The sequence below is a fragment of the Exiguobacterium sibiricum 7-3 genome (genome assembly GCF_000620865.1).
In the GTDB taxonomy this organism is placed as follows: domain Bacteria; phylum Bacillota; class Bacilli; order Exiguobacteriales; family Exiguobacteriaceae; genus Exiguobacterium_A; species Exiguobacterium_A sibiricum_A.
In genome coordinates, this window is sequence record NZ_JHZS01000005.1 from 1 (window position 1) to 54,191 (window position 54,191).

Sequence of the window (54,191 nt, forward strand, 5' to 3'; positions counted from 1 at the left end):
AACAGTGGGTACAAATAATTAGGTCTGGCTTTACTTCCTGGATAAGACATCTCATTTTATATAAAAAAAAACTTAGGTACCATTCGTTTGATTTTTGTTTATCCCGAGTTTTATAAAAAAACTTTCGATAGACGATACTGTATGAAGTCGAGGCATAACGAATCCAGTTTAAGTAAATCATTGATGTCAGATGCTCAATTGTTGGGTTTATATAACTTAAGAACTCTACTTCTTTTATTTCGGTTTCCATTTTTCGGCCGAGATTTTCAGCCAACGTTTCAGCTACTGCATGGTGACCTGAACGCATATTCAAAAAAGGTAATATTAAGATTTTAGCCATGATAGATTTACTCCTTCATTGGGCACAAAGACACTCAAGCATCATTGGATCTAATCGCTCATTCATTTAGCCGTTTAACTTTTTTGAAAAAACGCTTAAATAGGATACGAATGAGGAATAGACTTAACAAAATCACTCCTAAGTAAGGAACCCACTCAGGTTTGATATGAAACGTATTTCCCGCATAATAACCGATTAACACGAATGGGAACACCCACAACCCAGTACCTATGAAAGAAAACAGAAGAAAGGTAGCAAATGGAACGGGTTTGAGCCCGGCGAAGTAAGGATTAATTTGTCGAAGTCCAGGAATGTAGAAACCAAACAAGATTGTTTTTGGAATATTCGTCATATAGTTTTTTTTAAGCTTCACCCACCGTTTATCAGTTAAACCGATGAACCTACCATACTTCATGACGTAAATCATAAAAGACCGTCCAATTAAATAAGCAAACAGCATCCCGGAAAATGAACCAGCGAATGCTGAGACGAGAGTAGGCATTAAGTGCAAATCATGTTGGTTACTCAAGATTCCTACTAAGATGAGTAAAGATTCTTCAGGAGCTGGGATGCCGACGATACCACAAAAAAGAAAGAAAAAAATAATCCAATAGCTATAAATGTCTAAATAATAATTCAGTTGATCCATACTCATGAGATACCATCATCTCCTTAGGTACCAAGAGGTCCTATGATTGGTTGAAATAGTTGGTTGATGTGAACCCATGTTGTTTTTATATATACTTTTATTCCCTAAATGATTAAAAGTGAAAGATGTATCCTGATTTTTTCATAACTTTACATATAGTGAAACGAAAATATTAAGCGAACGAAACGTTATGATGATCAGAAGGTGTTAGGTTTTCTGAACTTGCCATGTGAATCAAGAAAATAATAAGAGGAGGTCTATAGTGCAGTGTGGAAGGGTTTACATAATTAATAAAGTGTCTAAGGTCAATCTAAATGTAAAATGCTTCTAGCTTTTAGTAGGAAAGGAAAACGTCATGAGAGACAAAAAAGAGAAAATTTTAATTCTTTCTGCTTCATTTGGTGAAGGCCATAAGCAAGTTGCAATCGCAATTATCGAAGAAATAGAGAAGTCCTTTACAGAAGTGGTGCCAGTTTCGATGGATATCATGAAGACGACTCACCCGTACTTGTCCCCCTTAAGTCAATATTTGTACAAAGGAATCATCCGAGATTTTCCATGGCTTTATAGCTTTCTTTATCAAAAAACTTATCTCGAAAGTACATTTTCCAAGCAATTGAACACTATTTTTTTATCGAGAATGAATTCAATTTTAAGTGTGATTGATCAAATTCAACCTAAGGTAATCATTAGTACGTATCCTTTTGCTGCTGGTATCGTATCTAAATTGAAACAGGCAGGACTTATCAATCTACCTACGGTGACAGTTCTGACTGACTATGCATTGCATTCCTACTGGATTCATGCCACGACAGATTTTTATCTTGTAGGTTCTCAAAATCTCCAAGATCGGTTACTTGCGTTAAATGTTGCACCTGAAAAGATTCTATTCACAGGAATTCCTGTTCGCCAGCAGTTCAAACAAATTTCTAAAGAGGGACTCATTGAGAAATATCAACTCCATCCAGAAACGTTGACCCTCTTAATTATGGGTGGAGGAGATGGTTTCTTCGGAAAAGGAATGTCAATGTTCCAGGCAATTGAATCTATCTCACATCCACTTCAGATCATGATTGTCTGTGGGAAAAACCATAAATTAAAGACTAGACTTGAACGGGAATTCAAATATTCAAGACATCTGATTAAAATCTATGGTTTTTTTTATGACGTGCACGAACTGATGGCTCTTTCGGATCTCATGATTAGTAAACCTGGAGGAATCACGACATCCGAGGCCCTAACTGTAGGATTACCATTACTCATTCAACACGTCTTACCTGGTCAAGAAGAGGAGAATGTAAATTTTTTGATCGGATCCGGATATGCTTTGTGCGCTGATACCGAACTCGAACTGAAAGAAATCTTACAACGTATTATAGAGAATACTGATATTTTAAAAACGCTCCGTCATAACATCCATAGTATTAGGTCTGGCATTTCACTTAAAGAAGCGTTGGAAACAGTGAGACTCGCAGAAAAACTGTCATAGTAAAAAAATAAGCATCCGACTAAACACTTGAAAAGTATAGGCTATTTTTTCAATTCGGCCAGTCTAAAAAGAATATTTTTTTGAATCTTAGATAGCATCGATTTTGATGAGTGTACTACATTTAAATGGTATCGTCATGATGTCAAAACAACCATACATTACTTAACTATATTTGTTTCCGAGGAGGAATTAAAAAGATGATCCCTGTTCAATACAGGAATCATCTCTAAAATATACTGTTTTTATGATTCTTGACACCGTATGAAGACTAAACGAGACAATATTTTTTTACCTAGCATAGACCATTTGACCACCAAGGTGACCAGCATAGGCGAGGAGACCACTACCAATCAGTGCCACGAGGATACTTGCGAGGAAAATCATCTTATTTTTCGTCCGATAATCAAGAAGGACGAGCAGGAGGGATAGACCGAATGTGATGAGGCTGTACAACGCAAAATTCTCATGCGTATGGATGGAGTCCCGAGCAATGTTCCATTGATCCATGCCGAAGCGTTCTGCCCCGTCACCCGTGAGATAGGCGATGATACCAGAGAGAAGACCGACAACTAACGTGATCACGGCGAACAATCGGAGCCCGGACCATCGTAATGCACCCATCAGTAGAAATGTCGCGAAAATCAACAAGGCGATAGGTGCATGGACGACAAGCGGGTGTAACGGAATACCATTAAACATCAGAAATCCTCCTTTAAATGGGATTATCTGCATTTTATCAACATTATGATCTGAAAATGTGAATGTTTTTTTAAATATGGTAATGGAAATTTTATTAGAGGTGAATAATTCATAAAAATTGATGACTCAATTCTTGAAAAATGAAAGTGAAGTATCCAACAGAACGTTTAGTATCTTCCCAAAGGGTCACTGAATCGGTTTCGTTATCCTATCAAGATTTAGACCAGTCATAGGTGTAAGAATCTTGAGGGGAAGATGCTATAAATCTTAACCTTTAACAAGAGTCTAAATTAACATAATAAATTTCTTTTTTATTTATCAATTAATGTATAAACCTTTTAAAAGACTTTTAAAAGTCTTTTAAAAGGTTTATACTAAAGTAAATAGCAAGGAGGAAATTATTATGGGAATGAGAACGCTCGATATTCCAACCACTTCAATTTCTGATGTAAAACGGTCGCCTATGGAAGCGTTCCAAAGAGCTGATCGTGAAGCAGCTGGTGTTTATGTCTTTAACCGAGAAAAAATTGCTGGCGTCATGCTTACCCAACAGCAATACGAGTCACTAAATAAAGAAATTGAAGAATTGTACAGCCGATTAGATGATTTGACAGTCGAGATGCGACTATCTAATAAAAATGTCCGCACATATTCTGATTCAGAAGTTCGTGGAGCACGAGTAAATCACCCATCGACTATTGATGAAATGGATGGGTGGGAATGATTATTGTATCAGATTGAGTGGACGCAGTATTCAAAGGGAGACTACGATGACCTCGATGGTAGCCAAAAGATATTTGTGGATAAAGCATTAGATCGAATCATTTCCAAAGGAATGGAGGCAGGACAGCCACTTAATGGAAACCTTTCTCATTGCAATAAGTTGAAAAACAGGAAGATGGGGTTACGTGTTGTCTTTAGAGAATTAGAAGGTAAACTCCAAATCATTCAGATTGTTGCGATCGGTAAAAGAGATAAAGATGAAATTTATAAAATCGCTGAAAAGCGTTTGTATTAAGTTTTTGAAGAGGATCACGTATAGTTACTTTTAAAGTATCAATATGTTGATCCTTTTGACCGTGTAATGACTGATTTTAATGATTGGGTTGTCAACGGAATGAAAGAATAACGAAAAAGGGGAGAAAACGCTAAAAGACGTTTCTTCCCTTTTTTAATCCAAACATTCTCAAATAGAATACTTCCATACAATTTCTTCCTTTAAAATTTTATAAACTAATTTACGAAGGCTAAAGGACTAAGTTTCTTTAAATTCGAAAATCGAAAAATAATTATATAAAACGGTCGTTTAATATAAAAAACCAACACGCCGATAAATTTAGTATAATGAGCAGGAAAGGCTTATATTTTCTCGTATATTAATCAACATCTATTTATAAAGAAGATTTAACGTTTTATATAAAAAAACCCCTCGCTACGAGATCATTGTTTGCTCGAGCAAACAAAAAAACAGGAGGTGTCTAGATGGCGAGCATTGGATATGTCAGAGTATCGACCATTGAACAAAATTTAGAGTTGCAGCTTGACGCAGTTAAGGCGGCCGGCTGTGAAAAGATTTTTGAAGAAAAGAAGAGTTCAGTAAAAGAGCGTCCAGAGTTTGAAGCTTGTTTAAATTATTTACGTCCTGGAGATACATTGGTTGTTTGGAAGTTAGATCGTTTAGGCCGTCAAACAAAAAAATTACTCGAGTTATCAGAGTGGTTAGAGGAGAACGGTGTGGGACTGAAAATACTTACTTTAGGCGTTGATACAAATACACCAGCTGGTAAGCTGTATTTCACGATTATGGCAGGTCTTGCAGAAATGGAGAGGGAATTAACAATTGAGCGAACTAAAGCAGGATTAGCTGCAGCAAGAAGTAGAGGGAGAGTCGGTGGTAGAAAGCCGATTGATCAATCAGTCATTGATAAGGCTAACATGATGTTTGAAGCTGGAATGACTGTAAAGGACATTTGTAATGTCTTACCACTGAAACCACCTACGTTTTATAAGTACCGCCAAAAAAAGCTGAGGAAGTATGAGGTGTAATGATGCCTGGAGAAGTAATTGCAGTCATAAGTAATAAGGGTGGGGTATTGAAAACCTCCATGACGACAAACCTTGCTGGTCAACTCTCTTTAATAGATAAAAAAGTCCTAATCGTGGACATGGACATACAATCAGATGTGGCCGTGACTTTTGGTCAAAACCCGGATCTGTTAGAAGAAGATGTGGAGTTTTCTTTATATGATGCACTCATTAAGGGTGCCGATCCTAAAAAGGCGTTAGTCAGTGTTGATAAGAATATCGATCTTCTAGTTACGAATGATGATATGCTCTCATTTGAATTTGATGTATTGTTAGATGCACGACAATTTCCTACACAAAAACGATTTTCATTACTCAAAGAAGTGATTGAAAAAATTAAGATGGATTACGATTATGTATTAATCGATACACCAACAAGTTTCGGTTTAATACAAGGAAATATTTTAGTGGCATGCCAGGACATGATAATTCCATTCCAGCCCGAAAAATATGCTATGCGTTCATTACAGAAAACCTTGAAGATAGTGAATGATTTTAAGAGTCAAATGAATCCTGAGTTACGTGTACGAGCGATTGTTCCTACACTAGTTAATCAAAGAACACTCTTACATAGAGGGATTATGGAACTTTTACAAGATTACGCAATGAACTCGAAAATAAAGGTCACTAAAACTTTTATACCGACAACAATTGAGTTTGCTTCTAGTGTTGGTTTTGATCAGAGACCGTTGTCTTTAGCAGCTCCTACTTCTAAAGGAGCAAAAATATATAGCGAATTATTAAAAGAATTGAAGCTTGGATAAGGAGACTATGAAATGAGTAATAAAGAAAGAAAGCTAAAGGGTTTTAATGAAGTTGCTAATAATCCATTTGATAATACTAGCAATAACGATAGTGAAAATGTGAATAATAGTGCTCTTAAAGAAATTTTGCATGCAAAAAGAAGTAATACGGTGTACACAGGATTTTATATAGAAGAAGACTTATCGAAAGTTTTGAATAGTCTTCAGCAAAGAGGGCAACGAGGAGTAAAGTCTGCTACTGTAAACCTTGCTTTAAGAGAATTATTTAAAAGAGAGGGTTATTTATGAGTTATGAAGGGTTGACAGGTAAAGAATTATATTCAGAAAGAAATTTCCCTACAGCATATGATGTATTAAAGTATCATGAAATATCTAAAAAAGTAAGAGTACAAATCTTTCACCAGATGAATACTCTCGTTCAAACTCTAGAAAGTAAAGCGGGATATCCAGATCGCGATACTGTCTTTTACAATGCAATGCGCACTCTAAAGCAAAGACGTGGAGTTCTAACATATCATCATTTACTTCCTAAAACGACTCTTGAGAAAATAGCTATCGAGAATGAGTTTAGTTACCTATACTCTTATTTATCTGACGACGAATTAGAATTTTATACTCTACTTATCTACGCTGACCCTACCGATTATTTATTAATTTTAGATTTAATAGAATTGTTATCTTATTGGGTTAATGAGGCATATGTAGATCAATCTTCTAAAATAGTAGATCAAATGATCAATGAATTAATCAGGACTAACGGGATAGGTTACGAATTAATAAATAATATTATTATTCATAAAGGAAATGAGGTCGTCCATAAAGATGTTGTTCGACCAGTTCTTTATTTATTATCAGAACCTATTTATGCTGGGGCTAATAATGAAATGTTACAAGCATTTGAAAAATTTAAAGAAAACGATCTCAAAGGATCTATCCATAATGCCAGTAATGCTTTTGAAAGTACAATGAAGATAATTATCGAAAAAAATAACTGGCAGCTAGTAAATCCAAATCCTCGTCAATCAGTACCTACATTACAAAAAGCAACAGCATCTGTGTTAATTCATACTATAAGCAAGAATAGTGATCTCGAAGGTTTTGAATCGTCAGCTTTTAGAAGCTTAAAAGATACCCTTCAGGTGTTATCAAACCTTAGAAATAGCCATACAGGTCATGGTCAAGGATCGGAAATCAAAGAAACTCATATAAGACACTGTGAATTTGCATTGCATACTGCAGCTGCAAATATACTGTTTTTGATCAAAACTTATGGATAAAAATGAGGAAAGGACTAGCTCCTCTCCTTTTTTTATTTAAAACAAAGCTAGCACTAACAATATTGCTAATAGTAAAGGATTTTATTTTTTGTTGTTTATTTTGTAGGTATTTGTGATATAATTAATCATAGTAAGAGAGGTGATTGTATGAAACGCTACAATTTTTATGTGTCAAAATCCGTTAATAGAGCTTTCCAAGCGAAAAAGTTTGGACGACAAGGTAGTAAGCAACTTCGAGAGGTTCTTGATAAAGGATTAGATAAAGCCCAATTAATCCGGTACATTCGTGATAATAAAATGAGTGATAAGAATGATGTTGAAAAAGAAGTTAAGTTATTAACTTTAACCGAATTTCAGAGTAAAGAAATTGATGATCTTTGTGATAGCTTAAAACAAATGGGATTGAACGCTAATAGATCTACAATCATCGAGTATCTTCTTACGATTTTAGAACCAAAAGGGCAAAAGGAATTGAAAAAACGTATGTATTACGTGCCTAAAGATATCCTAGAGTTGTTGGATATAGCTATAAAAAAACAAACTACAACGCTAAACTCTAATGGAACTTTTGTTCGAAGAAAAGACGAAATCATACGTTTTATAGATGAAGGTCTTTATAAGCCGTTAGAAAGCTTAAGAGATTATGAATTATACAACCATTGGTCAGATGAGAAGCATCAACTACAGCTGGTTTTAGACGTAGAGACTGATGAATACATTGGTGAACAATCCATTCGTTTATTTGGAAATGATGAATCAAAGAATCGCATTAAAATTTTATGCGATGTATTCAGGCAGTATGTTAAATACACTGAAGAAGACACTATGAGTAAAATTAGAGAGGTGAAATTACTAATGCATAAAGCAATTGAGCGCTCTGTTGATCTTGTAGGATGGAATGAATCGAAAGAAATCGTTAATGAAGTTATGGAAGTATATGAATTGGAAGGAGATCAAACTATGTATCCGACAGGGAAAGAAGAATTGATTTATCCAGGACACGAATCAGAAGTGAACTACACAGCTGATAAAACTAGCGAAAAATAATCTTGTCCTATATAGCTTTTCCGAGTATTGTTAATGTAATGCGAGTAATTTTGGAATATTTTTTACAAAGGGAATTACAAAAGAGACCTTTACTAATATATAAAAAGTAAAATTGAATAAAGGAAAAGGACCTGAATCATAGATTCAAGCCCTCAGAGAACATGCATACCCACTCAATTGTCTTTGGCCGGACGGGAGATGAATTTGCTGTTCTAATTAACATACTTATGACCTCATATTAGCATGCTTAAACATGTCTGACAAGGTTATAAGTATAAAAAGCGTGACCTCCAATATACGGGTGTGCATGTTCTCTGTTGTTTTTACTAAAAATCAACGGGAGCAGCATACCCTTTTTGTGTGCTCTTCTTACTAGTTGGAGGAGAAGTCTGATGTACTCGAGTCTTTCTAAAAGTCCTGTAAGACAGCATTCGTATTTAGAACAAGAAGTTTTAGAAACTATTTTCGGTCGTGGAATTGGGTTGTACGATAACTATGCAAATAACGTACCGAGATCTATCAAACAAAAGTGTGATTTTGAGTTGAAAACTCAAGGAAGTATACGAGTTGCTTACAGTAAAGAAAGTATTTTTGACCTCTCTTTAGGAGGTCAAGATATTGCGCGAAGTATCCAGGGTGTTTTGCACTACCATAACAATAGCCATAGTGGAGTAACCCATTTTACTCCAAATACATATTATAAGGCCGTAAAGCCATCTGACATTGCCGATGAAAACTTAAGACGGGTTAGAACATTTGGTTTTGATATCGATCAAAAAACTTCAGTACAACAAATCCTGTTTGCTTTCGAAGTAGCAGGGATTCCGTGTAAGCCGACATTAATTTTAAAAACTTCGAAGGGAGTGCAGTTTTTTGTTGTGTTTGCAGATAATGAAGCTTGGTACGGTTCAGTTTCTGCTATTCAATATGCAAAAGCCATTGGAGAAGCAATACGTTCTTCTTTGTATGAACAAGGATTACCAATTGACTTGAACAATGCACTTTTTGGATGGGCGCGTTTTCCAAGAGAAGAAACAATCATGTATTTTGAAAAGGAAAACGTTTGGTCTAAAGATGAAGCTACTGAATGGTTTCAAGAATTAGGTCTTAAACGTGGTAATGCATCAGTCAATGGATCTTGGTTAACTAGTAAGGCTGGACGTGCTCTGTGGAATACAGACGAAAAAGGAACTCGTAACATGGCAGCGTTTGAATTAAGTGTTATGGCTAAGAGAGATGGATATGAGCTCGAGGATACCCTATTGATGATGAAAGAGCGAAATGCAGTAGCTACCTATCCTATCGGTAACAGAAGACTCGAAAAAGCCGTAAGAAGTGCATATAAAAAAGATTACTTTGTGAGACCAGATGTAGTTGAAATGATTTGTGGTGTACGTCCTCAGTTACGTGGTTATTATAAACACAAAAAATCAAAGGAAGAACGTGCTTATGAAAAAATAGAAGAGCTTGTAGAACGTACTATTGATCACCTTGAAAAAAGGTTGCCCGTTGGGGAGGGGAGTAGTCTGTCCATTAGTGCCTCACAACTTGCAGAAGAAATGAATCATGAAAAAGCACAAGTCAAAAGTTTGACTCGTGCTTTTAAGAAAGTCTCAAAATCTAAGTTCATTATTCGTAAAAAAAGAGATTTAAAAGGCAATGTGGTGAAAGGTAGATACGCTGGATTTGTTATTTATCGGACTCAGGATTTTATGTTGGAGATCTCGAGTCAAAAGCAGAAGATTCAATTACCTGTAGGTACATATAATGTATTATGTGCATTAGAAAAGACAAAAGAATACGCCTCAAAATTAATGTGTCAACTGCCAAAACACTTAGGTACCGTATCGAGCGCCCCAGTTCTGGGGCTTATTTATACAACAGGTTTACTACCTGGTCCTGGTTTGTGGTGGCTTTCTGAGTGATCATTCTTTAGAGTATGGTATTTGAAATATCTTACTAGTGATTAAAAGACTTAGATGTTTATTTCTTTAAATGCTCCAGAGTATATTTTCCCTATTAAAGTAAAACCATTTGCGCTCAATTTCTTTGTCACAAATGGTATTTCTCCTATCGTTTGTTGGGTAACTTCAATCAAACCGAGTGGTTGAATTACTTTAACAAGATGGACTTTTAGCATTTCGTCTAGGGGTTTAGTTTTAACCTCAGGAATACCGTCTGCTAACAACGCATGATATTCGATTAGTAACTCTAATAAGGTTAGATGCGTTTTATCTAATCCAAATTCTCTAGCATCGTCTTCATCTATATTTATAGATCGACTAGTTAATGCATATAAGATTTCCTCATAAGTAAAATCACCTAATTTAGTTTGTCTCGATTCTGGAGCAGGGCGCGAAGTTTCTCTAATCAAGATTTGTTGCTTAGACTTTACTTTCTCTAATTCTCGTTGCAATTTTTCGACTTCTTGATACGCAGGGTGTTTTTCTGCTCTAATCCATCCATTTAAGCCTAAATGGACTTCTGCTTCAGAAAGAGATCTCATTACATATGTTTTAAGTTGTTCTAAATGATTAATATTAAGGACAGCGTTTTGCGACGTAATTCTATGCTTAAAACCTCTAAATCGTGCTCTATGGTGACTTTCATACACTTCTTCCAATGAGAATGCACCAGAATCAACTTTCGTTCTCAATATATCATTAGATATTCTAAATACGAAAATGGGCTTATTTAGTTCACGTGCCAAAAGATATTCATAATTAACCTGACTAGTGTTCATGAAAAATGAGGGTCCAAACTTTTCTCCCAAAATTAAAATGAATACATCTGAATCAGTGATTAAACGAGTCATGAGACCCATATGAATATTAACAGAAGGAGAGGTGTCTTCTGAGTAATACAAATCTGATGGAAAATGATTTGCATCTAAAATAGCTTGCTTTACCAATTCATGTTCTTCAGTCAAAGCATCGAAACCAGATGATATATATACTTGCATTTTTTTCTCCAAAGTAAAGATCCTCCTTATTACTAATATGTATATAGTAGCATTAATATCTTTAGGGCTCATAGAACGTCCTGTAGCGCATATACATGCTGACAGGACCTAACTACCGCTGACAGCCTACTCCGGCCGATAACGACGTTTCCTAAGCGCCCAAGGCGCTAGGATCCGTACGTTCCTGTCCATCGTTTAACGGCAGCCACGGAGCGTAAGTCAAGATCAAATGCATTATGCTAGCACTATCGTTAACGCTAGCATTGAAAAAAGGAAGTCCGGCCAATGCCGGACGAGAGCATTTTTCCGATTTGCCCCTTGGAGCGTACACTTCACTGACCAGGGCTGATGATGTAGGACCCGAGCCTCGGCTTCGCCTCTCGGGATCCTCCAGCACCTAGACCTGGACTCCTCATCAAGGGACGGAAACTTTGTATCATTCTCTGAAGATCGGAGAATGATACAAAGTTTCCTCAGGAGATCCCTTGACACGTCGTAGGCAGCGAGTGTCCGCATGCGGTGCCAAACCGGCAAAAATAAGCCTGGTGAGGCCTTTTAAGCGCCCCAAGGAGACAAAGACGGAAAAACCAAGTTCGAAAACATCAAAAACGAAAAGAGGAAAACCAATGAAATCAGTTCAAGAGATTACAGTGCTAGGATTCATCAACTATTGTTTGAAAGCAGATTATGAATCGCTTAAACAATACTTAGGGTGTACTCAAGAAATATCTGAAAATGAAGAAGATTTTTTAGATAAGATTGAAAATATGCTTAATCTGATTACTGAAGCAAAGTTAGATGGGACATTTTTCTTCATTGATGAAAGTGAATAAAATAACTATTTTTAGTTTAAAAATAGTGTAATTTTATACTTTTTATGTTATAATAGATATAGGAGGTGAGGGAGAGAAAACTTGTAACACCAAGAGTTTTACCAAATTCGAAAGTATAAAAAACGAAAAGAGGAATGTCATTTATGATGCTAGAGTCAGTTGTAGAAGTAGTTAGAATTTCCCAAGAAACTAAGGTACGAAAAGGACGAATTGCTACTCCAATCAGTAGTCCTAATGAAGTTGCTAATTTAGCTTCATTTTATATCGGTGATGAAGATCGCGAAGTTCTATTAGTAATTGGTTTAAATACTAAGAATAAAATTAATATGATTAACCGAGCGCACATGGGGTCACTTAGTTCCTCGATCGTTACGCCTAGAGAGGTTTTCAAACCTCTCATTCTAAATAACTGTGCTTCATTTGTAATCTGTCATAACCATCCGAGCGCAGATTTAAGACCGAGTTCCGAAGACATCCAGTTAACGCAACGATTTGTTGAAGTTGGGGACTTAATGGGAATTAAATTGCTAGATCATCTGATTGTAAATAATGAGACGGGATTCCTTTCATTAAAAACTGAAGGTTTGTTCTAAAAATGAACGGTGAGGAGTAAAGTCCTCACCGCCCTATTAATAAACCAATAAGGAGATGATGAGCTTATGAGTAAATTAACTATCGATGAGTATATGAAGATGCACAATGTAAAGAATCACCATGTTCTAAACGATTTATCTAAATTAGGAAACCCATTAGTTGAGTTAAAAACATACGGTGATTTCTATGATTCACATGGAGAATCAAAAACAAAAACTGAACGTTTGTTTTACTTAACTCGTAAAGGTGCTAAAGAAATTATCGGAAATGTTATTACTACTATGAGGTCTGAATTAGATGAATGGACTTATGATGAAACTTGGCTAGTATATCGAATCGCAAAGGATAAAAAGTTATTAGTTTCTGAAAAATTGATATAAGGAGACTTTCCGAGGCATTGCCTCGGAAAGCTTTATATTAAGAGAACGGGAGATCCGTAGATGAAAACTTGTATTTATTGTGGTGGAAAGGTTGAACTATTATCAGGTGAAATATATAAATGTGCATTTTGTAACGTCAATCTTGGCCCTAATAGTCCATATGGTGAGGTAGGAGAAGATGGTGCTCGACCTCAAATAAATGGTTTTAAAATAAGGGTTATCTTGAGAGATGAAGATTACTTAGCAGGAATTTCTATTAATGAACTTTTGAACACGATGACATTAAGTATGATTTACTCGATTTTGAAAGAGATGAGACTTATTCGTTCTGAAGCATATTTACTTTTAAAAAACGCAAAAGATTTTTTAAAAGTAAACGCCGATAAGCTATCGGAACAAGAAAAGCGTGATTTTGAACAATCAATTAATTCACAGGGAGAAACGTACGAGTTCTGGACAAGAAAAATGTGGATGGTTGAAAATGTTTGTATAAAGAAGTTTGGGTACTGTCCTGCAGCTATTCAAGAAAGAACTTTAGATCAGATGGAACAGACTACAATTAAGTTGTCTAGAAAAACGATGAGAATTAACAGCAACAATAACGTTTCACGTGAAACGGCGAATGTATAAATGTATTAATTAGTATTGTTTCGGGAATATTTTTGTTAAAATAAAAATATGAGGAATTAAAGCTCTTTTCGCTTTAATTTTTTCGAATTTGGTTAGAGTATTCTTGCGGAAACAAGAATACTCTTTTTTTAATGTAATTATAAATTAATTTTAGTCTTAATTTAAACTAAAAATAAATTTATTTTTAGTTTAAATTAGAGTTAATTAGTGATATAATTTACTTGTAAGTAATAATTGCTATTCATTAGTTTAATTAAAACTATTGATAGTTTATTTTTAAACCAAATTCGAAAGGGGTCATTTATATGACATACTCACTAATTACAGGATTGGATACTGGTAACACTAGCACTAAGACTAGCTATATTGATTCGAAAACGGGTAACATTGTTTCTTTTCCAATTCCTTCAGTTATTGCTCCAGCTCCTCCAAGCGTGATTGAGTTACATACTGAAGCCAGTAACCATAAGATCAATCCAGAAGAAATGCTACACGTATATATTGAAACAGATTCTTTAGAACAGCATCAAAGAAAGAGTTATTTCTATGTCGGTCAATATGCGATCGATAAAGCAGATATGCAGCAACCGCAAATCGATACTGACAAGCATAATAGCTCTCTTCATAAAATCGTGTCACTAACGTCACTGGCTGTTGCAGCCTTAAAAGATAATATTGCAAGTACTGAAGATGAAATCGTAGTTGAAATTAACTATTCTGGTGGCCTACCAATTGAAGAACATAAAAAAGTAGGGCAGAAGCCGTTAGAAGATCTTAAAGGAAAACATAAGATTCAGTTTTTAGATGGTCCTGCTAAGGGAAAAACAGTTGTATTGAACATTACAGGTGGAAAGCTTCGAGTTGAGGGCGCGACTAGTGGTGTCTCATTGTCATTCGATATTCAATCTAATGAGCTTGTTGCTACAAAAGACCAAAATCTTTTGACATCACCTGAAGCGAATTATATTGTTGCGGATCTTGGAGCCGGAACGCTAGATGAAGCCTTGTATGAAAACAGTCAACTTAATAAAGTTGCATCAAGAAACGTTAATCTGGGTACTAACACATATGTTGACCAGTTACTCGATAAAGTACTGGAAATACCTGAGTTTCAGCCAATCATTGAGGCGTTGAAAGTAAACAACCAGGATGGTAAACCGTACCGTACTCGTGAGGAGTTTATGAAGCAAGTGATCTATCCAGGCGTAAAGTTAGCTGTTGAAGGAAAGACGCCTAAATTCACTGTTTCTTGGGGACGTAAACGTAACATTGACTTTACTCGGCAGACATTAGAGGTAATGGAAGCGTATGCTTCAGATGTTATGAAAGAAGTAGATTCTTACTGGAGTGTTAAAGGTGTTAACGCAGAACACTTTTATTTAGTCGGTGGTGGCGTTCTCTTTGGATATGAGTTCTTTAAAAATGAAGAAGATATCAAATTACCGGATGCATCAATCATTTCGGAATCGCCGTTCATTACGAGTCGGGCATATTTGATCGCTAACTACTTTGAGCAAAAACTTGCAGGTGCTTTGAATTAACTAGGGGAGTGAATCGAGATGGCAAGATCAAAAAATCATAAGCCTGGTCTTTCACCAGGAGAAGGTTTAACGTACACACCTAGTAACGATGCGACTTATACAGAAGCGTTTAACGATTACTTGAAAAAACGTAATATTAATCGAAATCAAGCAATTGGAGAGCTTTTAACAATAGCTCTCCAAACGCTTAAAGACTCATATGATTTACCGGATCCTACAGCTGTTCACTATATGAATAATCAAGTTCCAATTTATCCGACACCAAATTTAATAAATCGTTCTATCGAACAGTCTGTATCGGCCTCTTTAAATACCGTAGAAAAACCAGATAGTTCTCCAAATCAGTTTAAAGAAGAAGATTCCAGTAATGCTGTTCCTTTAAATCAGAAGATTGAGCAAAATGAAAACAAGCGCAAAGTACTCTCAGATTTTATTAATACTGTTTCGAATGAAGAAAACCCAAAAAGAAATGCGCTTGACGTTAATAGTGGTGAACAAATCAAGTCTTCTGCATCTGAAAAGCCTTCAAATAATTTAATTAAAAATAGTACGGATATAAATGATCTCGCTCTTATGCTAAAAGGTATGGAATAAAGTCTTTAAAATAAAATGACTTAGGGCTCATAGAAGTGTCTGTAGCGCATTTCATGCTGACAGACACTAAATCTACCGCTACTGCCTTATTCAAGCCGATAACAACGATCCTTTGCGCTTACAGCGCAGGATTCGTATGTTCCTGTCCTTTCATTTAACAGGCAGTACGGAGCGTAATAAAGGAGAGATATACTGCATGGGAGTTGTAATTCACGCAGCATCAAGATTTACTAATAAAAAAAATACGGCTTCAAACAAAATCGATTCGGCTTTGCTGGAGACGATGTTTAAAAAAATAGAAGAGATTAAAAAAGTAGAACAAAAGAAATCATAAAAAAACGCTAATAGCGTTTTTTTTTTGCCCACACGTTGTATATCGTTTATTGATCATTTAACAATTGCGATTTTTTACAACACAGATTTATAAAAAGTAATTGAGAGTACTTGCTATATAAGTACTTTTAGCCTATTTATAGTTTTTAATTAATTTATAAAAAGTTTTTTAATAGTTTAATTAAAAACTATAAAAAAATTAAAATAGGTTTTTATAATAACTGAATTATTAGAATTCACTTTTATATTATAAAAAACTAAAGATTTAATGGTATAAAACCGATATTCATAGTTTTTATTTAAACTAAATATAGTTTAAATAAAAGTTTTTAAATGTAGGTAAATCGGAAATTAATTCAAAAAAATGAGATAATAGGGCTTTACAAAACTCTAAATTATCCTTAATCTGATAAAGAAGTCATGGATTATCCATGTAAATCCATCTAAAGTCATTTTTAAATAGCTATTAATGTAATATTATACTTTTGGGTGGTGAATTTTATTTGTACATTATCGCATTAATACTGTATGTACTCGTTGCGTTGGTAGTCGCCTATTTGTTTGTAAAAGGAACATACTGGATGACCCAACTTATTTTCGGAAGATTTATAGCAATACTCAGTTCTACTGTGGTCGGAATCTTTTTTTTGATCTCAATCATTGTATTTATCAATTTTGTTAACAGCAACTTAGAACCACCAGTTAGTTTTATCGAATAAATCAATCAAAAGTTAGGTAGTGGGATTATGGGGAATCAACGTTGGACTATAGAAGGATGGGCACATAAATTTGGAGTGTCCCTTCCAAATGAACGAGAGATAGGCGAGTTACCTTCAGTAAGACCTGATGGAGAATCAATCAATCTTGATCAGATTTACTTACAAGAAAATGTAGCAAAACTAGCGTTAGATCGATTTGAAAAAAGCATTAGAAAAAACTAAAACCGCAAAAACAAATCGTCCCTAGAAATCAAGTGACGATCCTTTTTTGGACAAAGATCAGTCCAAAAAAATAGGCAGGATAAGAGACGTGTGCCACGTCTTGTTACAGATGCCAGGCAAAGCCTGTCACTGAGCCAATCTAGCTTGTGCTAGATTGTGTGCTAAAGAACAACCGATTAGAAAAATCGTGTGCTGGGACTTAATTAATCGTTCTGATAGAACATTTTGGGCATGTGACAGCTATAGAAAGGAGGTGATGCAGTGAATAAAAGAGTACACATTTATCTTCCTGAAAATGTTGTTGAGGAGATCGACAAATTATCAGAGGATTTTGGTATTAACCGATCAAACTTGATTGAGAAAGCTTGTCTTCAGTACATCGAAAACGAAACAAAAGAGTCAGTTAAAGACTCCATCGTCGCAGACTTAACAAGGGCTCTCGATAATGCACTGGATCCTAAAATTGAGCGATTAGCGAAATTAATTTCTAAAGGAGCTATCTTCTCAGGAGTATCGCAAAATCTATTAATCGAGTACCTGGATGAGGCTACGACATTTGATGTCTTGAGCTCGTATACTAAAGCACGAGTAAAAGCTGTAGATGATCTAAAAAAACCATTTGAGACAGTAATGGGAGGCGGTCTTAAATGAATTCTCCTTTGATAGTGAAAATGCGATTTAAAACTCCTACAGCAACTAATCAAAAGTTGAATCGCAATTACGCCACGTACATTGCAACTAGACCAGGCACTGTAATGAATAATACGAAAAGCGTACTAGACGAATTCTCACCGGATACTGCTGCAGGACATGTCAAATATGCATCTGAAAGACCAGGATCGCATGGACTTTTTGGAAAAAGTCAGGACGAACTTATTTCACTTACTACCATTCAAAATGAATTATCGAAGCATAAAGGGATTGTATGGCAGTACATAGTTTCTTTACGGGGAGATGATGCCGCTAATCTCGGATTCGAAAAAAAAGGTGATTGGGAGAGATTCATGCGTGCTACAACTGACCAGGTCTTTAAAGAGATGGGGATCAGTAGCAGCAATGGAAAATGGGTAGCAGCTTATCATGAAGAATTAGGACATCCTCACGTACATCTGATGATGTGGGAGAAAAATCCGCAAAAAGAAGAAGGAAAACTAGATCGTAAAGAAATGAGAAATGTACGAAATATTTTCTTGAAGCATATTGCTAAAGAAGAGCGTCAACAACTAAATATTTTAAAAACAATAAGCAGAGACAACATTGGAGAAGTAGCAAACCAGCTTCTAGATAAGAGTATTCTAAGTCTTGTCGGAAAAGAGAATGAGACTCCGAATGAAATTAAACTAGATCCTAAACAATTGAAAACCGTATATGCAGAATTTAATCAGCTTGCAGAGATGATTCCTACTAAAGGTCGACTTGCATATGGATATATGCCTGAAGAGGTTAAAGAAGAATTGAATAACTTCTCGAAGTGGATGTTAGACCAACCTCAATTTAAATCTGAGATGACTAATTACCTTGAAGCCGTTCAAAAGTTAGCGAAATTTCATTTGAAAGATGCACAAAAAATTGAGGACTCTACAAATAATACTCTTAAAGACTTAGAAAAGAGATTAGCAAATCAAGTGTTGAAATCGGTTGATCTGTATCGGAAATCAAATCGTGTCGAAGTAAAGCAAAAAAACGTATTAGAGTTTGAACAGGCTCTTTTAAGCTCGAATACTCTTATTAAGTCACTGGAGAAACAAGTAATTGAAGTTACGAAAAGTCTTTTACTAGATAAGGGCTTGAATAAGAACGAAATGGTTAAGGTGTTTGAAGAACTAAAAGAGAACGCTGGGATGGAAATAACTCTTAATGAGTTTTTAGCAGCTAATAAAGTAGACGTAACCAATGTTGAGTCTAAAGTAAGTGACTTAGCAGCGTATTCGCCGTTTCTAAAAGCTAAATTTGATCTCGAGATACCTTCAACAGATTTAAGTAGAAAACCTAGCATAAGCAAAATCGAATGGGAGATGCTAAAACGATCCTTAGATTTAAAAAGTGATCCACCATTCGAAGTTGATCGAAAAGTAGAACTTTTAGTTGAAAAAAAGGAACTTACTCATGCACTTTCAAATATGATTTTGTCTGAACATGACATGAGAAATACGGTGTTCAAGCAATTGATTATCATGAAAGAAGCTAATATAGATCCAATCAACCAACTATCCGTATTAAGAAATTGCTTAGAGAAAAACAAAATACCTTTTGAATCACAATCTAACTGGATTGATCAACAAGTTAGTAAAGTAGCGACCCAAAAGTTCATGGCCGGACAAAATGTTTGGACTAAGCTTGAGAATGAATCTGGATTAAATATGAACTATCCATTTTCAAACACATATGAGTTTAGTCCAAGCAGGGAGAGCGCAATTAAAGTCCTTCAGGAAGTTGAGTTGAAGATGGATAAGATTAATCTCGAATCAATATCTCCAACTCATATCAAGTTGCTCCAAAAGCTCACTGGTATTTCAAAAGTGACGTTAGAAAATCCAGACTTGAAACAACTCCTGGAACGAAAAGGACAGAATAACCAAGCAAGCATCAATTTAAATGCTCTCAACGCTAAATGGGAGCTAAAAAACACTGAGCGCACCACTTTAAATAGAGCAGCTACAGTGCTCATATCAAGTGGAATGAATGAACAACAAGCTACTGCAGTATTGAGTAAATGGAACAAAAATACACAAAGTCTTGTCCCCGAAAAAAATATTGAAGCTGTAGTAAAGGCTGTAAATAGTAGAAATGTAGAAATGGAGAGATATGGAGGGAATGTATCGCTCAGTAAGCAAGAGTATAGATACATGCTCTCAGATCTAAAATTAAGTGGTCTAAAAGATGTTTATAACTACCCAAAAGAAAGTGTACAGATAAGTGTAATTACTGATTTGTGGAAAGGCGCATTTAAAGGGCTTCGAGATGAAATCAACCAATCGGAGTACGAAGCTCAAAGAAGTCTTCGGAGAAGGCTGATGAAAGAAAAGAATAACGAGAGAAAGAACTCACGAGAAAGGTAAGGTGATTCATGTTAAAAGCGAAAATATTCGTAGTGCTAGCAATAGCGATAGCAGATGTAATGTTTATTCCATCTCTTTTACTTATTCCTGAGTACATTGAGAGCAATCCTGTTGAGACCATTAAAAAGTGGGCTTCGTCAATTGATCTTGTAGAATCGTGGTTTCTCATGCTTGACTCTGAAGTGACACTGAGATTATTTATGTACGTTCAGGCTCCAGTCTTATTGTTCACACTTTCTTTATTTTTAATGGGACCAATAAAAATAAAGAACGAAAAATTGAAAGGGTTAGGTGGACCTGAAGCGACTGGTAAAGGACAGTTTGGAACTGCTCGTTTCTCTACTGATAAAGAAATGCAGAAATCTAATGGTACGTGGATCATGACAAATGGAACTAGCCCAAAGTCAGGTGGAGTGGTTCTAGGCATGGACACCAAAACCCAAAGAGCATATTACGTTCACGATGCATCGCATACCTTACTTTTAGGATCTACCCGGTCAGGTAAGTCTCGTAAGTCGTTAATGCCTTCAATTTATTTAACAGGTAAAGCTGGCGAGAGTATGGTCATAACGGATCCAAAAGGTGAATTGTTTAGCCTTACAAGTGGATATTTGAAAAATGAAGGATACAAGGTAATAAAAATCGATTTAAGAGATCCCGGAAAAAAGAGTAATACATGGAACCCTATGCAAACGGTCGTAGAAGCCCTTAATGATCCCGAATTGTCTAAACAAGATCAAATGGCACTAGCTACTGAGCGTGCGCGAGATCTAGCTTACATGATTGTATTCCAAAAAGAACGAAAAGGAGATCCAATTTGGGCGAATGGTGAGCTGTCAGTAACTACAGCACTGATTATGTACGTAGCAATTGAAGAGACTAACCCAGCAAAACAAAACTTGATTTCTGTATTTAGATTGTTACGTGACTACGGTCAACCAATCGTCGATCCAGAAACTTCTGAAGAATACATTCCTCTTAACAATCTAATGATGGAACTTAATCATGATCATCCTGCAAGAGATGCATTCACAGTTGCAGCCTTAGCGCCATCTAGGCAACGAGGGAGCTTCTTTAGCGGTGCAGCATCTAACCTGTTATTGTTCTCGGATCCTAACATTGCCTTAATGACAGAGGAGAATGATCATCGTCTCGAAGATATAGGAACAGTAAAGTCCGTTGTTTTCTTAGTAATTCCTGATGAAACGACTTCAAGACATTTATTAGCAAGTTTATACATCGACCAACTCTATTCAAAATTAGTAAAAGAAGCTAACCACTTTGGCGGAAGGTTACCCGTTCAAGTGAATTTCTTCTTAGATGAGTTCGGGAATATGCCTCAAATTTCAAAATTTGATACCAAAATTACTGTTGCAGCTGGTCGTGGTATGAGATTCACTTTAGCCCTTCAAGATTTGAATCAATTGAAAACAACTTATGGAGATGCTGCAAAAACTATCACCGGAAACTGCTTAGTTTGGATTTTCCTAAGAACGACTGATTTAGATACGGCTAAAGCCATTTCAGAAAAAACAGGTAAGTATACTATTTCGACTAATAGCGTGTCTAATAACTACAAAAATTTAGAGCCTAGTGGAACGACGAGTACTAGCTTAACAAGTCGCTCATTACTTTTACCTGATGAAATCGAAAGATGGCCAACTGGAATGACACTTGTATTAAGATCAGGTCAATTTCCTTCCAAGTTGACTGCTCCTGATATATCAGAATGGTCAGCAATGAAGGAATTTAATAATCACAAACCAGTAATTATTGAAAGGAGGAATGCCGAAAGTCTACCTAAGGTTATCAAGGTAGTAGAAAAAGAATTGGAAGTGAAAACGGAAAGTATGAAGAAAGAAAAATCAGTATTAGAAAAAATTCGAGAATTAGAAGGAGGAATTGAAGTAGATGAACTTCAAGAAGAGCAATCAAATTAATGTGGTGGGAAAGAAAATTAAAAAGAATCTGAACGCATTGGTCACTTTATCACTAGCTATGATGATTTTATTCCTTACAAGTCCTTTAGCAGAAGCAGCTGCAAAGAAGGGTACACCTTCTTTGTTCTCAAATACGAAAACACTCTTGGGTGATGCTGGTGGTTGGATTGTCGGTATTGCTGGAGCGGTAGCAGGATTTATCATGATTGGACTAGGGCTTAAATATGCTATGACTGATGATCCAGGTTCACGAAACGAAATTAAAAAGCAAATGAAGAATGTATTTATCGGACTTGCGATCTGTCTATCAGCTGTATCATTAATTGCGATTATCGTAACGTACTACGCTTAAGATGGGCGGTTTCCTTTCGAAAGCAATTAACACGCTGTTTGAAGACTGGATTGATGGAGCTATTGACTTTATTTTAGTGTTACTCGCTCAAATAGGTGGATCTGGAATAAAGATTCTAGAGATGGATATCGTCGTAGATTCGATCATATACGCTCAAGGAATAGGAATAACTCTTTTATCTGTTGTTTTAGCAAAAGAGATGTTATTCCGTTACATCCTTCAAGAATCTGGTGATGAAGTTGCTGATCCGGCAAAAATACTCATTCGAGTGGTTAAATCGGTAGCTGTAATCATGAGTGTTCCTTGGATAGTAACCACTATCTACAAGTTTGGAACTACTTTAGCTATAGACGTAGCCAAACTAGAAGGTGGCGGTTTCGGTAGTCCAGCAGGTAAAGGATCGCTCAAAGACATGTTAAAAGCGTTCTCAGCATTACAATACTTGCCGTTATTTATCTTAGTAATGGTAATCTCCATCGTAATTTTAATGTTTATTATTGTTATTCAGGCATCGATCCGAGCAGCAGAATTAGCATTTTTAGCTGTCGCTGGTTGTTTCATGGCTGTCTCTCTAATGAACCCTAATAGTGAGATGTATTCCTCATGGTGGAGACAACTGCTAGCGATATCACTAGCACAAGCTTCGCAGCTATTGCTCATAAAAATAGGATTTGAATCTTTGCAGACCATGTTTAAGGGGCCAGAAGAAGCATTATTAGGATTTTGTTTGTTCTTTGGTGTATTGATTGTGGCTGTAAAAGTACCGACGATCCTTAAAGAACATATTCACTCTACAGGTACAGGAAAGATGGGCTCAAGTAGTGGTCAACAATTTAGCATGATGGCGGTCTCAAGAATGGTCATGAAAAAATGAGGTGAATCATGAATTTCGATTTCGAAAAAATGGTGAACCAACAAACTGAAACGAAATACATCATTCCTAAAAACATTAAAGCTAGATTTGAAATTTTCGGTGTAGGGTTGCGAGAGATTATCGCAATCCTAATTGCCGGAATAGTTGGACTGATTATCATTTCAACTGTAGATCTAATTATTGATGTTAAAGGATTGGTAAAGGCACTGGTCGTTCTAGTTTTTGGTGGTGTTTCGTTCTTACTTGTTGTCGAAGATCCAAGAGAAGGTGTATCGGTCATAAAGTTTGTTCAGTATTATAAAGATTTTCTAAAAAGACCTAGAAAGTATCTATATTCGAAACTCGATAGAGGTGAATAAATATTTTTACACTTAAAAGAAAAAAAGTAACGACTGAAGAAAAAAATAAGATTGAGATGAACAGTAATAAGCAAAATGCTCAAAATTGGTTCAATATTTCTGATGTAAATGACAATCTGATTATAAAAAAAGATCAAAAAGTAATTGCACTGATTAGGGTTGGAGCAGTAAATATGTCACTTTTATCAAAGACCGAAAAAGACATGAGAATTCGTCAACTTTTTGAGGTCATGAATGGAATCGATACTAGGTATAAAATTTTTTCAATCGCGCGACCTGTAGATTTGGATGGTTTCATCGAGCAATTGAAAGTAAAACAATCTCAAGAATCAATTGGTATGAAGAAAAGGCTGTTAAGTAATGCAATGTCACATGCAGCCATCATGGCTTCTGGTGGTGAAGCAGTTGAACAGCAATTCTACCTCCTACTAGAGGGAGACATTTCGACAAATCCAGAGTATGAAAAAAATACATTGATTAGAAGAACTAAGGAAATTGCTGCTAATTTAACTTCAGCTGGATTAGGTGGGCATCTATGTACCAATCAAGAAATCAGGGACCTCTTATTCATTTTTGCGAATCCTCAACAAGCAGCTTATGAAAGAGCCCCACAAGACAATGGACCGTATTTTACTAACTATGTGGAGGGTAAGTGAAGATGGCAAAAAAAGTAGAACAAACGTCGCCATTGATTGAGCAAATTTCTCCAATGGTGATTGAATTTAAGCCTAAGAAAGTTGTATGGGGAGATCGGGTACAGCGCACTTATGTCATCACGCAATATCCTAACCAGGTGTCGGCTGCTTGGTTGTCTCGAGTCTCGAATATGGAGGGTGTGACAGTGTCAATTCAAATTGATCCTACAGACCCCTTTGAACTTGTAAAAGAAATTAGACGTTCTAGTGGTGAGTTGTCATCTCGACTAATGGAAGTCAAAAATCCATTTGAACAACAACGAACAAAAGACCAACTAGAGGATGTACAGCAGTTATTAAAAGATATCGATAGAGATCAACAAAGTGTTCTTAATTTAACTACCTTGCTTTTAGTAGGTGCTGAGAATGATGAATCCTTAGAAGTACGGTGTAGACGAGTTGAAGCAGAGTTAGCTGCAGGCGGACTTAGAGCACGAACGCCGATTCTTAGACAAGAAGATTGCTTAAAAGGACTTACTCCTTGGGAGATGGTACCGAAAAATATCACTGCAATCGGACAACGAAACATGACCGCCAAAACTGCTGCTGCAAGTTATCCCTTTGTATTTTCTGGACTAAATGATGGTAAAGGGATTTTGTTAGGTACAGATACAGCTGGAGGAATTGTATTAACAGATTTTTGGGTTCGACAGTCAGACAGAACGAACAGTAACGTTACTGTTATCGGAAAGCCTGGTGTAGGTAAATCAACCTTAGTAAAAAAAATATTAGCTAATGAGTGGGCTCAAGGTTCTAAAGTAATCGTAATCGACCCTGAAAATGAATATGGAGACTTATGTAAGAACCTTGGAGGGCAGTATATTGACGCTGCAGGAGATCCTAAAGGACGAATTAATCCCTTACAAGTTAGAGCAGTACCAGCTGATGACGATGAAGAAAGTGATCCACTGTTTGAAGATAAAGTAGATGATGGGAAAGCTAAACGTGGTCCTCTAGCACAACATTTTCAGGTTCTACGATCATTCTTCAGAATGTACTTGAAAGACATGACGGTTTTAGAAGAGGTTTTACTAGAAAGAGCATTAGAAGTCCTTTATAAGAGTAAGGGCATCTCTTGGACTACCGAACCTACATCTATATCAAATGAAGACTGGCCAACTCTAGAAGAGTTATACGAATTGATTTTAGAGACTTCTAAAACGAACACTGAAAATGATTCCTCTAAAAATGAGTCAGAAAAAGAGTGGAAAACGCTAGCGATGCGATTGCGATCAAGCGCAATCGGGGCCGACTCATTTTTGTGGAACGGACCAACGACAATTAAAGCTGAAAGTGACTTCATTGTTCTAAATATAAATAAACTCCTTGAGGCAGATGAACGAACTATGAGAGCACAATTTTATAATATTTTAGGTTGGGTTTGGGATGAAGTGAGTAGAGATAAGGACGAACGAGTATTTATTGCTGTCGATGAAACATACTTGTTAGCTGATCCAGATCATCCGCAGCCACTACAATTTTTACGAAATACTTCTAAACGTATTCGTAAACGTGAAGGTGGATTGATGTCAATTTTTCATAACTTAGTGGATATGCTGGATCCTTCAGTTCAAAGATATGGTCAAGCGTTGATTGATAACCCGGTCTATAAATTCATTATGGGTCAAGGGGATAAGGATATCGAAGCGTTACAAAAGCTTATGTCGCTTTCTGAAAGAGAGGTACAAACATTAGCAGATGGTAGACGTGGGGAAGCTCTATTTGTGGCAGGAAGTAAAAGATTGCATTTAAAAATAGACGTCACTCAAGAAGAACTTGAGCTATTTGGGGCTGGAGGTGGACGTTAAATAAGGGGATGACCAAAATGATCAAATCAAAAGAACAAGACTATAACTGCTGTATCAAGTTTACGATGGATCAAAAATTTGAGCTTGAGAATATAGCTAGAGATTACGGCCTATCAATCACACAAATCATTAAAGTAATCACTTTAAAAAAATTAAAAGAGTATAAAGAGTCACCTAATCAATTTATCTGATCGAAAGGGGGAGCAATATGTACGGAATAATTTCTAGTCCAAGAAATAATCATCTGTTTAAGTCTGTTTCCGAAGAAGAATTAGTCTTTGAGGCTATTGACGAGTTTGGTGATACCGAGTTTTTAAATGCATGTACTAAGGTTTCGAGAGTAACACTAAATTATGTTTTGATTGATCTTACTTGTGCCTCAGAACAAGCTCTTACAAAAGGAATAATTAATATCGTATTGAATAAACCATCTACTCGTATCATAACAGTTGGAATTGATCTTAAGGTCGGAGATAAAACGCTTAGTCTACTTATATCTTCTGGTATTTACGATATTGTTTCCCTTCAAGATCCTACTGGTCAAGACTATCAAGAAATATATGAAATGAATCAATACAAGTTAACAGCAGCCATTGAAGAGCGAAAGACATTAGCCGATGCTATACGATGGAAAAGCAGTATGGAACGTTCAGAGATGCTTGCAGATTACGAAGAACCGGAAATTGCAGATAACTCTAAAGAGATTAAGGTTAAAGAAAAAATTATTGTCAAAGAAGTAGTGAAGACTAAAGTCATTAATGTAGAGTCTAGCAGTTGGTTTGTAGTTAACCTTACTCGAAGGGCAGGAACAAGCTTAGTAACGCAATCTTTAGCTAAATTTTTAGCTGATATGGACTTCGATATAAGGGTAACTGAATCACCTTTCAATAAACCTACTTTTTTGTACTCCACAGGTAATCACTATGAATTACCAAGTTCCATAATCGATGGAGACGGAGATACATACTACCAGCCTTACGAGTATAAAAAAATTAAGTGGGATCTCAAAACAAGCTATAGGGAAATTTCCTTTGAGGATGTGGATTTCTTAAAGTTACTAATAAAGGTGAAACAAGGTCTTAACTTGATTGATGTCGGTGATAGCTATTTCGAAAGACCACAAATCATGCAGGATGTTAGAAAGTTAATTGTTGTGTTAGAACCAGAAATTAACGGGCTCTGGGAATGCAGAGAACGAAAGAAGCAAATAGACTTACTAAGCAAAAAAGGTGTAGAGGTCATCTACGTAATAAATAAGTCACATGATCTAATTTCTGATGAATTTGCAAGTAACAATGGATTCGAAAATTATGTCTTCTTACCAATTTTGGATTCAGAGATTATTTATAAAAGATCGTTAAAGAACCAACTTCTTCTAAATTCAACCGATGATATAGATGATGCATTTATCCAAGGTCTAAATAACCTTTCAAAGATAATGAGTATTCCTATTTACCAAGATGCGCGAGAACCAAGAAAAAGAAGAAAAATAAGAATACCGTTCTTGAAAAACTGATTGACCTCATTGTCAAGTGAAGGAATTTACTTTATTTAGTTTAATTGTTATCATATATATAGGAAGAAAAGCGGATAAAAGCATTTAATCACCTATATCATAGGGAGGAATATTTTATGAAAAAGAGTTTATCAGCAGTGATCGCAGCTACAGTATTTTTATCTGGAGTACCTAGTGTAAGCATTCTCGAGAATGCTCCTGGCCAAGTACGAAAAGTAGAAGCAGCTACTTTCAAACAGTTTAAAGGTACGTCTACTGCAGATTTAAATGTACGGAGTGGCCCAAGCACGAAATATAAGAAATTAGGTCTTCTTAAAAAAAATACTGCAGTTACGGTAACTGGAAGTAAAGATGACTGGTATAAGATCTCGTATAAGGGAAAAACTGCATACGTTTCAGCTAAGTACATCAGAAAGAATGAATCAGTCAGTATGTTTAAGCAATTTTCAGTTACTACTACTGAGGCTTTGAATGTACGCCAATCAAGATCTGTGTCATCTAAAAAGTTGGGGCAACTTGCTAAAGGAATTAAAGTGACAGTAATCGGGTCAAAATCAGGCTGGTACACAATCAAGTACAAAGGTAAAACTGGTTACATTTCTTCAAAATATACAAAAAAGACTTCAACAACTCTTAAAGTTCAGTATTACGCTTCTGTAATTTCGACTAAAGCATATGTACGAACTGGTGCATCAACTAAATACAAGGCGGTAGGTACACTGAAAAAAGGAACGAAGGTAGGAGTCTATGGTACTAGCAATGGCTTCTCAAAAATTCTGTTCCAAAAATCGTATCACTTTATCAAATCGTCAGATATTAAAAAGGCTGTCATTTCTTCAAAACCTACAGTTCCTTCGAAACCTACAACTCCTCCAAAAGATACATCTGATAAACCAAGCAATGTATCGGGATATGAGCTGCAAACTGGTAGCTATGCTTTAGCATTGAAATTTGATGAAGTCAATAAAGTAAAAATCTCAAACTCATTTTCTTACGAAACAAAAGTGAAAGAAACAAAGGCAATCGCTGATGCTCTAGGTGCTAAGTCAAACGGATCTGTGATCAATTTGGTAAACACTGTAGATGGGTTTGAATCTTTAGATGATGTTAAGGTTGCCTACGATTTTGCCTACGGCTCGCAAAAATTCAAAATGTATTACTCAAGTGGACGTGATTTACGAATTAAAGAAAGTAAGTACATCATGAAAATCATGTTAAAACCATATCTACCTAATGGCTATGAATCAGTAGTAAATAAATACTTTGACGGTCAATACTACGGTGGAGATGGTTATGGTCCTTATGAAGTTGATGGCTATAAGGTCACTTTCAACGCTGGAAGTATTCGTTTTGAGAAATAAGCATATCGGGGGATTCTGAATGAAGCTGAAGAAAGTACCGCTTATTTTATTGACTATGTTTTTGCTGACAAGTACCTCTGTTGCAGAAGCTAACACAGTCAGTGTAGGTGATAATGAACAAAATGCAGTCAACATTCAAGATGTTGAATTTATTGAGAGTAACGGCATAAAATCTTTTCTTGATTCGACAGTAAGTAGGACTAAAGGAAGAGTTCCTATTCATTCATGGAAAGACCTAGAAGGAAAAATGATCACATCTGATAGTGGGAAAGTAGTTAAACTCATCGATTCAGATCATAACGGAGAAGTAATCGTTACTGAAAGTAAACAACCTACAGTATTTGCTACTTATCGAACAATTGGAGCAGCTGTTCAAAATACGAATTCCGGTTATTCAGCCTTAGCGATTCAGGCATGTGGTGATACAGACTGGCTATCATACGTAAAAAGTATTGGTGTACCTACAGTCTCAAACAGAATAGGTGGGAAGACATATAGCTTAAATCCGAGTCTTTCACGAAAGTATAGACTATTGATTTATGGAACTCCTAAAGATGTCAATGACAGTAGCTATGGAAATGATTACTCAGGTGGACAGTGGCGATACCTTGGTTATTCTCGCTATGGCGGACTGATGATTAATGAAGACTATCCTGAATATATCGGTATCAGTAAATTTGATGCCGATCTATTCTTAAAGTCTGAAAACTATGCAACACGAGTAAAGTACGCTTATGCAATGAAAGATGTTTTCTACTCTCCAAGAGGAAGTCTTTATGATGAAGCTGTTAAAACAATGGGTTACTTTTCTTGGTTAGGGAAAAAGTTGCTCGATTATAAATCTGGATCTTGGTGGTTAAAAAACGAAGACGAAGCTAGAATTCGAATTCAAAGTATTCGAAGAGGATATGAGGCCGGGTTAGCAGTCACACAATATCGAGATCCGAATTCAGGGATATATTGGTATCAGGCATACATCGTTAAAGCACTAGACTTCCCAGAGTGTCCAGAACCCGATATGAAAGCTAATTCACTGACAGCTTCTCGATCATCAAATAACGTAAACCTTACATTCAAAGTTCAGAATGCATCGCCAGATAAACAAATCGTAACTTCAAAAGTAGCAGTACCTTGGAGTGTGAGATGGAATTTTGATGGAATAGATGCAAAGGGAAAAGCTGTTTCCAAAAGTGGAACATTATCAACAGCAACATTACCAAAGTACGGTAAGTCATTCCCGTATGGAACAGTATATAGCAAGTCTTACGGATTCAATCCGAATATAACCACGACGTGGGCGGGCGTGCTTAAGTTTACTGCAGAGTTTAACCCTAATGGAAGCAAGGACATGACAGAGGAGAATTATGCTAACAATAGTGCTAGCGCTAGCTTAATCTGGAGTCCTAAAAGCGTTCCGCCACCTAAACCAGGCACATGCCAAATTGAAGATATAGATCCTCCAGAATATCGATATGACTATGAGTTAGATTTATCAGTTGAACGGCTTGAAACCAAAACTACGGAATCAAATTCCATGACTACAACACCGATTTCGGTTTACAGAGCTAATTATGCAGCGAATCGATTAAAAGCAAAAAATGCAATTAACAAAGACTTATCTTCAAAAAAAGCAACTAAGTCAAGTCAAGAACTAAAAAAGGCACAGTATCAATCAGAGTTAGTCACGTTAAACAAGAAGTTAGCTGATGCTAAAAAAGGTGATGAAGTAGAAAGCTGTGTAATTGATGGAAATGGCAAAGAACAGTGTACGACTAAAACTGTCGTAAACGCTGCTGAAGTCAATGCTGCTCAAGCAGCTGTTAACAGCAAGCAGACTCAAATCAACGATTTAGAATGCGATATTGGTCAAACCGATCAGTGGATTGATCACTACGAGAAAGAATTGGATGAAGTCAATGCTGATGAATCTAAATATAGCACCACTAATCCTAATTTAACGCTAAAAGTGAACAACGATGTGAAAAGCGAAACGCATGTTTCGTTGAAGGAAGGAGAACGGAAAACAGTAAGTTTATCTTGGAAGGTAGAGGATGAAGCAACTGTAGTGGCAGAAATCAATGAAGACGGAACTTATGAAGAATATGTTGACGGCGTGGAAGACGTTTACGCAAATAATGTTCGTGAAACGACGATATTCACACCTTCAAGGGAAGTTGGTATGTGTGGACCAAGTTCTGAAGCTAGTGGTCCAGTAATCACTATAAGCGACTCTATTTTAGGAGACAGAACGTATACCGAGACATTAAGAGGATCCATAAATAGTGTGTTTCCTGCAAAGTTAAGAGCTGGATATGGGTTCACGTATACAGTTGATACTCAATACTTCAATGAATATCAACCATTGTATAACGGTACAGCGAAGAACGCAGCAGTTCAATATGAATATTCACCTAATGAATTGGACACTATGCAAGCTCTCGAAAGAATCACAGATACAGGTCAGTTTGCTCGATTCGTACCAAAAACTGTATATGTAACAAGAAATTCAGGCGTTGTGTTTAATACTAACAATCCAGCGCAATCATCAGAAGAACTAATTAATGGTGGACGAAAATGGTATTCAAATTTCGAACAAAAAGACGGTAAATATCCTTTTGAAGTAAACGTAGGACGAGGCGGAGTAAATGAGCTCGGCTTATGCCTTACAAGTGAAGTAGAGATTAAAGGTACCGCCATGGATGACTTCGTTCGTAGATCCGTTTCACCGAGTAAACCGTTTCCTACAGGAAACGGATGGGACTGGACCGGTAAGAGCAATATTATTAGTGGTTTGGTTGACTGGGTTAAAGGAGCAAACTTATGAGTAAAATGACTTGGTTTGGTTTAGTTGTAACTCTATTCACCATGTGTTTTGCCTTTCAAATTGACTCTATCGTTTTGAATGCAAGTATGATTGATAATCGTGACGCAGTTAAACAAGCTTCAGAATCATCCATTCAAAAATCGATAAACAAAGGTACTTTAAGGGTTAATGAAATGATTGAAATCGATCCCGTGAAGTTTAGTCAAGAGTATCAAAAAGATTATGCCTTAAATAATGATTTCAATTATGAGGGTAGTAAACGAAACTTTAAAATCGTCAAAGTAAACACTTCCCCAGCGATGATAGCCGTCGAGGGGGAGGTTGTAAACGATTCTACATTTAAGCGTATTACTAAAGATCAAGAAGAAGAGGTAAGTATACTGTCTAAAAATATTGTTATTTATGAAGCACGAAGTAAGCTGAAGATTCCAGGGGGGAACTTAGATTGAAAAAAATCAAAAAGCAGACTAAACGAAAAATCATAGCAGCTGCACTCTCATTAACAGTAGTTGGATCCATGTACGCATACAATGCTTATGCAGTGGAAACAGCTGTTAATCCTACTAAGATTGTTCTAGTTAAAAACGATATTCAACCACATACAAAAATTACGGAAGAAATGATTTTTGAGCGAGAGGTACCAGGTAACGCTATCCCTCCTAACGCATATTTAAGTAAGGAAGAGGTTGTAGGAAAGTACACTACAGAAGGTTTTGGGATTTCTGCTAATAGTTTTTTCCTTAAGAACAATGTCAAGAGCAAAAACAAACTTCCTGATTCAGCAATCCTATCTTTACAAGAGGGTGAAGTCGCTTTTCCTTTACTGGTAGATCTAGAAACTAGTTCAGGAAATTCAATTGTCCCTGGTACTTTTGTAGATCTATATTTCTTAAATGTAGAGGGTTCGCAGGGAGAATTAATGACTGATGTTAGCAGTAAAAGTGTTTTGTTTGGTGGTCTATTTCCTCAAGTAAGAGTTACTAGTGTAAAAGATAATGAAACAAATGATGCTTTTCGAGAGGAGCAAGATTCAGAAGGTGAAACAAGAGAAGTCAAAAGTGCGGCAAGACTGTACACATTGGCAGTCACTCCGGCACAACTACAGTACTTAAATCGTGCTAAAAATCTAGGTACGATCATGCCGGTCGCAACTCAGAATGTTGAGCAGAAAAATGATAAAAGTCTAATCACATCATTTAATCAAGTATCAGATCAGACTGTAATTTTAAAATACATTGAAGAAAAGTCTAAAAACAAAATTAGTGATCTCGTTAAAGCACAACTTAGTCTAGGTAGAGAATTTAGTCAGGTGAAAAAATAAGGAGGATAATTATGCCAACAATTATTGCTTTTAGAAGTGTCACTAGGGGAGCAGGAGCCTCAACTTTAGCAGCAACATTTGCTAAGGAAACTGCTGTTTTAAAACAAAAAGTCTTGCTTGTAGAAGCGAACCTAATTAGTCCATCTTTTGCTGCTAATACTGGTGTATCACACAGTACAAAGAACTTTTTGAACCTTGTCAATCAAGGGAACGAGAGCTACAAAATCACTAATTTTATTGCTAGTCCTGAAGACGTTGATAATAAAAAACTTGCTGCTCAATTAAACGGAATGGACGTACTAGTTGTTCCACGTTATCAAGGTAAACTGGATCAAATTAAGCTAGAGAACCCTAGTCAATGGATTGAAAAATTCATGAATACACTTAAAGAATTACCATACGACTATATTGTAATTGATGTTCCAACTGAATTAGACGAGTTCACATCCTATCCGATTTTAAGTGCATCCGATGAAGTTATCAATGTAGTAGATAATACTCCGAAATCAGTCATTGAATACAGAAATGAAAAGATATGGTTAAAGGAAAATTCGCTGGAATTTAAAGAAATATTAGTCATCAATAAACATGAAAAAGATTATCAAGGAAACATCTACGAACTTATTAACGATACACCTTATATTCCGATTCCATATGATCCATTACGTTCTAGAGAAGAATGGCTACTTAAAATTGGTAGTGATTTAATCAATGTCAAAATCCAAATTCTACAGAATCACATTGGGGTTCAAGGTGTTGGATATCAAGATAAGTCAAGAAATAAGGGGGGGTTACTAACTCTTCTAGGATTAAATAAATAACAGAGGTGAGAAAAATTAGTACAAAAATTGATTTGTTAAATCCATCGAAGGGCGTAAATCAATCAGCCAATAAAATTGATTTCTTTGAGATGTCCTATGCTGACAAACAAAGTAAGACAAAATTATTAGGAGAAAAAGAACAAGACCTAATTGAAGAATCTGTAGAAAGGGTTAGAAAGTATCTCATTGAGACAAATAAGTCATTGTTAGAATCGTCATTTCTTGATAAGGAGAAGAGACAAAAATTAAACTCAAGAATTTCAGAGTTCATTCAAAGGAATGGTATTGCTATTCCTAACATTGATCACCAGGAACTTGTAAGTACAATACTTGATGAAATAACTGGATTTGGTATCATCCAGCCACTTATTGATCGAGATGATATTACTGATATATTCGTTAACGGAGTGAGTTCGATTCGATATATTGGTCCAAACGGAGACACTATCTTTAAGGATCCTTATACCGATGAAAAAATCACATTCTCAAGCGAAGAGGAAATTTTAAGACTTGCATATAGATTAGTAAACGTTACGGAGTCTACTTTAACAACTGCAAAGCCATATACGGATGCAGCTCTTCCTAGATTGCGATTGAACATAATGAAATCAGATATTTCTGGAATCGGAACCTCTATTTCAATACGAAAAAGTTCTTCAGAACTTAGAGCAACTCGAGAAAGAATGTTACGTACCAATCAAGCTTCGTTGGAAGAATTAGACTTCTTTAAGGCTGCAGTTCAAGCGAAGCTTAAAATTCTTATTGTGGGTGGTACTGGTACAGGGAAGACAGAATTTATCAAACACCTAGCCCAGCATATTCCCGATAATGAACGAACTTTAGTCGCAGAAGATGATCCTGAGTTGTTCTTACATGAATTGTATCCCTCTAAACACTTCTACACTTTTGAATGTCGTATGACTGGTAACCAAGAAACTGATATTCCATACAGTATAGGTTTGAAACTGGGACTACGACAGCATCCTCGAAGAATCATTGTCGGAGAAAGTCGGGGAGAAGAAGCTATGCAAATGATAGAATTTTTTGAATCAGGACATAGTGGATTCACGTCAATTCATGCTGAAAGTAGTGAAGAAGCTCTTCAACGTCTCAAAAAGATGTGTCTACGATCAGGTGTTAATTTAAGTGGAACAGATATTCTACAATCTATAGCTGGAGCTTTTGATTTAATTGTTGTTTTAGAAAAATTAGAAGACCATAACCGTTATTTTACTCAGGTATCTGAAATCGCTAAATTTGATTATGGAAGTGGCCAAGTAATATTAAACGATTTATTCGGTTTTGATTATAACAAAGACGATTTTCAATTTAATACTGAAGGAAAAGTTGAGAATTTAAATGGTGTACACATCATAAGAAATAAGTTATCGGAACGTTTGAAGAAAAAGCTATCTAGATCATTAGCGAATCCAGAACTGTACAGCAGCTTAACATAAATTTTAAGGAGGTGAGGTGATAAATGGACTGGATTCTAACAGCTATTCTTTTTTTGATCATATACACATTTATTCGATTCGTTTTTCAACCGAATAGTAATATTGCTGATTTACTGGTCGAGAATCAAAGTTCCTATAAAGTGCAAAATTATGAGTTGAAAAATCGATACTCAAAGTTTACCTTAAGCCCTAAAAAACTGAGGGAAGAAGCTCTGTTCTATGAATGGAACTTAACCCCTTTGAAATGGTTGGGAATAACAATATTATCAGTGACTACAATCTCGTTATTCTTTTACTTCTCGTTTGGTAAGAATGAGTTAATGCTTCCTTTAGGATTGCTTGGAATTGTCGTTCCAAGAATCATGGTAAATCGAAAGAAGCAGAAACAACGAGTGATCTTGCTTGATAGACTACTGATTTTCTTGAGTGCCTTTACTTCAACTCTACTTGTTACTCATCAATCTGTTAAAGCTTTAAAAGAAATCAAGAGTCTCCAGCATTATACGATTCAAGATGATATCGACAAGATTATAGTAAGTATTTCTTCTGGTGTCGGAATTCGAAAATCATTTGAGGACTTTGTAGAGAAATACCCGTTCAAAATGCTGAAGTTTTATGTAGATCAGCTCGATATAGCTGATCGGGATGGTGGTACAGATTCTTATAAAATTTTAGCTGATATAGTGAACGACATTGAGTCCGAAAAAACTCTTATTGCAGAATTGAAAACTAATTTGGTTAGAGAAAAAAGAGCTTATTACCAGAATGCTGCATTTGTCTTATTAGTACCTTTGTTGTTTAATTTCATGCCAAAAATGGCTGATGCGCTAACCCAAACATTTGAAGGTAGAGCAGTGATTGCATTCAATTTTTTAGCTGTCATAGGAATATATTTCATCGTTAGAAAACTTTCTAACTTTAATCCAATGGCAGAGAAGTAAGAGGGGGTGAAAAAATGCTAATATTTCTTTCAATTCTGTTGTTTGTAGTTGTATCTGTAGCAATTTACTACATTGTCACTCCTAATGATGGAATAACAGCTACAGAAATACTCTTGGAAGGAGGTGATGATCAGGAAAATATTTTCAATACAAATAGTCAAAAAGCAGGAGTGACAAATCAGAAAATAAGAGAATTAGAAGACAAGCTAAGATACGCTGGAATGCAACTTGACGTAAAGAAATTTAGACAGATTAAAATTCTTTATGCAGTGGTACCTACTACGTTATCTTTACTGTGTATGACTTTAACAGGTGCACTAATGTTTAAGATTTTAGCGTGTGTTTCTCCATTCTTGTACTTCTATCCGAACTTTCAGTTACGCCAAAATATGAGGTCGGCAATTACGAATAGGAGACTTGAGCTACCAGGGTATTTAAAGATTGTTGCTACTCTTTTAAAAAACTATACATCTACGAAAGCAATAAAAAAATCGGTTGAATATGCTGGGCCATATCTAAGACCCTTTGTTGAAGAACTTGCAATGAACTTAGAAACAAGACCCGGTGATGATTTAGTTTTAAAAGAGTTTGCACAGAAACTAGAGATTGCTGAAGCTCATACCTTCGTAATTGCTATCAAGCAAGCTACAGAGGTAAATAAAGAAGGGGCTCAAATGATCTTAGATGACCAAATTAAACTTATGGATAAACTTCTTCGTGAGAATTACAAGTACCTTATTTCTACTAAACCTATGGCGTTTTCTAAATGGAACTTTGCTGTAGTTATGCTAATTCTTCTTTATCCACTGGTAATTTTGTATGTGACCTTTAATCAGTCAATGTTATCTATGTAACTTACTCAACTTAATTGAATGGAGAGATAGAAATGAATTTAATGATTATCTTAACAGTATTAACGCTAACGCTAGCGCTAGCAAAAACACTTGCTCCTAAGTGGACAGCCTCAGAGGTATCGCAGAACTCATCAGAAACGGGAATGTGGATCGTAGGTGGAATCTTCGCAGCAGTCATGGCTGTTGGATTGATCTATACAGCGCTACAAACGTCATTCACGAATCACGGTACGAAATTAAAAGACACATCTAATAAGTTCGATCCTGGTACTTGGTCTAAATAAAAAAACTTCAATTAAAATATCAAAAAAATTAAATTGAAAAGGATGATAGAAATGAATTTAATGATTATCTTAACAGTATTAACGCTAACGCTAGTGCTATCAAAAACGCTTGCTCCTAAATGGACTGCTTCAGAGGTTTCGCAAAACTCTTCAGAGACAGGAATGTGGATTGTAGGTGGAATCTTCGCAGCAGTCATGGCTGTTGGATTGATCTATACAGCGCTACAAACGTCATTTACGAATCACGGTACGAAATTAAAAGATACATCTAATAAATTCGATCCTGGTACTTGGACTAAATAATCAATGAACTGTAACGAGTAAGACAAGAGAAGAAGAGTACTTCTTCTCTTGCTTCTTATTAAGTAAGGGGAGGATGTACTTTGCAAAACACAGCAACAACAGCAATCTTGATTACAATGTTCATTCTTTTTAGTCTATTGATTCCTGAAGGAATAATTATGAGCAATGAGAAAACGAAGGTTCAGAACTTAGCAAATGATGCAGTGGAATTAGCAGAAAGACAGGGCGGATTTGATTATGAATACGAAGGAGTTACTCACTCAATCGTAGGACAAATTAAAACACGCATGAAAGAAGATGGACTAGAGAACTACAAGATTTCCTATACACAAGGGAAGGTCCAACACAATCAAGGGTTGTACTTTGAAATCGAAGGAACCTATAGGTATGAAATATTTAACTTGATTGGAATATCGAATATGGATTTCACATTACATGCTAGGAAAATGGGAGTCAGCGAGGTTTTATTTAGATGATCAGATTCCCTATAGAACACGTACGTATAAATATTTTGTTCGAAAGCGCCACACTCAATCTCATTTTATTAATTGGTGCTTGTTTATTATTTAGCTACTATACGATTTACAACCTGTATACGGATATCAAATTTCGAAGAACCTCTAATGTTCAGCATGTAGTATTTCTTATCTTAGGACTCTTCTACTTTGATTACGTTCATCCTAATAGTTTAATTGTTTTATTTGTCATGCTTATTGCTTTAATTTTTGGGATAATCATTGAAAAAATGAGAACTTCTAGCCCAGGTGATACAAAAATGTTTGTGGTTATGAGCGTTTGGATTACATCATTTACAAATGATAATTTGATTCATCAAACCTTAGTATTTTGTGTAATTACGTATCTACTGCAGTTAGGAATCGGATGGATCTCATGGATCAGAAAAGAAGGATTTCTTAATGCTTTGAAACAACAAAGAGAGCAACTTATCCTAGTACTTACTCCTGGTGCGCCGTTAGGAAAGGAAGTCATTTTCGAAAATTGGCCGGGTGCTGTTAATATGTGTTTAGGAGCAATCTTAACACTTTTAGCAAGGGGGATTTTGGTATGAGCAAAGTATGGACTACTGAAGATTTAAGAAAAGAAGAACGTAGATGGCTTGAAGCGAGGTGGGTTTTTGCAATAGGAGTCACTATAGCATTTATTGGAATGTTTTCTACAAGGTTTATAACTGAATCATTGACAAGTCCAGTATCAAAAATATCTGATGTGATTTTTTATGGATCGATATGTTATGTGGTAGTATGCACTATCTTGTATTTAAGAATCTATAAAAAAGTAGATTATAAAAAAGAAGGAAAACAGCTTAGAAAAGAGTTGGGAATTAAAAAACTAGATTTCCGTAAGTTGAATGATGGAAGTTATGAAATGCACCATCAATTGTACTTAAAAGAAGAAATGAAAGAGATGCGTGATAAAGGCATAACCTCAGATGAAATAACAGCAAGGTGGAAAAAAGATCTTGTGAGTGATTTTAAACGACTTGAGTCGTTTATGAGAGCTAAAGATTTGAAAGGTGACCCTGTAGTCATACACACATATACACACATAAGAATGTATAAAATTTGGAATGAAATAGCCCAAGATGTAGGGATCGAATTAGAAGTGATGAAAGGCAATAATCAAAAACCAGTAGGGTTCAAGTGGCGTGCCTGGAAGGATGGAGTCTATAGAACGAGTGGGAAAAAGGCAGATAAAGGCTCTATCCCTAAAGACATTGAATGGAATAAGTATGTTCTGACTTCTAAAACCGAATAAAGACGCATTTTCAACTACCAATTATTGGTTCGTATTGCATCTTTATATCACTTTGTGACATTATGAAGTTAGAAAAGTCTTCTTCTTCATAACCTGTACACGAAGAAAATCTTTAGAAAGAACAGGGATGCTATATGCCATTTAAAACATTTGCGGTACGCAATGAAGTAATCCTACCCATCCATTACCTTAGAGGTTTAAGTAAGTTAAGAGAGAAGGAAATGGGATGGAATGAAATTTTTGATAACGGTCTTGGAGTGGTTAAAGAAATCAAGGAACGAAATCATAAAATAATTGCCCCACCGACAACCGGTGTACGAAAAGAACGAATGGGACATGATTTTAAAGATGGCGTTTTTGATGAAATGAAAGTATATGCAAAGCATTTTGGCTTAAAACAAGCAGAATTGATTGAGCTATTTGCTTGGATATACTTCTCCACTCAATTTACTGAACAGGAAAAAGAATTCTTCCGACTAAATGAATGGATTTTTTATGTCGAAAGTGATTCTGACACTGAATAGTAAATCTTCACTTCAGATCCTGCAGCCTAATAATAATTAGCTGAGGAGACGACTTTATGATGCTAAAAATTAAACTAGCTTCTTTTGCACTTAAGCATTGGAAAGAGCTGGCGGGCGCAGTGGGTATAATCTTAGCGATTATTCTTACTGTGCCTTTTCTTGTCTTTACAGGTTTTATGCCTGGGGGAGAGGAAGCTAAAGTTAAAGAATATGCCAATGTAGCTAGTGAGTTCGGTATAGATTGGCAAGAACTCATTGCGTTTGATATGGTGCGTTTTGATAATGATCTCGATAAAGGTGATCCAGAAGAAGCAGCATTGTATTTTATAGAGTTGAGTGTAGAAAAGCTAAAGGTAGAGAGTGTTAAATGCGAAAAGAAAAATAAGAAAGGTGAGTGTATCAAAGGCGGAGGAACAATAGAAAAAGTAGTATCGAAAAAAAAATACAAAGGTAAGAATCAAATCTTATCGTTTATAAAAAGTAGTGGTAGTAGCACAAAGAACATAGCAGAATCGCTAAGGGAAATTGGTGCTAAATCAACTTATAGAGTATCGATGTCTTCACATGGTGTAGACGAAGCTATGGATCTCGCAAAGTTTACTAAAGTGATGAAAAGAGACGTCAAGCGTATTCTGGATAGTGGGATGCTCATGGAGATGTATCCTGATCTCCAATCAGTATCAGGAGGGATTGGTCTTTGTATTGGTGATGTTGCCCCTGGAGGTAGTGCTAAAGGCGTTACAGATAACGTGAAGGGCTATAAGTCGCTCATTGAAAAGTATGCAAAGAAATACGGAGTAGAACAGTACACAGGATGGCTTATGGCCATGATGCAACAGGAAAGTTCAGGAATGGGAACGGATCCAATGCAATCCTCAGAAGGACCATATAACACGCGATATCCTAAAGGGCCTAACGGTATTCAGGATGCTGAATACTCGATCCAAGCAGGTGTACAAGAGTGGAAAGCATCAATCCAAAAGGCTGGAGGTGACATGATGATCGCCGTTCAAACCTATAACTTCGGTGGCGCATTTTTACCTTGGATTAAGTCGCACGGAAACAAATATACACTAGAAAAAGCGCAAGAGTTTTCTAAATACTGGTGTTCGTCACACCCAACTCAACTAGGATGTGGTGATGGAGTACACGGTACACCTCAACATGCCATGATGGTGTTGAAGTATTATAACAACCCTGGTAAAGCATCGTGTGATTCGATGGGTGGAGATTTCATCGCTGGTAAAGGTGATTTCATTTCACCTATGCCAAAAGATACCTACACTAAAGGTACTTGGCACCAATTCAGGTCGCCAGCCTGGCATGCAGGTGTTGATTTGAACGTTCATTCTTGGGCAGATGAAGGGAAAATTGGAATTTATTCGATTGCTGCAGGCAAAGTAACTAGAGCAGAATACTCATCGTCTTACGGAAATGTAGTGTATATCAAGCACAAGGTAAAAGGTAAGAGTTTTGAATCGGTATATGCTCACCTAGCTTACACGCCGTTGGTTAAAACAGGAATGAGTGTCAAGCAGGGGCAAAAAATTGGAATGGTAGGAAATACGCCCGGGGTTCCATGGTCCACTTTCCCACACTTACACTTTGAAGTACATTCTCCAGCTTGGACTGTCGATAAAAAGAATGCAATTAATCCAGAACTAGTAGTAAAGGGGCTGTTTTGATGGGGTACAAACGATTTATTTTGATTTTAATCGGTACATTTATAGTTACGACAACCTTGATCATTACAGCTGCAGTAAAAATTGGTGAAGTAAGACATGAAAAACATCAAGTTGAGACTACTAATAATGAGTCTCAAGAGCCCCTTTCTACATTTTTACATGAACTTCCTGAAGTGGACGTAAAGAGTAGGGCTGAAGAGTTCGGTAAATCGGTCGTAGATGGATATTCTTTGTTTAGCTACTTTTCACCTGAAGCCTTTGGGGTTAAGGGAGCTCCTGAAATAATTGAAGGTCCAAATGGAGAAAGCCCGGAAGAGATGGATCAATTAATTATGAATAAGGTGAAACCGTATGGCTTTGTGAAGAAGTATAAGATAAAACAAATAAAGGAGGTGGAAGGTAATACTGAAACTTTATTCGAATTCACTACGGCTAAAGAAAAAGTATATGATGTAAAGCTTCTATACAATAATAAAGGCTTAATAATCACTAAAATAGTCACGGATTAAGCAATAAACAATCGTGTTTTGTAGTTATTTATGATATAATTAAACTATAAAACAAGGAGGAGATATACATGAAAAAACTCCAAAATGCCGATAAAATGCTTGAACTATTACCAGGTTTTTTAGCTTCATCTGCAGCTGAGGGATTGCCTATAGAAGAAGATCTAGTGAAAAAAATCAAAGAGATGTTGTCATTAGGATTAGATCCTACTGAAGAAATTGATGCTTACTATGATGAAAAATTAAAAGAAATATCTTCTAACACGTAAGGGGAGGGAACACATTGAGCACAGATCCTTATTCTCAAGATGGTGTATTGAAGAATAAATTTGGCGAAAAAGATCCTAGAAAGTTGGAGATTTTAGAGAAGAGGTCTACGATTCGTGGATGGATTAAACTACAAAACGAATTGATAGCTACTCCGAATTTAAAGCTAGATGTTTCTTTGATAAAAAAGATTCATAAAAACTTATTTGAGGATGTATATGATTGGGCCGGTGAGTATAGAACGGTGAACATCGTTAAAGGAAAAACGATGTTTGCTAATGCTCTGTATGTACCAGCTGCATTAGAAGATTTAGTTACAAAGCTAAATAGGGACATCACCTCGAAGTCTATTACGTCCAATAACATAGGTGAAAAATTAGCTTATTATTATGGTGAACTTAATATGATCCATCCGTTCCGAGAGGGGAACGGACGTACACAGAGAATATTTATTGAAAAAGTAGCAGATAAGCTGGGTTACTCTCTCCAGTTGGAAAAGGTAGACTCTAAGAAATTACTCGAAGTAACGATTGAGTCAGTAAATGGAACTGGAAGACCTCTAAAGAAAGTCTTTGAAGAGGTGATTGTAACCAAACACTTTAAGAGCCAATCTGAGAAACCACATATAAATAGTAAAAGTATCACTTCAACAAATGTAACCAAAAACAATTATGATTTAGAGAGATAAAGCTATAGGACTAAGTCGAGGCTTCTTTATGAAGTGGATGACTTAGTCCTATTTGCATTTAAAAATAAAAAAGTTTTTAGTTAGTTAAAAAAGGTTATTATAAGAACATATATTCTTATTTTTAAGGGGGTGCAAGATGTATAAAGATCGAGGAAACTTAAAGTGGATACCATTTCTTATGCCGGAACATAAAGCATTGTTATACGAGTACTATAAAGAAAAGCAAAAAATCCAGATGCCGGAATTGGATGAACAGATGTTGTCTATTTATGATGAATTCTTAACAGAAGCACTCTTTAAAGGAAACCAGGTCACAGTTCACTATTTTGAGAGTAGAGATAGTGAAATAAAAACATTTAAGGGCTATGTGCAAAAAATAGACGAATATAAAAAAAGAATAGAAATAGTCTCCCTTAAGGGTGAAAGGAAATTAATTTCATTTGGTTCCATTACAAATCTTGAGTGAAAAAATAGTGAGAGTGGGTTTAGTTTTTATCGAATATGTAAACATTCATAGTAAGAAGACATAATAAAATATATGATTTATAACCTATACAATAATAGGTTAAACTAAAAATGAGATCTAGTGGGGGGCACTAGATCTCATGAGAGAATTTGCTAGATTGTTCGACGTTTTTTAAGCATTTTCACTGGAAAGAAGCTTATCTTGATAACCTTTGCTGTTGGTAGCAACAAAGGTTATTTTTTTGTGCGTTTGTTCGTTTTAGTATCATTCGGTGGAATGCGTGTAGAAATAATGGTATAGATTACAGGACAAATGACGATACTCCAAAAAGAAGTAATCATCAATTCGATTGTGTTCAATTTATAAAACACCATCATTTCTCGCCTTTATTAACAACCTGCAATAGCTTCTCTTAATAACAATATATCCACTAATCAGGATTAATAATCACGCGCATTTCATATTTCATAATACTAAATTACTTACGATGTAATCATCTGAGTTAATGCAGGAATAAAAGGAGTGAGAATTGTAATGTGATTAGCAGCACTTGTTACAAATTTTTGGTATGCCTGAGTGAAAGCAGAAGTATTTTGAGTGCTTTCCATATTGTTTACTAATATTCTTAACTCACGTAACTCGTCTTGATCATTAACGTTTTCACTAAGAATTTTTTTTATTTCATCGAATACTTCATGATTCGAGGCGTTTACTACATTCATTGAATGATCTGTCGAATGATTATTGACTCGAGTGTTGGCGCCATTAAGGTTATACACTATTGATTGAGCAGGTCGTTCTCGTGCTTTTTTTTCTTCATATTCAACCTTTGTTAAGAAGAAACATTTTTTTTGAAAAACTTCCCCATTAACAATATCAGAAGTAATATCCCGAATATAAAATACATTTTTCGTTACTTTACCTTCTAACCAATCTCCTACTTGAATATCTACTTCCGGTACGAAACCGACGAATTTTTGATTACTTCCCTTTTCTGTATTCTTCAATCCTCTAACAACACCTAGATCCTGTCCGCCTCGTGTTAGTTCGTAGTCTTCTCCATGAGAGTCTAAGAATGATTTAATATTTAACATTGTGTAGTCTCCTTTTAATTAATTAAGTAAGTACCATTTAATTATAGTTTAAAAATACTTATAAATGAATTATATAAAACGGTCGATTGATATAAAAATATACAGAGGATAGTATATGGGAAAACGGGTAAATACTCTATGTTGGATGTGTGCATTCCTCTTATCGAATCTTCTGACAGTAAATGGAGTCCCGATAGATGTTCATTTAACGGCGTTGGTGGTGTCCTTTTTTTATGGGGAGATGGATGGATAACTAGTGTCTTGCTCCTCTTTGTATAGGAAATGATGTGAGTGGATCAGGCAGTGTGATAGCTGTTGCTGGATTATAAACACTAAACTAGACAATTTTCTTAAGGAGTGATTGCTTGTAGCGAACGGAGCTTTGATAATTCAATGTACCGTGTATGCGAAGGTGGTTGAACCCATTTACGTAATCCTGGAACTCGCGTTCCAGCTCCGTCAAACTCGAGAACACTCGTTTTTTGACAAACTCTGTCTTGATGATTTTTAACGTGGCTTCCGCGACTGCATCGGAAAATTTCAAGTATGGCTTCCACCACATCATCGACCAATGGTCGTTGCCTGGATTCATAATAAAAATGTACTTCTTGGTAATTGGAGGACGTTGCACATTACTGATACCGAGTATTTTTGTTGATTATTCTTGATCACATTTACTTTCGTCCTATGTCCAACTAACTGTAGGCCATCCACAATCCAAGAAAGAGGATATAGCGAAAGAGTAGAGAAAAATCTGAAGACTGGGTCCGAGCTTCTTACGGAGTGGGTGACTTAGTCTTATTTTTATAAAAAACTAAAGAAGAGTTTTTAGACAGTTAAAAAATGTTATTTTAAGAACAAGAATTCTTATTTTATACAGGTTGAATACTCTTCTTCGTATAAAAAATAATCCATTCAGGAGGAAATTAAATCAGATGAAGATTCTAGTTATCGAAGACGAGGAAGGATTATCCGAATTTATAGACTTAGAACTTAGCCATGAAGGATATCAAGTCACTGTAGCATCGGATGGTAGGCAAGGATTAGAATTAGCACTTAATAACAGTTGGGATATTATATTACTCGATTTGATGTTGCCAAAATTGAATGGGGTAGAAGTATGTCGACGAGTGAAATCAGTGAAAGACATACCAATCATCATGATTACTGCCAGAGATAGTGTGATGGATCGGGTCATGGGGCTCGATAATGGAGCAGATGACTATGTGTCGAAGCCATTTGCGATTGAAGAACTATTGGCTCGGATCAGAGTAATCGTGAGAAGAAACGAAAAAAAGGTTGAACTAGACGCGTATTCAATAAAGTTTAAGAATCTTGATTTGAATATTGAATCTCGATTATTACACAAAGAAGATGAAATCATTGAGCTGACGAAGAAAGAATATGATTTATTGTTCATGCTCATGAAGAATAGGGATCGTGTACTTACACGAGAAGTCATTTTGGATCACATTTGGGGATATGAGAGTGAAGCAGAAACCAATGTCGTAGATGTCTACATACGACACCTTAGGAATAAACTCAATGCTTCAAATAAAGAAGAGTACATTCAGACCATTCGCGGATTAGGATATGTGATGCGACAATGAAAAATACCAAACGAAATTTGAAAATCAATGGAAAGTTAACGTTATGGGCAGCATCCATATTACTTATCTTATTTTTCATATACACAATGCTACAGTATTTTTTAGTTCAAAATTGGATTATGGTGCATGAAAAAAGCTCACTTCAAAAACGGATGGATGAAGTTGTAGCATATATTCAAGAATCTGACTCAGCCGAGAATATTTCAGAACGACAAAAATATCTCAAGGTTTTGAATGAGCAGGATCAAATGATTCGTCTGGTACGAGAAGATGGGCACGTGGTGTTTACTATCACGGATGGGATTCCTAAAAAGTGGGTGCCCGCAACATTCATGACACGATCTGAATTGATTGAAAAAAAGATTACGAATGAAACAGTTCTCATTTATCGGAAACCACTTACGGTGGGTGAGTTCCAAGGAACCGTTGAAATCATCCGCAATGTGGAAGGATTCGATAGTCTCATTGACCAACTTCTAGCATTAGTCGTCAGTACAGGCGTGGTAGCGATTCTGCTAAGTTTTGTTGGTGGACGAATCATTGCCTTTCAACTGTTGAAGCCAATCAATACAATGATTCAATCCTTAAAACAAATTAAAGGTGAAGGCATCGATAAGCGGTTACCCATCAGCGAGCAAAAAGATGAGATCTCAGAACTGGGAATCGTATTCAACGATTTGATGACCGACATCGAAAAATCATTCATCCAACAAAAACAGTTCGTGGAAGATGCTTCGCACGAACTGAAGACGCCGCTATCGGTCATTCATGGACATTTATCACTCATCAAGCGTTGGGGAAAAGAGGATCCTCAAGTGCTTGAGCGTTCCATCGAGTTGAGCTTAAATGAAACGAATCGCTTGATCCGTCTCGTTTCAGAGTTGGTCATTTTATCGAGGGTAGATGAAACACCTTCTGTATCAAAATCACTAACCTCTGAAGAATTAACTGGCATATTTCAAAATATCGTCGAAAATTTTAAGTTACTCCACAAAGACGCAAGCTTTTCCATAAATTGTACATTCAAGAATCACTTTCGTGTGAACATCTCTAAAAATCATCTTGAACAAGTTGTGGTCATTTTATTAGACAATGCGATCAAATATTCCAAGGAAGAAAAAAACGTAAGCATCAGCTTACTCACTGCCAATGATCGGCTAGTGATTGAAGTGAAGGATGTGGGAGTCGGAATTCCTGAAGAAGAACTCCCTCATGTCATGGATCGGTTTTACCGCGTCGACAAAGCGAGAAGTCGGAAGCACGGAGGAAGTGGTCTGGGGTTGTCGATTGCTAACGTTCTGCTCACGCAGTATAAAGGCACATTAGAGATAGATAGCGTCTTTAATGAGTGGACGAAAGTCAGCATATCCATACCACTTATAAAAAGTGAATAATCTCTAACTATGATATTCTCTTCTAAAAAAGATGACGTACCCATTCTGAAAAAAATTTCATTTTAAATTCATTTCTCGCTCATCTTTCTCTTTTATAGTTAGCCTATCGAAACAGTTACTGACTAAAGAAGAGGAGGAAAGACGAATGAAAAGGTTCGAAGAAACTCAGACCACTATTTTAAATGTCGAAGACGAAACGATGACAAGAAGCTTGTTGAACAAAGTACCTGAAGTGACGATTTTTTTCTGGATCATAAAAATCATGGCGACGACAGTAGGCGAAACTGCAGCTGATTTTTTAAACTTTAATTTACATTGGGGATTGTCGAATACGACCATTATTATGACGGTCCTTCTGATGGGGACGCTCTATCTACAGTTTAAAAAGCGTCAGTACGTACCGTGGGTGTATTGGTTGACCGTCGTATTGATTAGCGTTGTAGGAACACTGTTCACAGACAATTTAGTCGATAACTATGGAGTATCACTCGTCACGACCACTGTCATTTTTGCCATTGCCACGATTGTCGCCTTCAGTGCATGGTATATCAGCGAGCGTACGTTATCCATCCATTCAATCTTCACGATGAAAAGAGAGATTTTTTATTGGACGGCGATTCTCTTTACGTTTGCATTAGGTACAGCAGCAGGGGATTTATTGTCTGAAGGCTTAGGACTAGGATATGCTCTATCCGGTATCATTTTCGCTCTTATGATCATCGCAATTACGATAGGGTATTATGCATTCAAGTTAAATAGCGTTGTTGCTTTTTGGATGGTCTATATTCTAACACGTCCTCTTGGTGCATCTTTGGGAGATTTCTTGTCACAATCGCATAAGAATGGAGGACTAGGACTTGGTACTGTAGGTACGAGCATCTTATTCCTTTGTACGATTTTAGGGCTAGTAACGTATTTGACGGCTACTAAAAAAGATCAAGTGTTTGCAAAATAAAATAGACTCAAAAGACATCTCTTAAAGTATATAGGAGATGTCTTTTGACTTTTAATAGCAATTACATTATGTGATTCTCAAGTTATCCCTCCATTTGTTTCCATTCTTATATTATGATGATACTAACTTTTGGTATTCAGTACGAAGGTGACCAGATTTTTGGAAATTCTTACGTGGAAATACTATCTTAAAATCATGTATATTTTTAGTCATTTTTGATACAGGTTGAACTAGCTAACTTGGATGGATGAACTAAAAAGACTCATCCACTCCGATGGAGTAGGCATCAGAATGGAACAAACGCTTGAATAAAAAGGAAAGATGTATCGTATCCTTTTGATGAACATATGATTGTTTATGCATCAAAATTAGGGAGTGAGATGGTGAAAGAAAGAACACGTATCCTAATTGGAATCTTAGCGGCTTGTGTATATATCCTGCCCATGATTCTTTTAGGAGAACAGGCACATATCCGAATTCATGACAATTTAGATTCAAACATCGTCTGGTACAAGACATTAATCGATACGAACACGCTTTTTACAGGTCTTCATGCGAACGTTCCTGATCTATTGAACGGGGTCGTCTCAAGGAACGCCTTCGTCAGCAGTTTCACGGGCATCGTCTGGTTATACCAATGGTTCCCCCCCTATACGGCGTACGTCATCAGTCAATTGTTGGTCCGTATCTTTGCTTTTCTAGGCATGTATTTATTATTGCGCGATCATGGGAAGACAGTCATACCTCATTCCTATGCACTATGGGTCGCTGTCCTGTTTTCTTGGACACCGTTTTGGCCATCCGGCATGTTGAGCACGCTTGGGATGCCCCTCTTATTATGGGCATATTGGAACATCTGGAAGGGAAGACGGAAGAAGGCGAATGTCCTCGTCCTGTTACTCGTCCCGTTCTATTCAAGCTTCGTACTAGGGATATTCTTCTTCTTGGCGACGCTCGCCATCTATCACGTCATCAAAGAGATACGGGGGCGCCATTTCCATGGTCGTTTTTGGCTTGCCTATTGTACACAAGTCATCCTGTACTTACTGATTGAATATCGATTGGTCTATTCGATGTTATGGGAAGAAGAACCTACGAGTCGGAATGATTTCGAGATTGGAAGCAACGGTTTCTGGGCAACTATCCGTCTGTTCTTCAAGCACCTGGTGCTGGGGCATACGCATGACCGGGCAGCACAATCGCCAGTCATTCTACTGACATTGCTCGTCTTCGGAGTCATCGTTTTTCGGAAACGAGAGGAAGAATCGAAGCCGATTCGCTCTTTGATTTGGTTTTTGCTTGGCTTATCGCTTTGGTATGCGTTTTGGTTCTATGACGGGTGGAATCCACTGAAGCAACAGGTGTCCCTTATGCGGACCTTTAACTTCTCGCGATTTCATTTCTTGCAGCCGATGGTGTGGTACGGCTTGTTCTTCTTGATGCTCGACTGGTTATGGAAGATATCAAAACGAAAAATTGCACTAGTATTGCTCACCGCACAAACAGCCATTCTACTCACATGGAATCCGGAGTTTGTTTATCGTCATCATCCATCATACGAAGCGTTCTATGCGACGGCCCAGTTCGATGACATCAAACGCTATATCGACCGACCGACGAAGAATTATCAAGTCGCCTCGATTGGGATGCATCCTGCCATCGCACAATACAACGGCATGCGTACCGTCGATGGTTACGTCAACTTTTATCCACTGAGTTATAAAGCGTCCTTCCGGAAAGTCATTAGGGGAGAATTGGATAAAAGTAAGATGCTCCAACACTATTTTGATACATGGGGAAATCGCGTTTACTTGTTCTCTTCAGAGCTCGAGAAGGAATATGAATTTACGAAGCATCATCAGGTACCAATCCGTCATTTATCCATCGATGCGACACAGTTGAAACGGATTGGTGCGACGTATGTCTTGTCCGCCGTACCGATTCAAAATGCGGAAGCCACCGGACTACGCTATGAGAAGACGTTCCAGAATCGGCAGTCGGCATGGAAGATTCGGCTGTATCGAATCCAAGCACCATCAAAAAACATGAAGTAATCATAATTGGGAAGGGGTATTTTTATGACGATGACGACAATCCCTACCTTAGGGATAATTATTCCTTGTTATAACGAGACAGAGGTTTTACCACTGACGATTCAGGTGATGGGCCGCTTCCTTGAAGATTGGAAGGAGGAGAGACTGATTTCGAAGGATTCCTTCGTTCTGTTCGTCGATGATGGAAGCCATGACGACACATGGTTACAAATCGAGCGTGCCCATGCTAAGGATGCACGATTCCGGGGATTGAAGCTTGCCCATAATGTTGGACATCAAAATGCGTTGTTCGCTGGACTCATGGAAGGACATGCGACCGCAGATTGTATCGTATCAATGGACGCCGATCTTCAAGATGATGTAAAGGTGATTGAACAGTTCCTGGGATGCTTCGCACAAGGAAATGATATCGTGTATGGTGTACGAGAGGATCGAAAAAGTGACAGCTGGTTCAAGCGTTCTACGGCCCAAGGATTTTACCGATTTATCGATTGGCTTGGAGTCGAGACGGTTTACAACCATGCAGATTATCGCCTGATGAGCAGACGTGCAGTCGAAACGCTCTGTTCCTACCCGGAGCGAAACCTTTTCCTCCGCGGGCTTGTTCCATCGCTCGGTTTTCGGACGACAGAAGTGACATATACCCGTAATCCCCGACAAGCTGGTGAATCAAAATACCCGCTGCGAAAGATGTTGGCGCTTGCATGGGATGGTGTAACCTCCTTCAGTGTCCGTCCCATCAAACTCTTGTTTCTATTGTCGCTCTTCATGTTGGTCGTCTCGGCAGGGTTCGTTTGCTATGCATTATATCGTAGATATGAGGGTGAAACGATGGATGGTTGGACCTCCTTGATGATGTCAATCTGGTTCATCGGAGGGCTTCAATTATTTGGAATCGGACTCGTGGGCGAATATATCGGGAAAATTTATCGGGAAGTGAAACGACGTCCCCGATATGTCATCGAGGAGAAAAGAGAATGATAACGCTGTTTCGATTTCTACTCGTCGGTATTCTGAATACATTGGTCGGTCTTACGATTACCTTATTTTGCTTTCATGTCGCTCATACGGGGTACTGGGTGGCGACGGCAATCGGAAATGCGTGTGGTGTGTGGGTCAGTTACATGCTGAATCGTCGGTTCACGTTCCGTCAAGAAGCAGGTGGCTGGACCTACTGGATTCGCTTCCTGATTGTCGTGCTGCTAAGTTATATACTTGCCTATCGCATCAGCTTATGGGGAGTATATTATTTCTTTCCACATCTGCAGGAAACGGGAGCCATCTTGATTGGAATGATTCTGTATACCGGACTCAATTTTTGGGGACAGTCTAATTGGGTCTTTCGAAAGTCGATTTCATAAAAGAATGATTCCTGTTCGATACAGGAATCATTCTTTAAAAGTAACCTAACTTTTTAATTTGTCACGACATCTGGTACAGATCACCAGGGGGATTTCACTCCTCAATCGCTCCTTATAGTAATAGAACCGTTGAATTAAGACTTCGCAAGTATAGATTAATTCATTGGACTAATCTATACTTGCTAACATGCTAACGGTATTCGTACGAAATCCAATGAATTAACCCATCGTATCAGTCCGACATATTCGCGGATCTTTCGCTATCCATTTATCTAGTTTCACGAACTGGAGTCCTCGATCCTGCAATTCTGGTAATACGATGTCTAACGCTTGTATTGTGTTCATCGGTGCCATCTCTTGAGCACCAAACGTCTTTCCACAATCATGCAATAAAATGATATCCCCTCCTTTGCTCTTCAAAAGGTGTGACACTATCTTTGGTATTCCACCTGCTATTCGCCAATCCTCTGCCATTAAAGACCAGAGTACGATTGTGTAAGGAGTTTTCTTCAATAAATCATATGCATTCAACATACCCCAAGGTGGTCGATAGACTGTTGCTCGTTCACCTATTAATGAATAGATGAGCTGAGAAGTTCTTTCCACACCTTTCTGCACCGTTTTTGGACGCATGGACCAATTTGGTAGATGTGCCTCGTTATGAATCCCAATCTGATGTCCTTCATCATGAATTTTTTTGATGATATCCGGATAAAGTTGTGCCTTGTACCCTAATACAAAAAAGGTAGCTTTCACATTATATTTCTTTAGAATATCGAGTAGCATTGGTGTATACAGTGGATTCGGTCCATCATCGAATGTTAAAGCAACCTCTGAAAGATGGGTGCTTTTTTTGATTACTTTCCAACCAAATCCACGTGAAAGAAGATAAGGTAGTACACCATAAAAAAAAAGGATCACAAGACAAAAGCGTGTCATCATAGTACGCATTTTAACCGCTCCTCACCCATAGTATCTTCATATGCCGTATGCTTTGGCTAATTTCTTTATTAGAATGTCCCCTTTTCTAACAGAAGTTGAACGAACTCCGCTATAAATGTTTGGGGAGCATCAATGCGATCGTTTTGATAAGTGACTAGAGCTGAGTTCCATTCCTTCATGACAATTGGGTTTTTTAACGTGTTCGCTAATATCTCATCTAACGATTTTTTTGTATCAAATCGAAAGACGAGGTGTTGATTGATTAAAAATTTTAGGTTGATTTCCTCTTGACCAGGGAGGGCGCCGTGTACGAAGACGGGAATCCTTTTTTCGATGGCCTCACTGATTGTCACGCCTCCTGGTTTTGTAATAAGGGCATCCATTTCTTCGTATAATTTATTCATCACACGTCTTGAAGAAACATAAGCAATAGGCGTGATATGGTCGGAGTGCCAAGAAGTGATATCACGAAACAGTTTTTTGTTGTTTCCACATAAGACATAAAAATCGGTATGAATACAATACTTAACCTGTTGCAGCAGTGACCCTAAATCTCCAAGCCCGCTATTCCCACCTGCAATTAATATTTTCATGCGTCCTGTATGAGCTCTTTTGTGTGAACCCTTTAAGATTTCCGGATGAACCGGAATCCCGGTCACGAACATGCGGTGATTGTGAATTCCAAATTCGTCGTGCAAACGCCGTTTCGTTTCCTGATTCGGAAGAAAGTGATAGTCGATTTGATGTTTCCCCCAAGCTTGATTAACGAAGAAATCCGTATAGGCATTGATGACTGGTATTTCACACAAGTGATTTTCTTTTAGAAGATTTAAAAGATGGGAAGGGAAACAGTGGGTACAAATAATTAGGTCTGGCTTTACTTCCTGGATAAGACATCTCATTTTATATAAAAAAAAACTTAGGTACCATTCGTTTGATTTT

General features: G+C 36.8%; 60 protein-coding genes. 52 read left to right on the forward strand and 8 right to left on the reverse strand.

Annotated features, from left to right (window positions below; genetic code table 11):
* A partial coding sequence (locus P402_RS16040; RefSeq protein ID WP_034769434.1) for an MGDG synthase family glycosyltransferase occupies positions 1–340 on the reverse strand: 340 nt, incomplete at its 3' end.
* A gap of 58 nt (positions 341–398) precedes the next feature.
* Positions 399–995 (reverse strand): DedA family protein, encoded by a 597-nt coding sequence (locus tag P402_RS0100370; RefSeq protein ID WP_026826930.1) that lies wholly within the window; start codon positions 993–995, stop codon positions 399–401.
* Between the two features lie 349 nt (positions 996–1,344).
* Between P402_RS0100370 and P402_RS16045 the strand changes: the two genes are divergently transcribed.
* The gene (locus P402_RS16045) at positions 1,345–2,478 is read left to right on the forward strand and encodes an MGDG synthase family glycosyltransferase (RefSeq protein WP_081776587.1); all 1,134 of its coding nucleotides are present in this window, start codon (positions 1,345–1,347) and stop codon (positions 2,476–2,478) included.
* 288 nt (positions 2,479–2,766) lie between these two features.
* Here P402_RS16045 and P402_RS0100380 read toward each other — a convergent pair whose 3' ends face one another.
* Positions 2,767–3,177, reverse strand: coding sequence for a DUF2231 domain-containing protein (locus P402_RS0100380; protein ID WP_026826931.1), 411 nt, complete (start codon positions 3,175–3,177; stop codon positions 2,767–2,769).
* Positions 3,178–3,580: 403 nt separating this feature from the next.
* Here P402_RS0100380 and P402_RS0100385 point away from each other — a divergent pair, with 403 nt between their 5' ends.
* The 8 genes from P402_RS0100385 to P402_RS0100420 all read left to right on the forward strand — a co-directional run bounded on the left by P402_RS0100385 (position 3,581) and on the right by P402_RS0100420 (position 10,275).
* The gene (locus tag P402_RS0100385) at positions 3,581–3,901 is read left to right on the forward strand and encodes a hypothetical protein (RefSeq protein WP_026826932.1); all 321 of its coding nucleotides are present in this window, start codon (positions 3,581–3,583) and stop codon (positions 3,899–3,901) included.
* 3 nt (positions 3,902–3,904) lie between these two features.
* Complete coding sequence (locus P402_RS0100390) at positions 3,905–4,195, forward strand: type II toxin-antitoxin system RelE family toxin (RefSeq protein ID WP_026826933.1); 291 nt, start codon at positions 3,905–3,907, stop codon at positions 4,193–4,195.
* 464 nt (positions 4,196–4,659) lie between these two features.
* Positions 4,660–5,223 carry a recombinase family protein gene (locus tag P402_RS0100395; protein ID WP_026826934.1) on the forward strand — a complete coding sequence of 188 codons (564 nt, stop codon included), beginning with the start codon at positions 4,660–4,662 and terminating at the stop codon, positions 5,221–5,223.
* 2 nt (positions 5,224–5,225) lie between these two features.
* Positions 5,226–6,026 (forward strand): ParA family protein, encoded by an 801-nt coding sequence (locus tag P402_RS0100400; RefSeq protein WP_026826935.1) that lies wholly within the window; start codon positions 5,226–5,228, stop codon positions 6,024–6,026.
* 12 nt (positions 6,027–6,038) lie between these two features.
* Positions 6,039–6,314 (forward strand): hypothetical protein, encoded by a 276-nt coding sequence (locus P402_RS0100405; protein WP_026826936.1) that lies wholly within the window; start codon positions 6,039–6,041, stop codon positions 6,312–6,314.
* Positions 6,311–7,303, forward strand: coding sequence for a DUF7014 domain-containing protein (locus P402_RS0100410; RefSeq protein WP_026826937.1), 993 nt, complete (start codon positions 6,311–6,313; stop codon positions 7,301–7,303). Before P402_RS0100405 ends, P402_RS0100410 begins: the two co-directional genes overlap by 4 nt.
* Positions 7,304–7,450: 147 nt before the next feature.
* The gene (locus P402_RS0100415) at positions 7,451–8,350 is read left to right on the forward strand and encodes a hypothetical protein (RefSeq protein WP_026826938.1); all 900 of its coding nucleotides are present in this window, start codon (positions 7,451–7,453) and stop codon (positions 8,348–8,350) included.
* 392 nt (positions 8,351–8,742) lie between these two features.
* The gene (locus tag P402_RS0100420; RefSeq protein ID WP_026826939.1) at positions 8,743–10,275 is read left to right on the forward strand and encodes a primase C-terminal domain-containing protein; all 1,533 of its coding nucleotides are present in this window, start codon (positions 8,743–8,745) and stop codon (positions 10,273–10,275) included.
* Between the two features lie 50 nt (positions 10,276–10,325).
* Here the strand turns inward: P402_RS0100420 and P402_RS0100425 are convergent, their stop codons facing one another.
* The gene (locus tag P402_RS0100425) at positions 10,326–11,324 is read right to left on the reverse strand and encodes a DUF4062 domain-containing protein (protein ID WP_026826940.1); all 999 of its coding nucleotides are present in this window, start codon (positions 11,322–11,324) and stop codon (positions 10,326–10,328) included.
* 614 nt (positions 11,325–11,938) lie between these two features.
* Between P402_RS0100425 and P402_RS0100430 the strand changes: the two genes are divergently transcribed.
* The 37 genes from P402_RS0100430 to P402_RS0100610 all read left to right on the forward strand — a co-directional run bounded on the left by P402_RS0100430 (position 11,939) and on the right by P402_RS0100610 (position 43,839).
* On the forward strand, positions 11,939–12,145 hold the full coding sequence (locus tag P402_RS0100430) for a hypothetical protein (RefSeq protein WP_026826941.1): 207 nt from the start codon (positions 11,939–11,941) through the stop codon (positions 12,143–12,145).
* 134 nt (positions 12,146–12,279) lie between these two features.
* Entirely contained in the window at positions 12,280–12,738 is a 459-nt protein-coding gene (locus tag P402_RS0100435; protein WP_235188794.1) for a JAB domain-containing protein, read from the forward strand.
* Positions 12,739–12,804: 66 nt separating this feature from the next.
* Positions 12,805–13,119 (forward strand): hypothetical protein, encoded by a 315-nt coding sequence (locus tag P402_RS0100440; RefSeq protein ID WP_026826943.1) that lies wholly within the window; start codon positions 12,805–12,807, stop codon positions 13,117–13,119.
* A gap of 60 nt (positions 13,120–13,179) precedes the next feature.
* Positions 13,180–13,749, forward strand: coding sequence for a hypothetical protein (locus tag P402_RS0100445; RefSeq protein WP_026826944.1), 570 nt, complete (start codon positions 13,180–13,182; stop codon positions 13,747–13,749).
* Between the two features lie 305 nt (positions 13,750–14,054).
* The gene (locus P402_RS0100450; RefSeq protein ID WP_026826945.1) at positions 14,055–15,290 is read left to right on the forward strand and encodes a ParM/StbA family protein; all 1,236 of its coding nucleotides are present in this window, start codon (positions 14,055–14,057) and stop codon (positions 15,288–15,290) included.
* An 18-nt stretch (positions 15,291–15,308) separates the two neighbouring features.
* Positions 15,309–15,884 (forward strand): hypothetical protein, encoded by a 576-nt coding sequence (locus P402_RS0100455; RefSeq protein ID WP_026826946.1) that lies wholly within the window; start codon positions 15,309–15,311, stop codon positions 15,882–15,884.
* A 196-nt stretch (positions 15,885–16,080) separates the two neighbouring features.
* Entirely contained in the window at positions 16,081–16,218 is a 138-nt protein-coding gene (locus P402_RS16950; RefSeq protein WP_160168598.1) for a hypothetical protein, read from the forward strand.
* A gap of 745 nt (positions 16,219–16,963) precedes the next feature.
* Positions 16,964–17,158 (forward strand): hypothetical protein, encoded by a 195-nt coding sequence (locus P402_RS0100465; RefSeq protein WP_026826947.1) that lies wholly within the window; start codon positions 16,964–16,966, stop codon positions 17,156–17,158.
* 261 nt (positions 17,159–17,419) lie between these two features.
* On the forward strand, positions 17,420–17,809 hold the full coding sequence (locus P402_RS0100470) for a CopG family transcriptional regulator (protein ID WP_026826948.1): 390 nt from the start codon (positions 17,420–17,422) through the stop codon (positions 17,807–17,809).
* Positions 17,806–20,217 carry a MobP3 family relaxase gene (gene mobP3 / locus P402_RS0100475; RefSeq protein ID WP_026826949.1) on the forward strand — a complete coding sequence of 804 codons (2,412 nt, stop codon included), beginning with the start codon at positions 17,806–17,808 and terminating at the stop codon, positions 20,215–20,217. Before P402_RS0100470 ends, mobP3 begins: the two co-directional genes overlap by 4 nt.
* Positions 20,218–20,225: 8 nt before the next feature.
* The gene (locus P402_RS16050; protein WP_051525093.1) at positions 20,226–22,157 is read left to right on the forward strand and encodes a VirD4-like conjugal transfer protein, CD1115 family; all 1,932 of its coding nucleotides are present in this window, start codon (positions 20,226–20,228) and stop codon (positions 22,155–22,157) included.
* A complete protein-coding gene (locus tag P402_RS16055; RefSeq protein ID WP_034769440.1) occupies positions 22,129–22,509 on the forward strand; it encodes a pilin in 381 nt (126 codons plus the stop codon). Before P402_RS16050 ends, P402_RS16055 begins: the two co-directional genes overlap by 29 nt.
* Position 22,510: 1 nt before the next feature.
* Positions 22,511–23,383, forward strand: coding sequence for a conjugal transfer protein TrbL family protein (locus P402_RS16060; RefSeq protein WP_051525094.1), 873 nt, complete (start codon positions 22,511–22,513; stop codon positions 23,381–23,383).
* A 32-nt stretch (positions 23,384–23,415) separates the two neighbouring features.
* Entirely contained in the window at positions 23,416–23,742 is a 327-nt protein-coding gene (locus tag P402_RS0100495) for a hypothetical protein (protein ID WP_235188795.1), read from the forward strand.
* Positions 23,743–23,798: 56 nt separating this feature from the next.
* Positions 23,799–24,398 (forward strand): hypothetical protein, encoded by a 600-nt coding sequence (locus P402_RS16065; protein ID WP_051525095.1) that lies wholly within the window; start codon positions 23,799–23,801, stop codon positions 24,396–24,398.
* Between the two features lie 2 nt (positions 24,399–24,400).
* Positions 24,401–26,245 (forward strand): VirB4 family type IV secretion system protein, encoded by a 1,845-nt coding sequence (locus tag P402_RS0100505; protein ID WP_026826952.1) that lies wholly within the window; start codon positions 24,401–24,403, stop codon positions 26,243–26,245.
* A 17-nt stretch (positions 26,246–26,262) separates the two neighbouring features.
* Positions 26,263–26,436 (forward strand): hypothetical protein, encoded by a 174-nt coding sequence (locus P402_RS16955; protein WP_160168599.1) that lies wholly within the window; start codon positions 26,263–26,265, stop codon positions 26,434–26,436.
* Positions 26,437–26,453: 17 nt separating this feature from the next.
* Positions 26,454–27,761, forward strand: a complete 1,308-nt coding sequence (locus tag P402_RS0100515) for a hypothetical protein (RefSeq protein ID WP_026826953.1) — start codon at positions 26,454–26,456, stop codon at positions 27,759–27,761.
* Positions 27,762–27,877: 116 nt separating this feature from the next.
* Positions 27,878–29,122: an SH3 domain-containing protein gene (locus P402_RS16665; protein ID WP_051525096.1), complete on the forward strand. Its 1,245-nt coding sequence runs from the start codon at positions 27,878–27,880 to the stop codon at positions 29,120–29,122.
* A gap of 19 nt (positions 29,123–29,141) precedes the next feature.
* Positions 29,142–31,946, forward strand: a complete 2,805-nt coding sequence (locus P402_RS16670; RefSeq protein ID WP_026826954.1) for a hypothetical protein — start codon at positions 29,142–29,144, stop codon at positions 31,944–31,946.
* On the forward strand, positions 31,943–32,395 hold the full coding sequence (locus P402_RS0100530; protein WP_026826955.1) for a hypothetical protein: 453 nt from the start codon (positions 31,943–31,945) through the stop codon (positions 32,393–32,395). Before P402_RS16670 ends, P402_RS0100530 begins: the two co-directional genes overlap by 4 nt.
* Positions 32,392–33,267, forward strand: a complete 876-nt coding sequence (gene cpaB / locus P402_RS0100535; protein ID WP_026826956.1) for a Flp pilus assembly protein CpaB — start codon at positions 32,392–32,394, stop codon at positions 33,265–33,267. Before P402_RS0100530 ends, cpaB begins: the two co-directional genes overlap by 4 nt.
* A gap of 11 nt (positions 33,268–33,278) precedes the next feature.
* Complete coding sequence (locus P402_RS0100540; RefSeq protein WP_026826957.1) at positions 33,279–34,088, forward strand: AAA family ATPase; 810 nt, start codon at positions 33,279–33,281, stop codon at positions 34,086–34,088.
* 5 nt (positions 34,089–34,093) lie between these two features.
* A complete protein-coding gene (locus tag P402_RS0100545; RefSeq protein WP_051525097.1) occupies positions 34,094–35,545 on the forward strand; it encodes a CpaF family protein in 1,452 nt (483 codons plus the stop codon).
* A 23-nt stretch (positions 35,546–35,568) separates the two neighbouring features.
* On the forward strand, positions 35,569–36,486 hold the full coding sequence (locus tag P402_RS0100550) for a hypothetical protein (RefSeq protein ID WP_026826959.1): 918 nt from the start codon (positions 35,569–35,571) through the stop codon (positions 36,484–36,486).
* Positions 36,487–36,524: 38 nt separating this feature from the next.
* Entirely contained in the window at positions 36,525–37,340 is an 816-nt protein-coding gene (locus P402_RS16675) for a hypothetical protein (protein ID WP_152538808.1), read from the forward strand.
* A gap of 143 nt (positions 37,341–37,483) precedes the next feature.
* On the forward strand, positions 37,484–37,624 hold the full coding sequence (locus tag P402_RS17100) for a hypothetical protein (protein ID WP_235188796.1): 141 nt from the start codon (positions 37,484–37,486) through the stop codon (positions 37,622–37,624).
* A gap of 51 nt (positions 37,625–37,675) precedes the next feature.
* A complete protein-coding gene (locus tag P402_RS0100565; RefSeq protein ID WP_026826961.1) occupies positions 37,676–37,927 on the forward strand; it encodes a hypothetical protein in 252 nt (83 codons plus the stop codon).
* Between the two features lie 80 nt (positions 37,928–38,007).
* On the forward strand, positions 38,008–38,403 hold the full coding sequence (locus tag P402_RS0100570; protein ID WP_026826962.1) for a DUF4320 family protein: 396 nt from the start codon (positions 38,008–38,010) through the stop codon (positions 38,401–38,403).
* Positions 38,400–38,996, forward strand: coding sequence for a hypothetical protein (locus P402_RS0100575; protein ID WP_026826963.1), 597 nt, complete (start codon positions 38,400–38,402; stop codon positions 38,994–38,996). The genes P402_RS0100570 and P402_RS0100575 overlap by 4 nt, the downstream gene beginning before the upstream one ends.
* Complete coding sequence (locus P402_RS0100580; protein WP_026826964.1) at positions 38,993–39,703, forward strand: hypothetical protein; 711 nt, start codon at positions 38,993–38,995, stop codon at positions 39,701–39,703. Before P402_RS0100575 ends, P402_RS0100580 begins: the two co-directional genes overlap by 4 nt.
* 134 nt (positions 39,704–39,837) lie before the next feature.
* Positions 39,838–40,227 carry a hypothetical protein gene (locus P402_RS0100585; protein ID WP_026826965.1) on the forward strand — a complete coding sequence of 130 codons (390 nt, stop codon included), beginning with the start codon at positions 39,838–39,840 and terminating at the stop codon, positions 40,225–40,227.
* A 56-nt stretch (positions 40,228–40,283) separates the two neighbouring features.
* On the forward strand, positions 40,284–41,912 hold the full coding sequence (locus P402_RS0100590; RefSeq protein ID WP_026826966.1) for a lysozyme family protein: 1,629 nt from the start codon (positions 40,284–40,286) through the stop codon (positions 41,910–41,912).
* Positions 41,912–42,421, forward strand: coding sequence for a hypothetical protein (locus tag P402_RS0100595; RefSeq protein ID WP_026826967.1), 510 nt, complete (start codon positions 41,912–41,914; stop codon positions 42,419–42,421). The genes P402_RS0100590 and P402_RS0100595 overlap by 1 nt, the downstream gene beginning before the upstream one ends.
* 68 nt (positions 42,422–42,489) lie before the next feature.
* Positions 42,490–42,687, forward strand: a complete 198-nt coding sequence (locus P402_RS0100600) for a hypothetical protein (RefSeq protein WP_026826968.1) — start codon at positions 42,490–42,492, stop codon at positions 42,685–42,687.
* A gap of 14 nt (positions 42,688–42,701) precedes the next feature.
* Positions 42,702–43,373: a Fic/DOC family protein gene (locus P402_RS0100605; RefSeq protein WP_026826969.1), complete on the forward strand. Its 672-nt coding sequence runs from the start codon at positions 42,702–42,704 to the stop codon at positions 43,371–43,373.
* Positions 43,374–43,509: 136 nt separating this feature from the next.
* On the forward strand, positions 43,510–43,839 hold the full coding sequence (locus P402_RS0100610) for a YolD-like family protein (RefSeq protein ID WP_034769449.1): 330 nt from the start codon (positions 43,510–43,512) through the stop codon (positions 43,837–43,839).
* A gap of 482 nt (positions 43,840–44,321) precedes the next feature.
* On the opposite strand, the gene P402_RS0100615 is transcribed toward P402_RS0100610, so the two are convergent.
* Together P402_RS0100615 and P402_RS16085 are read right to left on the reverse strand one after the other, a co-directional pair.
* Positions 44,322–44,933 carry a hypothetical protein gene (locus P402_RS0100615; protein ID WP_026826971.1) on the reverse strand — a complete coding sequence of 204 codons (612 nt, stop codon included), beginning with the start codon at positions 44,931–44,933 and terminating at the stop codon, positions 44,322–44,324.
* 337 nt (positions 44,934–45,270) lie between these two features.
* Complete coding sequence (locus P402_RS16085; protein ID WP_026826972.1) at positions 45,271–45,525, reverse strand: IS3 family transposase; 255 nt, start codon at positions 45,523–45,525, stop codon at positions 45,271–45,273.
* Between the two features lie 343 nt (positions 45,526–45,868).
* Between P402_RS16085 and P402_RS0100625 the strand changes: the two genes are divergently transcribed.
* The 6 genes from P402_RS0100625 (at position 45,869) to P402_RS0100650 (ending at position 52,307) form a co-directional block, all read left to right on the forward strand.
* Positions 45,869–46,543 carry a response regulator transcription factor gene (locus P402_RS0100625; protein WP_026826973.1) on the forward strand — a complete coding sequence of 225 codons (675 nt, stop codon included), beginning with the start codon at positions 45,869–45,871 and terminating at the stop codon, positions 46,541–46,543.
* Positions 46,540–47,937 (forward strand): HAMP domain-containing sensor histidine kinase, encoded by a 1,398-nt coding sequence (locus tag P402_RS0100630; protein ID WP_026826974.1) that lies wholly within the window; start codon positions 46,540–46,542, stop codon positions 47,935–47,937. The genes P402_RS0100625 and P402_RS0100630 overlap by 4 nt, the downstream gene beginning before the upstream one ends.
* A gap of 145 nt (positions 47,938–48,082) precedes the next feature.
* Positions 48,083–48,892, forward strand: coding sequence for a membrane protein (locus tag P402_RS0100635; RefSeq protein ID WP_026826975.1), 810 nt, complete (start codon positions 48,083–48,085; stop codon positions 48,890–48,892).
* A gap of 380 nt (positions 48,893–49,272) precedes the next feature.
* Positions 49,273–50,946 carry a DUF6044 family protein gene (locus P402_RS0100640; RefSeq protein ID WP_034769452.1) on the forward strand — a complete coding sequence of 558 codons (1,674 nt, stop codon included), beginning with the start codon at positions 49,273–49,275 and terminating at the stop codon, positions 50,944–50,946.
* A gap of 24 nt (positions 50,947–50,970) precedes the next feature.
* Positions 50,971–51,927, forward strand: a complete 957-nt coding sequence (locus P402_RS16090; RefSeq protein ID WP_034769455.1) for a glycosyltransferase family 2 protein — start codon at positions 50,971–50,973, stop codon at positions 51,925–51,927.
* Positions 51,924–52,307, forward strand: a complete 384-nt coding sequence (locus P402_RS0100650) for a GtrA family protein (RefSeq protein WP_026826977.1) — start codon at positions 51,924–51,926, stop codon at positions 52,305–52,307. Before P402_RS16090 ends, P402_RS0100650 begins: the two co-directional genes overlap by 4 nt.
* Positions 52,308–52,526: 219 nt before the next feature.
* On the opposite strand, the gene P402_RS16095 is transcribed toward P402_RS0100650, so the two are convergent.
* Entirely contained in the window at positions 52,527–53,258 is a 732-nt protein-coding gene (locus P402_RS16095) for a polysaccharide deacetylase family protein (RefSeq protein WP_051525099.1), read from the reverse strand.
* Between the two features lie 59 nt (positions 53,259–53,317).
* Positions 53,318–54,191: MGDG synthase family glycosyltransferase (locus tag P402_RS16100; RefSeq protein WP_034769484.1), on the reverse strand; the 874-nt coding region annotated here is incomplete at its 5' end.

What these genes read in the sequence shown, in the direction of transcription:
- P402_RS16955 (WP_160168599.1), top strand. Translation starts at nt 26,263, where the DNA reads ATGATCAAATCAAAAGAACAAGACTATAACTGCTGTATCAAGTTTACG.
- P402_RS16085 (WP_026826972.1), bottom strand. Translation starts at nt 45,525, where the DNA reads ATGAATCCAGGCAACGACCATTGGTCGATGATGTGGTGGAAGCCATAC.
- P402_RS0100580 (WP_026826964.1), top strand. Translation starts at nt 38,993, where the DNA reads ATGAGCAAAGTATGGACTACTGAAGATTTAAGAAAAGAAGAACGTAGA.
- P402_RS17100 (WP_235188796.1), top strand. Translation starts at nt 37,484, where the DNA reads ATGTGGATCGTAGGTGGAATCTTCGCAGCAGTCATGGCTGTTGGATTG.
- P402_RS0100600 (WP_026826968.1), top strand. Translation starts at nt 42,490, where the DNA reads ATGAAAAAACTCCAAAATGCCGATAAAATGCTTGAACTATTACCAGGT.
- P402_RS16665 (WP_051525096.1), top strand. Translation starts at nt 27,878, where the DNA reads ATGAAAAAGAGTTTATCAGCAGTGATCGCAGCTACAGTATTTTTATCT.
- P402_RS0100400 (WP_026826935.1), top strand. Translation starts at nt 5,226, where the DNA reads ATGCCTGGAGAAGTAATTGCAGTCATAAGTAATAAGGGTGGGGTATTG.
- P402_RS0100565 (WP_026826961.1), top strand. Translation starts at nt 37,676, where the DNA reads ATGAATTTAATGATTATCTTAACAGTATTAACGCTAACGCTAGTGCTA.
- P402_RS0100420 (WP_026826939.1), top strand. Translation starts at nt 8,743, where the DNA reads ATGTACTCGAGTCTTTCTAAAAGTCCTGTAAGACAGCATTCGTATTTA.
- P402_RS16670 (WP_026826954.1), top strand. Translation starts at nt 29,142, where the DNA reads ATGAAGCTGAAGAAAGTACCGCTTATTTTATTGACTATGTTTTTGCTG.
- P402_RS16095 (WP_051525099.1), bottom strand. Translation starts at nt 53,258, where the DNA reads ATGCGTACTATGATGACACGCTTTTGTCTTGTGATCCTTTTTTTTTAT.
- P402_RS0100515 (WP_026826953.1), top strand. Translation starts at nt 26,454, where the DNA reads ATGTACGGAATAATTTCTAGTCCAAGAAATAATCATCTGTTTAAGTCT.
- P402_RS16045 (WP_081776587.1), top strand. Translation starts at nt 1,345, where the DNA reads ATGAGAGACAAAAAAGAGAAAATTTTAATTCTTTCTGCTTCATTTGGT.
- P402_RS0100380 (WP_026826931.1), bottom strand. Translation starts at nt 3,177, where the DNA reads ATGTTTAATGGTATTCCGTTACACCCGCTTGTCGTCCATGCACCTATC.
- P402_RS0100370 (WP_026826930.1), bottom strand. Translation starts at nt 995, where the DNA reads ATGAGTATGGATCAACTGAATTATTATTTAGACATTTATAGCTATTGG.
- P402_RS0100575 (WP_026826963.1), top strand. Translation starts at nt 38,400, where the DNA reads ATGATCAGATTCCCTATAGAACACGTACGTATAAATATTTTGTTCGAA.
- P402_RS0100540 (WP_026826957.1), top strand. Translation starts at nt 33,279, where the DNA reads ATGCCAACAATTATTGCTTTTAGAAGTGTCACTAGGGGAGCAGGAGCC.
- P402_RS0100595 (WP_026826967.1), top strand. Translation starts at nt 41,912, where the DNA reads ATGGGGTACAAACGATTTATTTTGATTTTAATCGGTACATTTATAGTT.
- P402_RS16055 (WP_034769440.1), top strand. Translation starts at nt 22,129, where the DNA reads ATGAACTTCAAGAAGAGCAATCAAATTAATGTGGTGGGAAAGAAAATT.
- P402_RS16065 (WP_051525095.1), top strand. Translation starts at nt 23,799, where the DNA reads ATGAACAGTAATAAGCAAAATGCTCAAAATTGGTTCAATATTTCTGAT.
- P402_RS0100585 (WP_026826965.1), top strand. Translation starts at nt 39,838, where the DNA reads ATGCCATTTAAAACATTTGCGGTACGCAATGAAGTAATCCTACCCATC.
- P402_RS0100450 (WP_026826945.1), top strand. Translation starts at nt 14,055, where the DNA reads ATGACATACTCACTAATTACAGGATTGGATACTGGTAACACTAGCACT.
- P402_RS0100630 (WP_026826974.1), top strand. Translation starts at nt 46,540, where the DNA reads ATGAAAAATACCAAACGAAATTTGAAAATCAATGGAAAGTTAACGTTA.
- P402_RS16090 (WP_034769455.1), top strand. Translation starts at nt 50,971, where the DNA reads ATGACGATGACGACAATCCCTACCTTAGGGATAATTATTCCTTGTTAT.
- P402_RS0100440 (WP_026826943.1), top strand. Translation starts at nt 12,805, where the DNA reads ATGAGTAAATTAACTATCGATGAGTATATGAAGATGCACAATGTAAAG.
- mobP3 (WP_026826949.1), top strand. Translation starts at nt 17,806, where the DNA reads ATGAATTCTCCTTTGATAGTGAAAATGCGATTTAAAACTCCTACAGCA.
- P402_RS16060 (WP_051525094.1), top strand. Translation starts at nt 22,511, where the DNA reads ATGGGCGGTTTCCTTTCGAAAGCAATTAACACGCTGTTTGAAGACTGG.
- P402_RS0100395 (WP_026826934.1), top strand. Translation starts at nt 4,660, where the DNA reads ATGGCGAGCATTGGATATGTCAGAGTATCGACCATTGAACAAAATTTA.
- P402_RS0100635 (WP_026826975.1), top strand. Translation starts at nt 48,083, where the DNA reads ATGAAAAGGTTCGAAGAAACTCAGACCACTATTTTAAATGTCGAAGAC.
- P402_RS0100445 (WP_026826944.1), top strand. Translation starts at nt 13,180, where the DNA reads ATGAAAACTTGTATTTATTGTGGTGGAAAGGTTGAACTATTATCAGGT.
- P402_RS0100435 (WP_235188794.1), top strand. Translation starts at nt 12,280, where the DNA reads ATGTCATTTATGATGCTAGAGTCAGTTGTAGAAGTAGTTAGAATTTCC.
- P402_RS0100590 (WP_026826966.1), top strand. Translation starts at nt 40,284, where the DNA reads ATGATGCTAAAAATTAAACTAGCTTCTTTTGCACTTAAGCATTGGAAA.
- P402_RS0100610 (WP_034769449.1), top strand. Translation starts at nt 43,510, where the DNA reads ATGTATAAAGATCGAGGAAACTTAAAGTGGATACCATTTCTTATGCCG.
- P402_RS0100505 (WP_026826952.1), top strand. Translation starts at nt 24,401, where the DNA reads ATGGCAAAAAAAGTAGAACAAACGTCGCCATTGATTGAGCAAATTTCT.
- P402_RS0100650 (WP_026826977.1), top strand. Translation starts at nt 51,924, where the DNA reads ATGATAACGCTGTTTCGATTTCTACTCGTCGGTATTCTGAATACATTG.
- P402_RS0100415 (WP_026826938.1), top strand. Translation starts at nt 7,451, where the DNA reads ATGAAACGCTACAATTTTTATGTGTCAAAATCCGTTAATAGAGCTTTC.
- P402_RS0100625 (WP_026826973.1), top strand. Translation starts at nt 45,869, where the DNA reads ATGAAGATTCTAGTTATCGAAGACGAGGAAGGATTATCCGAATTTATA.
- P402_RS0100465 (WP_026826947.1), top strand. Translation starts at nt 16,964, where the DNA reads ATGGGGAATCAACGTTGGACTATAGAAGGATGGGCACATAAATTTGGA.
- P402_RS0100530 (WP_026826955.1), top strand. Translation starts at nt 31,943, where the DNA reads ATGAGTAAAATGACTTGGTTTGGTTTAGTTGTAACTCTATTCACCATG.
- P402_RS0100550 (WP_026826959.1), top strand. Translation starts at nt 35,569, where the DNA reads ATGGACTGGATTCTAACAGCTATTCTTTTTTTGATCATATACACATTT.
- P402_RS0100640 (WP_034769452.1), top strand. Translation starts at nt 49,273, where the DNA reads ATGGTGAAAGAAAGAACACGTATCCTAATTGGAATCTTAGCGGCTTGT.
- P402_RS16950 (WP_160168598.1), top strand. Translation starts at nt 16,081, where the DNA reads ATGGGAGTTGTAATTCACGCAGCATCAAGATTTACTAATAAAAAAAAT.
- P402_RS0100430 (WP_026826941.1), top strand. Translation starts at nt 11,939, where the DNA reads ATGAAATCAGTTCAAGAGATTACAGTGCTAGGATTCATCAACTATTGT.
- P402_RS0100615 (WP_026826971.1), bottom strand. Translation starts at nt 44,933, where the DNA reads ATGTTAAATATTAAATCATTCTTAGACTCTCATGGAGAAGACTACGAA.
- P402_RS0100455 (WP_026826946.1), top strand. Translation starts at nt 15,309, where the DNA reads ATGGCAAGATCAAAAAATCATAAGCCTGGTCTTTCACCAGGAGAAGGT.
- P402_RS0100405 (WP_026826936.1), top strand. Translation starts at nt 6,039, where the DNA reads ATGAGTAATAAAGAAAGAAAGCTAAAGGGTTTTAATGAAGTTGCTAAT.
- P402_RS16050 (WP_051525093.1), top strand. Translation starts at nt 20,226, where the DNA reads ATGTTAAAAGCGAAAATATTCGTAGTGCTAGCAATAGCGATAGCAGAT.
- P402_RS0100410 (WP_026826937.1), top strand. Translation starts at nt 6,311, where the DNA reads ATGAGTTATGAAGGGTTGACAGGTAAAGAATTATATTCAGAAAGAAAT.
- P402_RS0100385 (WP_026826932.1), top strand. Translation starts at nt 3,581, where the DNA reads ATGGGAATGAGAACGCTCGATATTCCAACCACTTCAATTTCTGATGTA.